Origin of the sequence: Bartonella sp. MR110HLJHH, from assembly GCF_042194225.1 — a bacterium.
GTDB lineage: Bacteria > Pseudomonadota > Alphaproteobacteria > Rhizobiales > Rhizobiaceae > Bartonella > Bartonella grahamii.
Map to the genome: position 1 here is coordinate 1 of NZ_JBHIMQ010000006.1, position 57671 is coordinate 57671.

Sequence of the window (57671 nt, forward strand, 5' to 3'; positions counted from 1 at the left end):
TAGAGAAATGTTAGAAAATCCTATTCCCTAACTTTTATTTACGCGTCCCTCACTGTAAAAAAGCTGTATAAATACAGCAAGTTATTTTTACATAAAACTTACATGTTATCCGTGAATGGTATAACGGTAAAGCTCCTATGAAGTGTACAATTTACAGAGCACTAGCATCTTTACGCTTCATAAGAGACATTTTAAATTCTTTCTTTAAAAGTTTTTAGCCATATGCCGGTCCCACTTATGACGTGCAAGAGAATGATTTTGATTGATTCAATATAAACAGATTTGAAATGAGTGAATCTCACGATATTAGGGGCTCTCATTCAACATGAAAAAATAATGAATTATTATTATAAATCAGTGTGATGAGTCTTTAATGATAGGGAATCAACAATGCGAAGAGTCTATAATCTTTGGGCATCCAAGGCATTGAAGCGAGTTAAAAATGCGTTTTCAATTTGTTGGGTAGAATAGGGGTATAAATTAAGATCATCGGGTAAAATATTATTGGGAGAGCCAAAATAGCGAAGGGCTTCTTCTGTACTAAATCCAGCAAGCGTAATCGCTTCATAATATGCAGCGATACGGTCGGCTTGTTTGATTTTTTTTAAAAGTTTTTGAGAAAGATCAACGGGAAGAGAAAAGCGCATGTGGATAGCATCTTGGATGCCCTTTTCAATGCGTTCATATTGTGTTCCTATGACAGCTTTAAAGGGGGAAATCATATCGCCGATGACATATTCTGGAGCATCATGAAGAAGAGCATAAAGACATTCGTTGCTTCCCGATTGTGGAAAAAGTTTTTGAAATATTTGTTCAACCAAAAGTGAATGTTGTGCAACAGAATAGGCATGCTCCCCTCGTGTTTGACCGTTCCAACGTGCCACGCGAGAAAGTCCATGGGCAATATCCTCAATTTCAACATCAAAAGGAGAAGGGTTGAGAAGATCAAGTCTGCGTCCAGAGAGCATTCTTTGCCAAGCGCGTGCTTCTCCATTTTTTAATAATTCAGCTTTAGCCATGCGTATTTTCTATAGTATTTTCAGGAAAGGTAAAATTCATATTTTCAGCAATGTTTATAGTGACAGGAATGTTTTTTACAGTAAAGGGGATGTTATGGTCCATAGAATCTTTGACGTGATCAATACGCATTAAAGCGAGAGCCTCATTTTCTACACACGTTCCCAAGTAGCCAAGCACTTTTGTTCCTGCTTCAATGCTAGATTGAGGGGTTAATTCACACTGGCCTTTTACAATAAAAATACGGCGACGTGCTGCACGGCGGTGGTGCATTCGTGAAACAATTTCTTGTCCAATATAACATCCTTTATTGAATGAGAGTCCATTGATTTGATCGTAATTAATATCATGAGGAAAGACTTTGCCAACTTCATAGTCTTGACCACTTTCCGCAATTGCATAACGGATACGCAATTGATTCCATGTATCATGATACTCTGAAGTCAAAAAAGGTTTTTTGCCATAGATTCGTATTATTTTTTCTTGTTGTGGGAAGCGTTTATCAATAAAACTTGAATCAAAATTTAAAGTATCTGATTCATTATTCAAAGAAACCGTAACAAGCTCTTGTAATGGTTGTGTAATTTCTACTTTTTTACGCAGCTTATAGAGCAACAGACGTTGGTGAAGCGTATCAGCTAAAGGCATTCTGATATCAATCAGGTAACCATTTTCTTTTTTTCCGATAAGAAAATCAGCAAGAATCTTTCCTTGTGGGGATAAAAGGGCTCCAGGGAAAAGTTCCTGTGGACTGATTTTTTTTACATCTGTCGTGATCAAGGATTGTAGAAAATCTGTTGCTTCTTCGCCTGTAATTTGAATAAGCCCGCGGTTTTTTAAGCAAATGGCATTTTGTTTTTCAATCATGGTTCTTGCCTTTCTGCTCAAAGTTACATAATCGATAAGTGAGCAATATGTAAGGAGCGTGGCTATGTTTAAAACATTTGATACAATTTTTAAAGGTGCAACACTTGTGAATCATGATGGAAGAAGCAAGCGTGATATTGGTATTACAAATGGTCGTATTGCTGAAATAGGCAACCTTACATGTGCATCGGCTAGTGAGGTCATTGATTGTACGGGGCTTCATATTTTACCAGGAATTATTGATAGCCAAGTGCATTTTCGTGAGCCAGGAAATGAATATAAGGAGGATTTGGAAAGTGGCTCGTATTCTGCTGTGTTAGGGGGTGTTACGGCAGTTTTTGAAATGCCTAATACCAATCCGTTGACAACATCAGAAGAAACATTAAACGATAAGGTTAAACGCGGATTTCATCGAATGCATTGTGATTTTGCATTTTGGGTTGGAGGAACGCGTGAAAATGCCCATGAACTCTCTGAGTTAGAAAGACTTCCCGGTGCGGCTGGAATTAAAGTCTTTATGGGGGCCTCTACCGGTGATCTTTTGGTTGATGATGATGAAAGTGTACGCCTTATTTTGAAGAATACACGCCGTCGTGCAGCTTTTCATTCTGAAGATGAGGCGAGGCTCAAAGAGCGTAAAATATTGCGTATTGAAGGGGATGCATCGTCACATCCGATTTGGCGTGATGAAGTTGCGGCATTAAAATGTACGCAGCGTTTGGTAAAAATTGCCCATGAGACGAAAGCACGGATTCATGTGTTACATCTTTCGACAGAAGAAGAAATTGATTTTCTAAAAAAACATAAGGATGTTGCAACAATTGAAGTGACACAACATCATTTGACTCTCACGGCTGATGATTATAAGAAGTTTGGTACATTAATTCAGATGAATCCGCCTATTCGTGAGTCGCGCCACCGTGAAGCTCTTTGGTACGGTGTTCAACAAGGAATTATTGATGTCTTAGGCTCAGATCATGCGCCTCATACTCTTGAAGAAAAACTTCAACCTTATCCCTCTTCACCTTCAGGAATGACAGGGGTGCAAACAACAGCAGCAATTATGTTGACACATGTGAATGAAGGAAAAATATCTCTTGAACGTTTTGTTGATCTCACTTCACATGGCCCTAGTCGTATTTTTGGTATAAGCTGTAAAGGGCGCATTGCTGTTGGGTACGATGCTGATTTAACCATTGTTGATCTTAAGAGAGAAGAAATTATTACGAATGGCTTAATTGGTTCGCGTGCCGGTTGGACACCTTATGATGGTCAAAAAGTTAAAGGTTGGCCTGTTGGGACTATTATCCGTGGTATGCGCGTTATGTGGGAAGGTGAAATTGTCACACCTTCACAAGGAGAGCCTGTTAAATTTATGGAAACTTTGGTGTAAACAGATTAAAAAGTATGCCGTAAAATATCATCTTTTAGAGTGATGATATAGGGTATGTCAGCCTCTTTGGCACATAAGTGTTTTTTATGCGTGGTGAATATTCTTAGGCTTATTTGTAGAAACTATGAAGCAAATTACATGAGTGGGAAGCCAAGAGGAATCTTGTTCAACAAGAACCTAGATTATTTACAGAGCAAATTTAGTTAACAATCTTCATCCTTTGAGGTGTGGGGAGGAAGCCAAAGAACGATTTTGTATGGGGAAAAAGGCGCTCATACGAATAAAAGCGTATCGAGACATTATTCTTTAAAAGTTTCTCTATTTTCAGAGCTGGTTTATTGCTCCCCGCATTTGTGAGAGGAATATCATTGATATCGCTAAAATGGAGAAAGATACTTTTTGCATAGATTAATTATTTATAATGCATGAGGAGGTTTTCAGATAAAATTCTTCCTTCCTCTATGTATCTTTGATTGGCTTCAATGGCTGCTTGGGTACAATGGTGATAATTTTCTGAGAAAGCACGATACGCTTCATTAAACGCTTCATAAAAATAAGCACGTCTTTGTGGAATGGGGTGTTCTGCTTCAATTAGTGCATTCATATAATCATACCATTGGTTTGTTGGAGGCTCGCAAAGATTTTGGAGAGAATGCAATGATCCCAAAATTTCTGCTAGTCGGAGTAATTTTTTTTCATAAGGTGGAGATTGTTGCGCAAAGGTTGGCATTGAAATGACAAGAAATATTAAAATAATGATGTTCATCAATCTATTACGCATTATTTTTATTGCTTTCTTTGAATAAAACTCTGTACAGATAAAATAATTTTGTCATGAGAACTGTGTAAAAAAATAGAGTTAATTGCTACATTATTCTCAATTATTGATTATAAAATATAGGGCGTAAGAGGCAGTAAGGAACCCATTGTGGAATATTGAAAATACTGACGAAGCTTTGTGTGGTTAAAAATTTAAGATTTGCTTCCTGAAAGCTATCTATTTTTCACATAGGTTTATATTGTGTTGCCTATAGAATTTTTTCTAAGCTCGTTTTCTTTAAGAAGGGAAAGCATCTCTAATGATAGAATGCTTTTGTTCAATCAAATAAAATAGATTGTTTTTATGATAAATGATGGATACAGCCGTGAATACAATGGGAAAATGGTAAGAAGAAATTACTATAAGAAAAAAGTTTTTAGCCTAAACCGCGTAATACGATAATTTGAGATAAGATGCATCTAAAAGGAGCGGTGCATAATATCGTCTATGGAGTCAATAATGAAAGAGTTGCGATTTTATAATACGCTGACACGTAAAAAAGAAAATTTTACACCAATAGATCCGACAAGAGTACGTCTTTATGTTTGTGGACCGACAGTTTATGATTATGCGCATGTAGGAAATGCACGCCCTGTCATTGTTTTTGATATTTTATTTCGTTTATTGCGTCATGTTTATGGCAATGAGCATGTTCTATATGCGCGTAATATTACAGATGTTGATGATAAAATTAATGCACGAGCAGCTTTTGAATATCCAAACTTGTCATTGAATGACGCCATTCGTCAATTAACAGAACGTACATATTGCCAGTTTCAACAAGATACAATAGCACTTGGTTGTCTATTACCAACCAGTCAGCCGCGCGCAACCGAGCATTTAGAGGAAATGCGCTCTTTAATTGAAAGATTGCTTGAAAAGGGGCACGCTTATAAAGCGGAAAATCATATATTATTTTCTGTAAGTAGCATAAAAAATCCTCCCCACTATGGGGCATTTGCAAATCGTTCTTTAGATGAAATGAGGGCGGGGGCGCGTATTGATGTTGCTGCTTATAAAAGGGAAGAGATGGATTTTGTTTTATGGAAACCTTCTGTGGAAGGGGAGCCAGGTTGGGAATCGCCGGCCGGAATTCCTGTTTTAGGTCGTCCAGGTTGGCATATTGAATGTTCTGCGATGTCAATGGCAAAGTTATTAGCGCCCTATGGCGGTGGTTTAACTTGTGATGATCCAACCGCGAATGTTTTTGATATCCATGGTGGTGGACTTGATTTAATTTTTCCTCATCATGAAAACGAGATTGCACAAAGTTGTTCAGCTTTTGGGACGGAGCGAATGGCAAATTTTTGGATGCATAATGGTTTTTTACAAGTTGAAGGCAAAAAGATGTCGAAAAGCTTTGGCAATTTCATAACTATTCGTTCTGTTTTAGAGAATAATTTTTTGGAGTTTAATGGTATTTTAATCGATGAAATGAAGAAAAATTGGGCTGGTTTGTCTGCGCGTTTTTCGATGTTGCAAACGCATTATCGTGAACCATTAAATTGGACAGCGCAGCGTTTAATACAATCGAGTGGCGAACTATATCGTTGGTATGAATTGCTTCGCAGCAAAAAAAGTGAGATGGAAAACAATGAAGCAATTAATGATACTTTGATAGATGCACTCAGTGATGATCTTAATACTCCAAAAGCACTGACTCTTTTGCGAAAGTTTTATAAAGAAGGGAATGCGCTGGCTCTTGCTAATGGGATGAATTTATTAGGACTGTTACGACAAGAATGGATTAAAGAAATAGACTGCCCATTATTTATAAAAAAAACTTTTCTTGATTCAAAATTTATTGATCAACGTATTGCTGAAAGACTACGACTTATCCATAATAAAGAGTGGGAAGCAGCGGATACAATTCGTGATGAGCTTGCAGCGGAGGGGGTTCTTTTAAAAGACAGTAAGGATCCGCAGAGTGGTGAGCGCATAACTGTGTGGGAAATAAAACGATTTTAATTTTCCTATTCCAGCAGCTTACATAAATAAAGGGAGGAAAATTTGATGGAATTTTTATATCATTATGGGTATATCGCGCTTAAGCTGGCTGTAGGTCTTGTTGCCTTCTTATTTATTTTAAGAACGACGGGGCGGGGGAGCCTTAGTCAGATGACACCAGTTGATTTGGTCAGTAATTTTGTTATGGGAGGTATTATTGGAGGCGTTATTTATAATCAGAGTATTAGTAGCATTCAATTATTGCTTGTTTTACTCATCTGGCAAACCTTGATTACATCTTTTAATTTTTTTGCACGCTATTCAGTTTTTTTTCGTCGTCTTATTGCAGGGCGGAATGTTACATTAGTTTTAGATGGGGTTTTCCAAATAGATAAGATTAAGAACTTAGGGATCAATGTTAATGATCTCATTACGATGTTACGTCTTAAAGGGTGTCACTTACATGAAGCCGCTTTTGTTCGTTTGGAAACCAATGGTGATTTCACTGTCATTAAAAAGGAAGAAGGGAAGAAATCGACGATTTTAATAGAAAATGGTGAAGTTATTGATGATGGACTTAAAGAGATTGGTAAAACAAAAAAGTGGCTTCAGGCAGAATTGAAAAAAAACCATGTAAAAGTTGAAAATTTATTTGCAGCAGAGTGGTATGAAAATACAGATAAAAATAATAAATTGTATAGTGGATTATTTCTTGTTCCTTTTTCAAAAACAGTCTAACTTTAAATAACGAGTGGGTATAGCTTATTGGAAGCGTAATGAAGAGATAAATCTATAAACAACCACAGGGGGGTATTTTGCCTTTTTCGTGTGGATGATAGAGAAGTAAGGACTTTATGAAACGCAATGAAATGACAAAGACTGTATCATCAGATACAGGCAGAACTCTGCACACACTTTACAATTTATGGCCCTATATGTGGCCAGTAGGGCGACGTGATCTAAAAATACGTGTGCTATGGGCAATATTTTATCTTGTTTTGGCTAAGCTCGTTCTCATATCTGTACCGTATTTCTTTAAATATTCTACGAATGTGCTTGATTCAAGCTTTCAGCTACCTGAATGGTTCCCATCCAGTTTGATTATTCCCATCATGCTCGTTTTGGCATATAATGTCGCACGTATTATGCAGGCTGGATTAAATCAATTACGCGATTCTCTTTTTGCCACTGTTGGTCAATATGCTGTTCGTCAATTGGCTTATAAAACCTTTGTACATATGCATGAGTTATCCTTGCGATTTCATTTGGAACGCCGAACTGGTGGGCTTTCTCGTGTGATTGAGCGTGGTACAAAAGGAATTGAAGCGATCGTAAGATTTTCAATTCTGAACACAGTACCGACAGTTCTAGAGTTTATATTAACGGCACTTGTATTTTACATAAGTTATGGGTGGCATTATCTTCTCATCGTTGTTGCAACGGTTGGATTATATATCTTGTTTACCATTAAGGCGAGTGATTGGCGCATTCGTATTCGGCAACAAATGAATACAGCAGATACTGAGGCCAATACGCGTGCAGTTGATTCTCTTTTGAATTTTGAAACGGTGAAATATTTTGGCAATGAAACTCTAGAAGCCGATCGATTTGATGCTTCTATGGTAGGTTATGAAAAAGCCGCAACAAAGATTTGGACATCGTTAAGCTGGCTTAATTTTGGTCAGGCTCTTATCTTTGGTATTGGAATGACGATCATGATGCTGATGTCAGCTTATGAAGTTTTTTATAAAACACAAACTTTGGGTGATTTTGTTTTTATTAATGCACTTTTAATGCAACTTTCCATTCCACTGAATTTTATTGGTTCAATTTATCGTGATATTCGACAAGGTTTAACGGATATTGAAGCAATGTTTGATCTTTTAGATGTTCAGAAGGAGATCGTTGATAAATCGGATGCTAAACCGTTAGAGATAAGGGATGGGACCATTCGTTTTCATCAGGTAAAGTTTTCCTATGATTCGACACGTCAGATTCTCAGAGATATTGATTTTGAAGTTCCTGGAGGAAAAACAGTCGCCATTGTCGGTCCATCTGGTGCAGGTAAATCAACTATTTCTCGGTTGCTTTTTCGGTTTTATGATGTTGACGCGGGTTCTATCACAATTGACGGGCAGGATATTCGTGACGTAACACAAAAGAGTTTGCGTGAAGCGATTGGCATGGTCCCACAAGATACAGTGTTATTTAATGATACAATTGCCTATAATATTTGCTATGGGCGTCCAAGTGCTACAGATGAAGAAATGCGCAAAGCTGCTGAAATGGCACAAATATCAAAATTTATTGAAATTTTACCGGAAGGTTTTCAGTCTATGGTAGGAGAGCGAGGTCTCAAATTATCAGGTGGTGAAAAACAACGTGTGGCTATTGCACGGACACTTTTAAAAGCCCCCCCACTTCTTATTCTAGATGAAGCAACATCGGCTCTTGATACGGCAACGGAACAGGAAATTCAACAAGCATTGGATATTGTAAGCCGTGGACGTACAACACTGATTATTGCTCACCGTCTTTCTACTGTCATCAATGCTGATGAAATTTTGGTTCTTAAAAGTGGTCGTATTATTGAAAATGGGGCGCATACAGAGCTTTTACGCAAGAAAGGTTTATATGCTTCAATGTGGAATAAGCAGCTTGAAGCATCGAAAGCTGAAGAAAAATTACGTAAAATACGTGAAGAAGATGAGACGAGTGTTGTTAATCGTAAAAAATAAATAGGGCAAAATGTAATCTATATCTTTATATGGAGTGATTGATTAAATACATAAAAAGACACAAGAGGAACAAAAAGATTTGTTGCTTGTTTGAGTTTACGATGAATAGGAAATTATATGAGTATTCTGCAATCTTTCCATAATAGCTTTGTACCGGTTCATAAAGAGGGTTATCCTTTTATTGTAGCGTTTTTTGTTATTTCGCTCATTCTTGGTTGGATATGGAGTCCGTTGTTTTGGTTTGGTCTCGTTCTCACGGTGTGGTGTATATACTTTTTTCGTAATCCAGATCGTGTGATCCCTTTAAATTCAAATTGGGTTATGTCGCCTGCAGATGGGCGTATTTCATTTGTGGAATCATGTGTTCCACCTGAAGAATTAGGATTAGGGAAAGATGAAATGATCCGTATTTCCATTTTTATGGATGTTTTTTCATGCCATATTAATCGTATTCCTATCAGTGGTACAGTAGAGTCTATCGTTTATCATCCAGGTCGATTTACCAATGCTGAGTTTGATAAAGCTAGCCAGTTTAATGAGCGTAATGGTGTGGTAATTGATAGCAAACATGGTAAAATCGGTATCGTACAAATAGCGGGAATGGTTGCACGCCGGATTGTTTGTTGGTCAAAAGAAAACGATGCCGTTATGACTGGTGAGCGATTTGGATTGATTCGTTTTGGTTCTCGCCTTGATATTTATATACCAACTGAAATGAAATTGCGTGTTGCAGTTGGACAGACCGCAATTGCTGGAGAAACAGTTTTGGGTTCTTTTGATGATAAGAGTGCCACAACGGACTTCAGATACGATTAGGACTCACAATGAAAAATTTTTCGCCATTTTCTTCATTCAATCCTGAGGGGCAGCATGATGATGTTGCAAGTCGGCGGCGTTCACCTACATCAATGCGGTATGTCATTCCCAATATCATTACTATTTTAGCAATTTGTGCAGGGATGAGCAGCATTCGTTTGGCTTTTGAACATCGCTATGAAGCTGCTATTTTAATGGTGCTTTTGGCCGCAGTTTTAGATGGTGCTGATGGTCGCATTGCCCGTTTAATAGATGGTAGTTCATCTTTTGGGGCACAGATGGATTCTCTTGCTGATGTTATAAATTTTGGTGTTACCCCTGCACTTATTGTTTATTCTTTTATCTTGAATCAAGCAAATCACATTGGTTGGGTTGCAGCCCTTGTTTATTGTGTTGCTTGTTGTTTGCGGTTAGCACGTTTTAATGTGATGTTGGATAACACCAATATACCTAAGTGGCAGAAAAGTTATTTTGTTGGTGTTCCAGCACCAGCAGGAGCATTACTCCTTTTATTGCCTACCTATTTAGGCGCTCTTGGTTTGGTCCCCAATTGGGGGTGGGCATTATTTTTTAGTCTTTATACTGTAATTATTGCTTTTCTTTTGATTAGTCGTTTACCAGTATGGAATGCAAAAACAATTGATCAAAATTTAAGGCGCGATATCGTTATACCGTGCATGTTGGTCATTGTTATTTATGTCGGTTTTCTTGCGACTTACACATGGAAAACTTTATTGATTACAGCTGTTAGCTATATGATTTTTCTCCCCTGTAGTTTTATCGCTTATAATAAACGTGCTACTTTAGAAGAGAAAAAGGCTGATGCTAAATCTATCCAAGAATCATAAAGTGTTTTATTCTTCTGTTGAGAAGCACAGGAAAAAGAGAGAGTTAAACGATTTACTTCTCCGATGATGATCAATCAGGTACATGATAATCTACAAACCGATTTTTATGAACATTAAAGAGTTTTCCAGTTTCCTTTAAATCAGGTGATAGCAAATGTACTATCTTTTTTGCAACCTCTTGTGGTGAAGGGAGAGTTTGTGGATCTTCACCGGGCATAGCTTCAGCGCGCATGGCAGTGCGTGTGGCACCAGGGTTGACACAATTAATCTTAATAGGGGTTTGTTTGAGTTCTTCTGCCCAACAGCGGGCAATCATCTCTAAAGCCGCTTTAGAGGCTGCATAAGCTCCCCAGAAAGGGCGCGCAGCATGCGCAACGCTTGAGGATAACAGAATGGCTCGTCCAGCATCAGATTCACGTAATAAAGGCTCAACAGCTTTCATTAAGCGCCATTGGCTGAAAAGATTTATTTGAAAAACATCTTCAAATACCGTGTTTTCTATATGCGCTATTGGTGAGAGTGTTCCAAGGATTCCTGCGTTTGCAACGATAATATCAAGTTTTTTCCAGCGTTTGGCAATTGAGATAGCAAGAGTATCGATGTTTTCCATATGATGCAAGTCAAGGGGAACAAGGGTTGCATGAGCCCCTTTTTCTCGGATTTGATTATCTAATTCAGTAAGTCCACTGACTGTTCGTGCAAGAGCAATAATATGAGCGCCGCGTGCAGCAAGCTCGAGTGCCAAATAATAGCCAATTCCTCTTGATGCGCCAGTAACAAGTGCAACACGCCCATGGAGACTAAAGTCACATTTTGTCATCATTAATCTCTTGTTTTAAGAACAGATGATTGATGAGTTTTGGAGAGATTTTCTTGATCAACCAGTTGCGTAGGATAATATCCAGTAAAATAATGGTCAGTAAATTGTGGATCGGCGTTATTCCGTTTTTCCCCTGCTACAGCAAGATATAATCCATCCGTTGAAAGAAATTCTAATGAATCTGCTCCAATAAAATCACACATAGATTTTAAATCTGGATATTGATTTGCTAAAAGGCTTTCAACTTTAGGTGTATCAATACCATAAAAGTCGGGATAGAAAATCATAGGGCTAGAAATGCGCATATGAACTTCTTTTGCTCCTGCATCACGGAGCATTCGCACAATTTTAAGAGATGTTGTTCCACGTACAATAGAGTCATCAACAAGAATAACACGTTTTCTTTCAATCACAGGACGGTTTGCAGAATGTTTTAACTTGACACCAAAAGCACGAATTTGTTGTGTTGGTTCGATAAAAGTACGGCCAACATAGTGATTACGGATAATACCAAGCTCGAAGGGAATTCCAATTTCTTGTGCATAGCCAATTGCGGCAGGAGTTCCTCCATCAGGAACAGGAACCACAACATCACCCTCACAAGGGGCTTCCTGTGCTAAACGGATTCCCATATTTTTGCGTGTTGCATAGACACTACGCCCTCCAACGATTGAGTCCGGACGGGCAAAATAAACATATTCAAACAAGCAAAGTTTTTCTGGTTTTTCATTTTTGGGTTTTATAATTTTTTTAGTAATTTCCCCATTTTTTTGTATTTCACATATGATGATCTCCCCATTTTTAACATCACGGACATACTTTGCTCCAATAATATCAAGAGCACAAGTTTCAGAACAAAAAATAGGCTTACCATCAAGTTCCCCCATCACAAGGGGTCTAATCCCTGTTGGATCGCGTGCAGCAATAAGCTTTGTACGTGTGAGCGCTAACATAGCATACCCACCTTCTACTTGCCGAATTGCATCAACAAAACGATCAGAGGACGATTCATAACGTGAGCGGGCAATAAGATGAAGAAAAACTTCTGAATCTGATGTTGATTGACAGATAGCTCCAGAAGCGATGAGTTCACGGCGTAATGTAAGACCATTGGTAAGATTACCATTATGAGCAATAGCAATGCCTCCAGCTTTTAATTCAGCAAAAAGGGGTTGAACATTGCGTAATGCTACTTCTCCAGTTGTTGAATAACGGGTATGTCCAATAGCGCGATTTCCTGGTAAGCGTGCAAGTGTTGTAGGATTTGTATAGTGATCACCAACAAGACCTAAATGCTTTTCTTGATGAAACATTTTATTATGGTAGGAAACAATACCAGCTGCTTCTTGCCCACGATGCTGAAGTGCGTGGAGTCCAAGAGCTGTTAATGTTGCTGCATCTTCATGCCCAAGAATACCAAAAACGCCACATTCTTCATGAAGGGTATCATCATCTAACGAAAATTCTTGACAGAAAACATCACTTTTTATCATCATATTCTTTCAGTTGTGATACGGAGGAATCATTAATATCACATTTTACATCATTTAGTTCTCTTTCCTCATGAAAAACTATTCTTTATTTTTTAAAATTATCTTTTTATGAGAGTGTTGCTCATACGTATGTTTATTGCTGTCTTTAAACAAATTTTCCGCCTTTTCGAGAACAGATCCAATATCTTTTGGGAGTATTTCCCAAACTTTTTGTCCTAGTGAATCTAAAATAGGCCTTGTTTTTGCATTTTTTAACCAATTCGCTTGAAGCTCGGGTTTAATCAGTGCATTAATCAGCAACATACCGATGACCATGATAAGTAAACCGCGAAGTGCTCCAAAAATAAAACCAATAGCACGGTCAAGGATACCAATTCGACTATCAATAATAAAATCAGAGATCTTCATTGTAATAATTGAAGTAATAATGAGAACAATAATAAAAATCGTGACCAATGTTGTGATCAATGCAATCATTTTATTAGAGAGATAGTGTTCAAAGAAAGGTAAGACAGGCTTGAATAAAAACAGTGTCGTAATAGCTGCAACTGCCCAAGAAATCAACGATAACACTTCACGTGAAAACCCTCGAAGCATAGCAAGAAAAGCGGACAACAGGATGATTACTACGACAATTCCATCAAGGATTGTTATGATCATTTGTTTGTTCCTTATACATAAAGTTGTGTTCTTATAAGTCTGTGTACAAATATATTTTTTGTTCTTATAGCAAGGATCTTTTGTATTTTATAGAGTTTTTTCTATATTATCATATCTGTGGTGCAGATCATTTTTTACTTACGGTAAGAGTAGCAACGAGTTCGGGAAGGTCGGAGAAAGTTTTTTGTTGAAAATTGAGCGACTTTATCATTTCGGTTGTTGTTGTGGGATGAAATGCTCCTTGAAAGCCGAGTTTTTTTGCTTCATTGATGCGCTGTGCTGAATGTGAAACAGCGCGGGTAGCTCCTGAAAGACTGACTTCACCAAAATATACATAATCCGTTGGCAATGCGATATTGGCAAGAGAGGATACCAAAGCAGCGGCTACAGCTAAATCAGCAGCGGGTTCTGATATGCGATATCCACCTGCTACGTTCAGATAGACATCATGCTGTCCAAAACGAATGCCGCAATGGGCTTCTAAAACGGCAAGAATCATAGAAAGGCGATTTCCATCCCATCCGACAACCGCACGTCTTGGTGTCCCAAGGGAAGAAGGAGCAACAAGCGCTTGAATTTCTACGAGTATCGGGCGTGTCCCTTCCATTCCCGCAAAAACAGCAGCACCTGGTGCTTTTTCATTACGTTCTCCTAAAAACAATTCGGATGGATTTATCACTTCGCGTAATCCTTTATCAGACATTTCAAAGACACCAATTTCATCTGTTGGTCCGAAGCGATTTTTTACAGTTCTAAGAATGCGATAATGATGTCCTCCTTCACCCTCAAAATAGAGAACGCCATCAACCATATGTTCAACAACTCGAGGACCAGCAATTTGCCCATCTTTTGTAACATGACCAACAAGAACAACGGCGGCTCCTGTTTTCTTGGCAAAGCGGATCATTGCTTGAGCACCGATACGTACTTGTGTGACAGTGCCGGGTGATGAATCTGCTGTATCTGACCATAGGGTTTGAATCGAATCGATAATCACCATATCAAGGTTTTTATGTTGGCTTAAGGTTGCCAGAATATCTTCAACATTGGTTTCAGCAGCAAGTTTCACTTCTGTATTGTTAGCTTCAAGCCTTTGTGCGCGCAGACAAATTTGCGCAATAGCCTCTTCACCTGAAACATAGATGACATTATATCCTTTACGTGATAAAGCAGCGGCTGTTTGTGTCAGCAATGTTGATTTACCAATACCCGGGTCACCACCAACAAGGAGTGCCGATCCACGGACAAAGCCTCCACCGGTAACACGATCAAGTTCAGCAATACCAGAATGAATACGTGGAGCATCTTCGATATTTCCAGAAAGAGATGTGAGTGTGACGATGCGTCCTTTACGAGCATTCTGCTTAGGAGCACTTCCTATGCCGCCATTTATAGTTTCTTCGATAAGGGAATTCCATTCTCCACAAGCACTACATTTTCCCGCCCAACGAGAATGGACAGTTCCACAATTTTGGCAGATAAATTGAATACGATTACGCGCCATGTTGATTTAACCAATTTGCTCTGGAAGATAATTGCTATCGGCCAGATCACTGAATCGTGTGAAATCAGATTGAAAGGCAAGTGGCACGATTCCTGTCGGCCCATGGCGCTGTTTTGCAATAATAACATCAGCTTTTCCAAAAGCTTTGTCCATTATTTCTTGCCATTTTGTATGTTCCAAGCTACCTAACTTTGGTTCTTCATTTTTGAGATAATATTCTTCGCGATAGACAAACAGAACAATGTCGGCATCTTGCTCAATTGAACCAGATTCACGTAAATCTGAAAGTTGTGGACGTTTATCTGTTCTATTTTCTACTTGACGTGAAAGTTGAGAGAGAGCGATAATAGGAATGTTCAATTCTTTCGCTAATGCTTTTAATCCTGTGGTAATTTCTGTGATCTCTTGAACACGGTTTTCTGATGAACGCTTTGAACTGCTTGTCATGAGTTGGATATAGTCAATAAACAAGATATCTAAGCCATGTTGTCGCTTGAGACGCCGCGCACGAGCAGCTAATTGCGTAATTGATATTCCCCCAGTTTGATCAATATAAAGTGGTGCCTTTTGTAGTTGGTTCACCGCACGAATAATTTTTGAAAATTGTTCATCTGAAATATTACCACGCCGAATATCAGAAGAAGAGACTTCTGTTTGTTCAGAAATAATACGTGTTGCAAGCTGTTCTGAGGACATTTCAAGTGAGAAGAAACCTACAATGCCGCCTTCATTTTCTTGAATATTGGCATTGCGATTATAAGCATTAGCAATATTAAAGGCAATATTGGTAGCCAGTGAGGTTTTACCCATACCAGGGCGTCCCGCAAGGATAATTAAGTCAGATGCTTGTAATCCTCCCATTTTTTCATCAAGTGTTTTAATATGGGTGGCTATCCCGGATAATTGTGAAGAGCGCTTTTTCGCAGCACTTGCCATATCGATAGCTTTTTTGATAGCCTCATTAAAATTTTCAAATCCACCTCCATATTTCCCTTTTTCTGCTAGCTCAAATAACTGATTTTCAACAGTTTCAATTTGTTGGGTAGGCGTGAGCTCTACAGGAGCATCAAAGGCTGTATTGACAACTTGAGTTCCAAGGTTAATCAAAGACCGGCGGATAAAAAGATCGTAAATAACGCGTCCATAATCTTCAGCGTTAATAATAGTGACTGCCTCTGTGGCTAAGCGAACAACATACTGGTAGACAGTAATATCTCCAATTTTTTCTTCCATTTGGATATAGGGCTTGATTGTAACTGGATCTACACGTTTTCCTGTTTTAATAAGGTGAGATAAAACATGATAAATTTTTTGATGCAATGGTTCAAAAAAATGTTCTGGTTTTAGAAAATCTGAAACGCGGTCAAGAGAATCATTGTTGATAAAGATGGCACCAAGCAATGCCTGTTCAGCTTCAATATTATACGGAAGTTGCCGAAAAGAAGGAGAATCTTCTTTTTTTGAAGAGCCTACATTAACAACGTTAGTTTCTTCCATAATATTTTTCCACTAAAATTCCAAGTCTAGCTACTTTAGGCGATAAATTGAAAATCGTATAATTAAAAGAATAGAGCTACAAACCTTCATTTTAAGTTAAAATTATGTAATTTTTCAAAACTCTCTTTTCGTTGCTCATTTATCATTTGTATATTATTTGTGTTACGTCTATCTATTTTATTTTATAATACGTAATTTTAAAGTGGAAGTTTTGGTACTCTAAATTTAAGTATTTTGAAGTTACATGACCTTAAAATTCCAATATCTGTGTAAGCAGAATTACTCTTTTATAACTGAAATTATTTCAGATCATATGAGGATACAATCAACTTACCGCTCATACAAGCCTTACCCTGAAAGGTAGAACTTTAAATTATTTTTGCTTTATATGCTGGAAACAAAAGATATTTCCTCTTAGTGATATCATCATTCTCGGCATGTAATGCCTTTAAATAATATATTGCTAATTCTTTCATAAAAATTAGGTTCTTTATGTATGATGGCCATAAAATACTCACTTTTAAAGTGTGAGTATTTTATGAGCAATATTTAAAATGGAATAAAAAATATAAAACAGAAAGCAAAAATAGCGATTAAGCTTCTTGATGAGAACTGTTTATATCGTTGTCATTAATTTCTTCTGCCAATAATTCTTCCTGACTTTCTTCTAATAATTCTTCTTGAATATTATATATTTCTTTAGCAGAAGTGAGAGTTTCACCTTCTGCTTGGCGTTGTGCTTCACTGGTAGAACGCGCAACATTAATAATCACAGAAATTTGAACCTCAGGATGTAAGCTAAGAGTGATAGTGTGAAGACCAATCATTTTTATTGGATGGTTAAGTTCGACTTGATTTCTCCCAATAGAAAAGCCTTCATCTGTTATAATTTCAGCAATATCACGTGTTGACACAGAACCATAAAGTTGTCCTGTTTCACCAGCAGAACGAACAACAATGAATGATTGTCCATCAAGTTTTTCAGCAACTTTTTGCGCTTCGCTTTTGCGTTCAAGATTACGTGCTTCAAGTTGTGCACGTTGTATCTCAAAATGCTTTTTATTGGCTTCATTTGCGCGTAAAGCTTTACCTTGAGGCAAGAGAAAATTACGCGCATAACCATCTTTAACTGAGACAATATCACCCATCTGACCAAGACGAGGAATGCGCTCAAGTAAAATAATATCCATAGTTTTTCCTTTCGAACAAATAAATTTAGTGGAGTTTTTTGCGTGATTGAAAATTATATTGAATAGCAGCCCAAATTCCCATCAAAAGCATCATGAAAACAATAGGTGGAGTAAAAACGACTGTTAAAATAGCAATATAAACAAGAGAAAGTATAATAATCCGACCGTTTACCCCTTTTGTAATATTGTGAAGATATGCTAGACCGCTAACTAATATGATGACAGTGTATGCAGTACTAAAGACACGGGTACTCAAGTTAAGAGAAGCGCTCAACTCAATCATCGATGCTATGCAAACAATGATGAAAATAACAATTCCAGAAATTGGAAGGCGGAGAGTTTGGCTCCAATCATCACGGGGTCTTTTCAGCCATTTCATGTGTTGTGCTGCTATCATGGAAAAGTAAAGGTTACCAATGAGAAAAACCAAACTATAAAGAGTCAAAGAAACAGCAGTAAAAGTTGCTGGATGCGTCATTAAAAGCTCACTAAAAGCGCGTATATCGGCTTCTTTTATTGACTGTGATTGTTGCAGAGTTTGTGCTATGTTTTCGGTGATTTTTTTTGCAATGACGGGTGTGGAAGGACGGGTTTGAACATAGAGCCCAATGAAAGTTGCTATAAGAGCGATAAAATTAGTTAAATGAAAAATAACCGATGATAATGGATACCATATCAGTTCGTTTTGTTTTTGCGCTGGTCGTGCAAGCCCAAGAAGCCAAGAAGCATAGACAGCAGGAAGGAAAAATAAGAACATAAAGCCAAGAGCAATATAGGCATTAGTGGTTATGATAAGAACAACAGTGGCACTTATGAGGGCGATGAGACTGGCTAATGTTCCTTGACCGAACGCAACAATAAAAATTGGCAATGAAAGAAAGCAGCCAAGAAGAAGAGAAAAAAAGGGCGCGATATTTGCAACACTGATGATTGCCATTCCTATTACAACAGCAAACAATCCTGCTAAAATACCGATTAATATCTCATAGGTACGATTTTTTTTCATTTATTGCTGTCCTGCTTTCTGCAGTTAGGGGCGTGTCAATACCCCAACTTTGACATGTAATAGCTTAGCATAGGATGCAACAAGCTATTTTTTTTAATCATATAAGAAAAGCAACTGGAGAAACTCTCCAGTTGCATAGCGTATTGAGCGTTTACTTTATAACGTACGGAAGTAAGCCTAAAAAGCGAGCACGTTTGATAGCATTAGCTAATTCACGCTGTTTTTTCTGACTAACAGCAGTAATCCGTGAAGGAACAATTTTCCCACGTTCGGAAATATAACGTTGTAACAACTTGATGTCTTTATAATCAATTTTGGGAGCATTGGTCCCTGAAAAAGGACATGTTTTACGACGACGATGAAAGGGGCGACGTGCAGAGTTTTGATTAGTATCAGTCATCATTCTACCCCTTCTATAGCATTTTCACGTTGACGACGTGGAAAACGAGGACGCTCTTCATCGTGTCCAATGTGACTATTGCGATCAAGGTGTGAGAGCATAGCAGATTTTTCTTTTTCGTGTTTTTCTACGCGAATGGTCATATAACGCAAAATATCCTCATTGATGCGCATCTGACGCTCCACTTCAGCAATTGCTGAAGCTGGTGCATCAATATTGACCAAGGTATAATAAGCCTTACGGTTTTTACGAATGCGATAAGCAAGAGGACGAAGTCCCCAATTTTCTATACGCCCAACTTTTCCACCATGTGCTTCAATGACACCTTTGTAGAGACTCAAAAGTTCATCAACTTGCTGCGGTGTAATGTCTTGTCGGGCAAGGAACATATGTTCATAAAGAGCCATTGTTTTGCCTTTCTTCAATTAAATCTCACCGGTCTTAGCGCAAAGCCTCTGCGACTTGTCTTTTTTGGAAATCCAAAGAAGAAAGGACGCGTTTACGATTCGAGACATCCGAGAGCGGAGACACGGGAGGCCGGAAACATTGTATTTCCTACTGATATTTTACAGCCCTCCGTTCAACCTCCAGCTAAAGTGCCGGCAACGAATATTTCATATCTACAGGTTATCTTTTAAAATAGCAAGTTTATGCACATAAAAAAATTGATTTGTTAAATCTTGATATATTTCCCTCTTTTACAAAAAGATAATACTGTAACATAGAGGTAAAGGAGAGAAAAATGGACTTTTTAAACCAGATTGATGTTACACTCTTTGAAATGTTTGTCGGCAATCATCAAGCTTGGTCGATTGTAGTTTTGTTTAGTATTTTTTGTGCAAAGTTTTTAATTTATATTATTCCTCTCCATCTTTGTGCATTGTGGTTTTGTGGTGGGGAGAGGGAACGATGTGTCGTGCTAAGCATTTGCATGAGTATTTGTGCTGCTCTTTTCATAGGTTATCTCATTTCTCTTTTTTATTTTCATCCTCGCCCATTCGTGGTAGGGTTGACAACACCGCTTATTCAACATCGTGCAACAGCTTCTTTTCCTAGTAATCATGCCTTGACCATTGCATCTTATGCAGCTAACTTTTATTTTTACCGATACAAGGTTGCTTTTAAATTTGCCACGGTGTTTTTGTGCTTGATCTGTTGGGCGCGCATCTTTGTGGGTGTACATTATCCCTTTGATATTTTAGCAGGTACAATTTTAGGAAGTCTCATAAGTTTTGGTGTTATTCAGTTTATAGCACCCTATTTTCCTAAGTTTTTATATCAAATTCCGCCCTTAAAATATAATTTTAAGAGTGGTATTCGTTTTAAATGAAGGGCTTCATCTTGATTTGTGCGGATGAATAAGGTCAAAAGAAAATAATTTAATGGTACAATTTTAGGAGTTGATAAATGGGTGCAGCTTTTATTTTTCCAGGGCAGGGAAGTCAACTTGTTGGTATGGGGAAGGCGCTTACAGAGCAATTTATTGCCGCACGGATGGTTTTCGAGGAAGTTGATGATGCTTTGGGTGAGAAATTATCCAAGGTCATTTTTGAAGGACCAGCAGATGTTTTAACGTTAACAGCAAATGCACAACCGGCATTAATGGCTGTATCCATGGCTGTCATTCGTGTGATGAAACAATTAGGGCTTCGTATAGAAGAAAAGGTAAGGTTTGTTGCTGGTCATTCTTTAGGTGAATATTCGGCTCTTTGTGCTGCTGGTACATTTACTCTCACAGATACGGCAAGACTTTTGCGTATTCGTGGCAATGCTATGCAGGCTGCTGTCGCGGTTGGTGAAGGTTCTATGGCAGCACTGATTGGTTTGGAAGAGCATATTGTGGAAGAAATTTGCGAAACTGTTTCTGGAGAAGGACTATGTCAGATTGCTAATGATAATGGTGGTGGGCAAATTGTTATTTCAGGTAAAGCAAAAGCAGTTGAGACAGCGGTAGAGATTGCATCAACAAAAGGTGCAAAACGTGCACTTCTTCTTCCAGTTTCTGCACCTTTTCATTCATCTTTAATGCAACCTGCTGCTGATGCCATGAAGAAAGCACTTTTGACTGTTAACAAAATGCCCCCGATTGTTCCTTTGATTGCCAATGTTTCTGTTGCACCTGAGAGCAATCCAGAGCGTATTACTACTCTTCTTGTTGAACAAGTGACTGGGAGAGTGCGATGGCGTGAAACAATAGAATGGATCGCTGCTAATGGGGTTGATACGCTTTTTGAAGTTGGTTCTGGAAAAGTATTAACAGGTTTAACGCGTCGTATTAACAAAGATATAAAGGGGGTAACAATTGGAACAGTTGATGAAATAGAATCAGCGCTGAGCATGCTTGGCGTTTAATCTATAAGGAGTTAAAAAAATGTTTAGACTAACAGGACGTAAAGCTCTTGTAACGGGAGCTTCGGGAGGAATTGGTGAGGCAATTGCACGCTGCTTTCATGCACAAGGAGCCATTGTTGGACTTCATGGAACACGTGAAGAAAAGCTTAGAGAAGTAGCAACAGAATTAGGGCAGAATGTTTTTGTATTTCCCGCTAATCTTTCTGAGCGCCAATCGATTAAACAATTGGCTGAAGTTGCAGAAAGAGAAATGGATGGCGTCGATATTTTGGTTAACAATGCGGGAATTACTAGGGATGGTCTTTTTGTGCGTATGCAAGATAAAGACTGGGATGATGTTTTAGAAGTTAACCTAACAGCAGCTTCTCTTTTGACGCGTGAATTAATACATTCTATGATGCGCCGCCGTTATGGAAGGATTATTAACATTACATCTGTTGTTGGTGTTGTGGGAAATCCTGGACAAACGAATTATTGTGCTGCAAAAGCAGGATTGATAGGTTTTTCTAAAGCATTGGCACAAGAAATTGCTTCGCGAAACATCACTGTCAATTGTATTGCTCCAGGATTTATTAAATCTGCAATGACAGACAAGCTTAATGAAAAGCAAAAAGAAGCCATTATGGCTGCGATTCCAATGAAGCGTATGGGAAGTGGGCAAGAAATAGCCGCTGCTGCTGTTTATTTAGCAAGCGATGAAGCAGCCTATACGACAGGTCAAACACTCCATATCAATGGTGGAATGGCAATGATTTGAGTATTTATTTTATTCCACATTGATTTATGAGTTGTATTATTTTAGATAGTAACGATTGGAATAGAAAGATGCATCTATTTCTTTAACATGGCCGTTGATCAATTGATGTCGGAAGGTCAAATTGGTTCATTTTGTAGGGGATATCCACAGGATGTTTTAAATCATTGCTAAAATCTTTTAAAGTAATGCATCTATTGCTTGATTAGATGAGCCGATATAGTTAACCAAATTATAGGAAAATATAAATTCGAGGATTTCAACATGAGTGATACAGTAGAGCGCGTTAAGAAAATTATTGTGGAACATCTTGGGGTTAATGCTGATAAAGTTGTAGAAAATGCAAGCTTTATCGATGATCTAGGGGCTGATAGCCTTGATACGGTTGAACTCGTTATGGCTTTTGAAGAAGAGTTTGGGGTAGAAATTCCAGATGAAGCTGCTGAAACGATTTTTACAGTTGGTGATGCAGTCAAGTTCATTGATAAAGCTTCTGCATGATTACTAAAGGGCAAAGGCATAAATTGCTTTTGCCTATATTCTTCGGAGCTCTTTTGAAAAGAGAGCTTTGAGATGTGAAGTTTAGTTCAAGGTTAGAAGTTATGAGACGTGTTGTTGTTACTGGTTTAGGATTGGTATCTCCATTAGCTGGTAATATTGAATATAGTTGGAAACGACTTCTTGAAGGAAGAAGTGGTGTCCGACGTATCACTGAGTTTGATGTGTCAGATTTGCCATGCCAGATTGCTGGGCGTATCCCCTTAGGGGATGGAACAGAGGGAACCTATAATGCTGATTTGTATATGGAACCTAAAGAGCAACGTAAAGTTGATGCATTTATTGTTTATGCAATGGCTGCTGCTAACCAAGCGCTTGCAGATGCCGAATGGTTTCCTAAGAGTGATGAAGATCAGATTTGTACAGGTGTGTTAATTGGTTCGGGAATTGGGGGAGTTGAGGGCATTGTTGAAGCTGGTTATACGCTTCGTGATAAGGGACCTCGTCGTGTTTCTCCTTTTTTTATTCCAGGTCGTTTGATTAATCTTGCTTCTGGTTATGTATCTATTCAATATGGTTTACGGGGGCCTAATCATTCTGTTGTAACAGCTTGTTCGACAGGGGCGCATGCGATTGGTGATGCGGCACGTTTGATTATGTTTGGTGATGCAGATGTCATGGTGGCAGGGGGGACCGAGTCTCCGATAAATCGGATATCTCTTGCAGGTTTTGCAGCTTGTAGAGCTCTTTCTACTTGTCGCAATGATGATCCTGAACGGGCGTCACGTCCTTATGATGCTGATCGTGATGGTTTTGTGATGGGGGAAGGAGCAGCAGTTGTTGTTTTAGAAGAGCTGGAACACGCCAAAAAACGAGGAGCGCGTATTTATGCTGAGGTTATTGGCTATGGTTTATCTGGTGACGCTTACCACATTACAGCGCCTTCAGAAAGCGGTGAAGGAGCTCAGCGTAGTATGATGGCTGCTCTTAAGCGTGCACAAGTGAATGTGAGTGAACTTGATTATATTAATGCTCATGGTACATCAACGATGGCTGATTCCATAGAGCTAGCAGCTGTTGAGCGTGTTTTAGGGAATTATGCACCACAAGTATCCATGTCATCAACGAAATCATCTATCGGGCATTTACTTGGTGCCGCCGGTGCCGCTGAGGCTATTTTTTCTGTTCTAGCTATACGGGATAATATAGCCCCAGCGACACTTAATCTTGACAATCCATCGATTGAAACGAAAATCGATCTTGTACCACACAAACCGCGTGAACGAAAGATTGATACGATTCTTTCTAATTCTTTTGGATTTGGTGGGACAAATGCATCGTTGGTGATGCGACGTTTTAGGGGATAATAAGTATTTTTATTTAATTTCTGCTTTTGAGTTTTCTACTTTGTTATAAGGTGAATGAGAAATTATAATATTGTCCTTAATCGCTATTGAGGGGTTATGTCCGATGTGAAAAATGGAAAATCATTAAAGGACGTAAGTGATTCCTCTTCGAATCATTTAGCAGATAGTTATGACATGTTAGTACATAAAAAACGAAAGAAATCATCTATCGTCCGTAATCCGTTGGTTATTCTCGGTCATTTTTTTCTTATGCTGATTGTGGTTATTCTTTTCGCCATAAGTATTCCTCTTTATATTGGAAAAAGTATTTTTGAAGAAAAGGGAAAAATTGAGGAAGAACAAATTGTTCTTATCCATCCTGGCACAGGAATTCGTGAAATTGCTTCATTGCTAGAAAAACGTGGTTTCATTCGATCATCAGATATTTTTGTTTATGGGGTTGGTTATCACCAAAAAACAACGCATCTGAAGGCTGGTGAATATTTAATTCCGGCACATTCTTCGATGCAGGATATTATGGATATTCTTGTGAAAGGAAAATCTATTGAATATACATTTACAGTACCTGAAGGTTTAACGGTTCAGCAAGTTTTCGATCGATTAGCTGCGAATGAAATTTTGATTGGAGATCTTCCAAAAATTTTGCCTCCAGAGGGCTGTTTAATGACGGATACTGTTCGTTTTATTCGGGGGACAACGCGTAAAGAGATTGTAAACAGATTGCGTGAAGGGCAGACAAAATTAATTCATGCTATATGGGCTACGCGTTCACCTGATTTACCCATTAAATCAATTGATGAATTTGTTATATTAGCCTCAATTGTTGAGAAAGAAACGGGAATTGCAGCAGAAAGACCAATGGTTGCCGCGGTATTTTATAACCGCCTTACAAAGCATATGCGTCTTCAATCGGATCCAACAGTTATTTATGGTCTCTTTGGAGGAAAAGGAAAACCATCAGGTCGTGCAATTTATCGTTCAGATCTTGAGAAGCAAACACCATATAATACTTATAAAATTAATGGTTTGCCTCCAACAGCTATTGCAAATCCAGGTCGAGATTCTTTGAAAGCGGTGGCACATCCACCAAGCAGTGATGCACTTTATTTTGTTGCTGATGGTTCAGGAGGGCATGTTTTTTCTCGAACTTTAGAGGAACATAATGTGAATGTTCGCAAGTGGCGAGAATTAAAGGCAAGACATTGAATTTATAATGATAATACATCTTTTTGCATCGTAAATGAGAATGCAAAATATAGTAAAATTTTTCTCTTTAAACTTTTTATGAGAATGATAAAAAATCATTTTCTTGTCTGTCACAAGTGGGATTAGCGTATGGATAAAAATATTTAAGAAAGCAGTGAATACACTGCTAATAACTTATCTCAAAAAAGAGCAGAATAACATTGATAACTGCTAAGAAAACACATTGATTAGGGGAAAGGTTGAGATAATGTATAATTCAAATTTTGGAGAAACATTTATGAACAAAGTAGAGTGATGTAATGACAGTCTTCGAAAGTAAATTGAGTGCTATAAAAATAAATCAACGCCGCGGTTTTTTATTTATTCTCTCTTCTCCTTCAGGTGCTGGTAAATCAACAATTTCTCGATTACTTCTAAAAGATGGAAAATTAGAGCTTTCCGTAAGTATGACCACAAGGAAAAGGCGTCCTAGTGAAGTAGATGGACTGCATTATCACTTTATTTCAAAGGAAGAGTTTGAATATAAGCGTGATAGAGATGAATTTATTGAATGGGCAGAAGTTCACGGGAATTATTATGGCACTTTACGTGAAACTGTTGAGAACGCATTGAGTACTGGCCGTGATATGTTATTTGATATTGATTATCAAGGTACCGAGCAGCTGCAAAAAAAGATGCTAGGAGACACTGTATCTGTTTTTATCCTTCCACCATCAATGAAAGAGCTTGTTTCGCGTTTACATCGTCGAGCAGAAGATAGTCAAGATATCATCAATTTACGATTGGAAAATGCACGAACGGAGTTAAAGCATTGGCGTTCTTATGATTATGTTGTGATTAACGAAGATTTAGATCAGTCTTTATCTTTTATTAAATCAATTTATTTAGCTGAAACCGTAAAACGCGAGCGCTGTTCTTATCTTGACTCTTTTGTTGATGGGCTTATTGCTGAAAAGATCGATAAATGTCTTGATTAAAAAAGGTTGCATAACAAAAAGTGCAATTTTTTAGAGCACTAGATGCGCTAAAGTTACAAATTCTGAAACCGAGAGCGTTTCAGCACGGCGTGTTCCATCAATTCCAGCTTTTTCTAATAGCACTTCACCTCCAAGTGTTTTGAGATTTTGACGAAGCATTTTTCGTCTTTGTCCAAAGGCGGTTTTTGTGACGAGGCTTAGTTTTTGTGCAGAGCAGGCAAGAGGTTGTATTCGCGGAATAATATGAACAACGGAAGAAGTTACTTTAGGTATTGGTATGAAGGCTTGAGGGGGCACATCAAAAGCAATTTTAGCAGTGGTACGCCAGCCAGTTAAGACACTAAGACGTCCATAATGAGTAGATTGGGGTTTAGCTGTAATCCGTTTGGCAACTTCACGTTGAAACATCAATGTCATTGATTCATAAAAAGGAGGCCATGGTTCAGTCAAAAGCCAATTTAATAAGAGTTGTGTCCCAATATTATAGGGAAGATTTGCAATAATGCGAGGTTTTTCGGGGCTTGTTTCAAAGAGTTTTGAGAAGTCTTGCTTCAGTGCATCATTACAAATAATTTTTAATTTTTTAGGATAGTGTTTTTCTATTTCTAAGAGAGCTGGTATGCAGCGTTCATCGCGTTCTATTGCTGTTACAATGGCACCCTTTGCTAGCAAGGCACGTGTGAGACCTCCAGGACCAGGACCAATTTCAAGAACAGGTTTTCCTTCTATATTACCTGCGTGATGAGCAATTTTAGATGTTAAATTAAGATCAAAAAGAAAATTTTGCCCCAAAGATTTATGCGCTTGTAATCCATATATATCAATGACCTCACGTAGAGGAGGGAGATTATCTATTGGCATGGTATTAAACTATTTTCGGCAAGTTGATTTGCAAGTTTAAGAGCAGCAATAAAGCTTTCGGGAGAGGCTATCCCTTTATCAGCAATGTCAAAAGCAGTTCCGTGATCTGGAGACGTGCGAATAAAAGGGAGACCTAACGTGACATTAACAGTGCTATCAAAGTCTAATGTTTTAACAGGGATAAGGGCTTGATCATGATACATACAAATGGCAACGTCATATGCCTTTCTTGCGCATTCATGGAACATTGTGTCGGCAGGCAGCGGTCCTGCAATATTGAGTCCTTTCTTTTTAAGATATTCAATAGCAGGAGTGATAACTTCAATATCTTCTTTTCCCATTGCACCTCCTTCTCCAGCATGAGGATTAAGACCAGCAACAGCTAGTCGGGGTGACGTTATTTTAAACCGTGTTTTTAAGTCACATTCAGTAATAAGTACCGTTTGAACAATTAAATCACGGGTAAGCTGTGAAGGAACATTTTTAAATGGAATATGAACAGTTATTGGTACTGTTTTTAATCGAGGTCCTGCTAACATCATAACTGGATGATAACATTTATGAAAAGCTTTATGGGCTAAATCGGCTAAAAATTCTGTATGACCTGGAAATTGAAAACCGGCATCATAAAGATTCTTTTTTGCAATAGGACAAGTGATAAGTGCACATGCATGGCCATTTTGAATCAATTGAACACAGCGTTGAATTGCTTCAATGATTCCAGCGGCATTATTCGATGAAGGTATACCTAATTGATCACTTTGTTTGTTTTTTAACGGTATGATAGGAAGAGCGTTTTGAAAATTTTTTGCGGAATTATTGATTAAAACAGATTGCACCTCAACATCAATCTGTAAAAAACGAGCGCGCGAACGAATAACATCTGGATCAGCAAGAAGCACAAAAGGTGGAATTTGGCGCGTAACACGCAAACTCCACGCTTTTAGTACTATTTCAGGACCAATTCCGGCAGGATCACCACCGCTAACAATAAGAGCAGCCATTATGAATTTTTAATGCGCGCCACTCGCCGCAGTTCTCCTAAATATTTGTCGCTTAATTCTTCAAGTTTTTGCGGGCTTCTTTTTTTACTATCTTGAAGAGAAAATATTAGTCGAGCGACATAATCATCAGAAACTCTTTTTATTTTGCAGACAGCAATTGCTTCGATTCCATCAGATGTTTCTTGTAATTTTGTCATTTTTCCAGCAGGCGTTGCAAGAATAGCTTGTTCCCATGCATTGGGAAGTTGGGGCTCCAGAAACTTTCCTAAGTGGCGGATAGTAACGTCTAAAATACCTCTTGCTTGATTGTGAGCATTGGCACATCCACGGAAATGTGCACGAAAATTGCTTGCTTCTCTTTGACGTCTTTCAAAAATTTCTGAACGACGATGTGCAGGAATGACAAAAACAATTCGCTGTAATGTATATTCATTGGTTGAAGGTTTTACACCACCATTTTTTAATATCCTGCGTACAGCTTCTTGTTCGCTAATCATACCTGTTTCAGCTTGATAGCGTGCGCTAACAAGACGCCCCCATCCTATTTGTCCACGGATGTAATCTTTAAAGTGTTGCACAGTGATCTCAGTTTGGATCAGAATCTGGTTGAGCTGATCAATCGTCATATTATTTTGTGTCGCAAAATTCTCAAAAGCTCTATCAACTTCATCATTGCTTACTTCAATATTACGACGTTTTATTTCAATATTTTTTAGCTTTTCATCGATAAGCTCTTTTTTAGCCTGTGCCACCAAATTGCCTTGCTTTTGTTGTAATCTGAGAAAAGCAAGGCGCCTTTGTATATCATAATTTGTGATGGGGTTGCCATTAACTGTAACAACAATAGAAGTCTGCGCAAAGACTGTCGGAATCAAAAATCCATTTATTAGCAGGCTGCTTACGCTCAAAGACGTAATATAAAATAAAGCAAGAACACGCTTTTTCAATTTATTCATGTGAATAGGCTTTCGCATTGTTTATTAATTCTCATCAACAACTTAAAATATACTCTTTCTTTCATAAAAACAATGATAAGTTAAATGACTGATACATTCTCTTTATAAATTAATCTATCTTTTTTCCGATATCTGCAATCGTACGCAATGAAAGAGAGAAATTAAAGTTTTGCAAGGGTGTTTTCCTGCCTGGATTCGTTACCTGTTGATAACCGAATGTTAACCCGAAACATTCATCTGTATAATTCAAGCTAATTCCTCGCTTTACAAATGTACCAGATACTAAATCATAACCGGCGTTGCTATTAATAGACCAATAATCTACTAGTTTAAGTCCTGTTTGAAAAGAAATTTCTTGGCGCTCTTGAGGATATTCATAATCTGGTTGCTTTGCGATATAGGCATATTGTAGAGCCGCCCAAAAATTTTGCCATTTTTGTGATGCTTCGATTTCACTACGGCGGATTTTTCCTGTCTTTTTGTCAAAGCGTCCACGCGTTTCTAAGGAAAAACCACTTTTATGGGTTGCACCAAACATTGCAACATAGTCTGAACGTTTTGCCTCTAAGCTAGAATGAATACCGACATTGACAAAGTCCTTTTCTGCAAAAGAATTCTTTCCTGCTAGATGAAAGGATTGTCCAACAAGACTATAAAGAGACCAATTGTCATTAAAGCTTCCAGAATATCTTAGACCTATATTGGCTCTTGTGCCACCTTCTACACGATCATAACCAGAAAATTTGTCTCGTTGAAAGAGAGTGGTTGCATCAAAGACAAAGCTTTGAGCATCTTCATTAGGAATTTGTCCAATATATTGTTCATTATTGCGTATAAAAATTTGTGCGGTTGGTTCTATAATATGTGTAGAATGATCCGCTGTAATAAGGAAGGGATAGCGTAGTTCCAACCCTGCTGTTGCCATGCCACGAATTGTTGAACCATGAATTGCGGATGAGGAATTTTTTTCTGTAGAAGCTGTATAATTTTCGCTTGCATTGGTTGTAATGATATCAGCTCGTAGAGAGAGAAGGGGGGTTAAGATGAGTCCGTTGTGCGTGTTGAAGCGCTTTTTCCACTGAAGCTCGTTTGTTAAACGCAAACTATTTCCAGCCATACCAGAAAGTCTTACTATGTTGAGAGGGGTTCCGTTCTGGTCGGTAGAACTGAAGTCAGTATGACGACGATAAATTGATTGCATATTACTATGGAAGGTAAGCTCTCCATTATAAATGGGTTCATCTGGTGTGAAAAAATAATCGATGCGCGGTAGGACCCAAGCTTGCCGAGAGTGACGTTCATAATGAGGATCATTCAATATTGAATCTTGAACTTTAAAATGATAAAAACGCATATCAAAATAATTTTTTCCTGCAAGACCATTCAGATAGATCTGAGAAAGTTGTGTAGGATTGCTATAGTTTTCAAGTTTATAGGCACGACTAAAATGCCGATCTGATTGTGCAAGGATATCCCATCCATAAGTCCAGTGTGAATTAATACGAAAGTCCCCTTTTGTTGACAGCATATAACGGTTTTTATGCTGTGCATCAATCGTATCATTATCAAATCTATGCCGTTTCATTTGGTATATATGAGCAAAGCGAATATTATAACTGCCCATTTTAAAACGTTGACGCCATTCCCCTTCGGTTAAAAGCCCTTGTTGGGTATAAACAGTAGAAGAAAGGGTAAAATCATAGTGAGGGGCGAGATTCCAAAAATAAGAATTCTTTATCCCCATACCGAGATAATCAGTATAAAAAAAATGAGGAGTAAGCAGACCGCTAGCACGCCTGACAGTTGGATCATAGATCTCAAAATTTGGAAATTTTATAATCGGTACACCAAAAACTTCAAAACTGCTATTTTCAAACCGAATTTTTTTGATGCTATTATTCCATATGATCTTTCTTGCTTTAATTTTCCATAGGACGTCTCTATCTGGTTTATAAGAGCAAGGTTCACAGGCTGTATAGGTTGCATTTTCAAAGACTGTTATGTGATTGTTTTTGCGTGTAGCATTTTGGGCTGAAAAGTGAACATTGTTGGCTGTATCAATACGTAAGGCGTTTACAAAACCCTCGCCAAGATCTTTGGTCATATCAATTTGGTTGGAATAGATTTTATTACCATCCTTTTCAGTAATTTCAACGTTCCCTTGTGCTATAAGCCGTCCTGTTTTTTGATTGTAAATAATTTTTTGAGCGACAACTTTATTGCCATCATATTCGATTTGGACATTACCTTGTGCAGAAACAGTGTTTTCATCACGATTGTAGATGAGTTCATCCGCAGAGAGCAAAAGAGGACGTTCCGGATTTCGAATGCGACTTTGGGAAGGAGACATAAGGCTTTGAGCGTGCGCACAATAAGACAAAGCGCCTCCTAAAATAACCCCCATAACACTTGTAAAAGCGAGAGCACTTAATTTTGTTAAAATAATTTTTTTAAGTGTTAATGCTTTCACTTAGCCATCCTCTTTATGAAGTAAAAAAGAGATTCCTAAGAATAACGCAATAACAACGGGTGTCCAAGCTGCAATAATTGGTGGAATATATCCAGCATTACCAAAAGCTTGAACGAGTACGGAAATAACATAAAGCGTAAACCCAGCTATTACTCCACCAAGAATCAACGTTCTAGATTGCCCAAAACGCGTAAAATTTAAAGATACAGTTGCTGCAATGAGGGTCATTGCCACAAGTAATGCCGGTAATGCAATTAAAGATTGGAAATACATATCAAAATTATTAGCAGAATAGCCAAATGAACGTGCAATCATAATTTTTTTTGGCAATTGGTAAAATGGAATAGTCGCGGGATTCGCTAAACGTTCCGTTAAAAATTCAGGTTTTAGATTGGTTTTTATTTGCAACACGGTAATTTTTTCAGGAGGATGCCCTATTTTATAGATTGTTCCATTTGTTAATAGCCAAGATCCATTACTCAAGGTTGCTTTTGGGGTGTTAATCCAATTTTTGACGGTTGCGTTGTCATTGTATTGTACAAAGGTTGCATCGATAAGAGAAAGTCCTTGGTCGGTGATAAATTTAGCACCAATGGTTGTTCTGCCTAAATTTGTACGTTGTGTTAACCAGTGGATACCTGTATTATGAAGAGGTGTTAGTATATTGTTATTGCGCCATTCAGTCATCTTTTTTTCTGCTTGAGAAAATCCCCATGCAGCAAGTGGATTAATGAGAAGAACTGAAAATAATCCCAAAAGAAAAGCTCCCAAACAAGCTGGCATAAGAAATTGCCATGCAGAAACACCGATTGAACGAGTCACCACAAGTTCAAGTTTTTTGTTGAGCGAGATAAGCGTTGCCATTGCAGAAAAGAGTGCAATGAAAGGGATAAGTTGTTGCATGATAAAAGGGATGCGTAAAACAGAGAGGAAAAATGCATCTTTTGCTGTATGATGCGGAATGGAGGACAGCCTACCGGAGTTCTCTGTGAAATCGATTAAAAGAGCAAGGACAAAAATGCTTCCCCAGAAATAACAAGTTATTTTAAGATAACGTATAAAAAAGTATCGTCCAAGTGTCCACCCAATCATGATATTTCATCCGAGGAATCTTGAGATTTTCGATGTTCAAATTTGTTCATTACTTTTTGAAAAGCGATTTGAATAATCTCATTAACTTTTGTGGGGAGCCCAATTTTATGATTCGTTAAAAGCATAAAAAAAACAAATGCACTTGTCCCTATGGGCATAATATAAAGGAGAGGAACGTATGCAAGATCGTTCTTTGCTTTTTCTGCAAAAAAATATCCTATCCAATACACCAGAAAAGAAAGGGTAATTGCCGAGAAATTTGCGGAATGACGAGCTTGTCGATGGGAGCATACATCCCCTGCCGCTGCTAATGCAATAAGTGAAAAAACAATAGGGTAGAGCCATTGGGTTAATCTGCGGTGAAACTCAGCTTTATATTGGAGTGGTTTTCGTTGATAGTAGGGATCTTTTGGATCAGGATTTTGTAAATAAGAAAGAGACCGATCTTTTGGATAAAGAGTAGGTGCTTTATCACTGGGGATAAACTCCCCTAGGCTAAAAGTATATGAGCTAAATTGAACGATTGAAACACTGTTATTTTGATGGTTAACTCTTTCTATTTCACCGTTATTGAGAACCAGAAAACTGCCGTTTTTATTGCTCACAATGGATGCGTCTGTTGCATAATAAAAAAGATCAGTCTTAGGATCACGCTGGTCGGCAATGAAAAGGCGTTTAAGTGCTCCATTTGGATTTCGTTCGCCAATTTCTATGTAAAGGTTATTAGCGAGTTTTTGGAAGCTTCCTTCACTAATGAATAGATTAATAAGATCAAAATGAGCGCTTGCTAGCATTTGTCGCATATGAAGACGCGCTTGAGGAACAACAAAATTAGCTATAGAAAAGGAGATACAGGATGCAACAATAGCAAGAAGAAGAATAGGTTTCCAAACAGTACTTTTAGCAAAACCAGAGGCATTGATGACAGCAAGTTCTGAGTCTTGATGCATTGCTGAAAGGATGGTTGTAATTGCGATTACTAATGCAAATGGAATGACAAGAAAAACAACAGAAGGAACCAATGAGAGTGAAAATTGTAAGACTGTGAGGAGTGTTTGTTTACTTGTTGTGAGAAAGTTTATCCGTGCGAGAATTTGTACTGTCCAACTAACGCCCACTGCTGCAATCATAACAGAACTAAACAAAACAAGGACACGTTTCAGGATGTAGAACTCAATAATACGCATAAATTGGGGAAAATCCTCAGTCTTTAATTCGATAGCAAATATTTTACTGCTTTCGGTTAAAATGTAATAAAGTTCGAAAAAATATCCTTCTATGAATTGGATATTTTAACCAAATAAATAATATAAAATTGCCTATGAGGTCCTCTTTAAATTTTCCGTACATTATATTTTATTTTCAACTATAGTCTACAAAGAATCTAGAAAATAACTTAAAAAAATTTTTTATTAACGTTGAAATTAAAATTTTTTGTCTTTTAAAGACACGTGCAAAAAGATAATGCATCTCAATCAAAAAAGAGGGTTTATATCTTGAACCGTTTCCTTTTATACTGTGGGTATGGAAGTTTCTCTAAAAAAGATGTTAGCTTTTTATAAAAGGGTGATAAGGGCTTAAGAGGTTGGATATTCTATTCTATCATTTGACGCAGTCAACGCTGAAAGATATTTTGCCAACGCTTGTAGAGCGTGCATTGGCTCGTTTTGGGAAGGTAACAATACAATGTGTAAGTGAAGAACAACGCGATTCTATAGATATGCATTTATGGGTTTATGCGGATGAATCATTTATTGGACATGGAACTGAGTGTGATCAATATTCAAACTTTCAGCCTGTATTTTTGACGACAGGACAAGAAAATCCGAATGATTCAAAGATTCGTTTTCTCATAGAGGGAGCCGTATGTTCGAATATTGATACTTATCAACGGCTTGTTGTGATATTTGATGGTAGAGATGATGAGCAGTTGAGTCTTGTTCGTGCACAGTGGAAAAAATATAAAATGGAAAATCATAATTTAACGTATTGGCAACAGACTGAAGATCGTTGTTGGGAAAAACAGGTTTAATGCGTCTCATCTCTGTTGTTCTGATTTTTATAGGATTGATAGGAATAGTAAATCCAGCGCTTTTTATTGCGAAAGGATCAGGGGGAGGGCGTTGGGTTTTTATTGTGATTTTTCTTTTAGGCATATTAAAGATATGGACTACAATTAAAAAAATGAAACGGCATCATGATAATTGATCGAATTTTGCTTGTTTTATGGGCTGTGATATTGGCTTTTTTTTGCGTTTCGTGGTTGGGAACAACACATATCCTATCAGGAATGTTTACTGTTGCTTATATAAGCAATATTGCAGATTTTTTATTTTTCTTTTTGAGTGCCTTGTTCGCAGGAATATTGTGGTGGAAAATACCGCAACCCATGTCTTTAAAAACGAAACTGGCAGCATTTTTGCTGCCAGTACTTATTTTATTCTTCTTTATTATATTTTAGTTGGATATTTCATCATCTGTAAATCCGACGAAGCAAATCAGTGAAATAAAAGAAGCAAGAAGCAAATAATAGCCGATATAAGATGTATCAAAATGTTGTACCAGATATTCTGCAATATAAGGCGCAAGAGAGGCTCCTACGATACCCGATAAGTTGAAAGTAATAGAAGAACCAGTATATCGAATTGCTGTTGGGTACGGTGAAGCCAAAACAGCACCAAGAGGACTGTATATCATCCCCATGATAGACAAACCGATAACAGACATTGCAAGGACTCCTATAACTCCAGAATTTAAGAAATAAGGAATTGCAAAAGAATAAATACCGGTGATAATTGTAACCCAAATCATCAAAGTTCTACGTCTAATACGATCAGCGAGTTTTCCAGTGATGACAGTAAAAATTCCACAGAAAATAGCACCAACAATTTCGACTTGAAGAGCTTGATAAAATGGCAATTGCAGATGGTTTGTTGAGTAGCTTAACAAATATGCGGTGACCAAGTAAAACAAAACAAATGTTGCCATACCAGAAAATATTCCAAGAAATAGGATTCGTGGACATTTTAAAAAGACATCGATGATAGGAACTTTGACACGTTCTTTACTTTCAAGAGTTTTTTTGAATTGAACAGTTTCATTGATTGAAAGACGGACCCATAATCCTATAATCATAAAAACAACTGAAGCAATAAAAGGAATGCGCCATCCCCAAGCTAAAAGTTCTTCATGATCAAGGAAATGCAACAGACCTAAATAAACGGCAATAGATAAAAATAAACCGATTGGAACACCCAATTGGGGGAACATCGCGTACCAGCCGCGCTTTTCTGGAGGGGCATTTTCTGTTGCGAGCAAAACAGCTCCTCCCCATTCTCCTCCTAATCCCATTCCCTGTCCAATACGGCACAAGGTCAAGAGGAAAGGGGCAAACCATCCAGCGGTTTCATAAGTAGGAAGAAAACCAATAATGACTGTTGAAAGACCCATTGTGAGAAGAGAAGCAATAAGTGTTGCTTTCCTTCCAATTTTATCTCCAAAATGTCCAAAAACAATTGATCCAAAGGGCCTGGCAAAAAAGGCCGCTCCAAAGATCAGGAAAGATTGTAAAATGGCAATCTGATCATTTTGTGTTGGAAAAAACACATGAGGAAATATGAGAGCTGCGGCAGTGGCAAAGACATAGAAATCAAAGAATTCAATTGTTGGGCCAATAAGGCTTGCAAACAAAATGCGACGAGGGGAATTTCTGTTTCTTGTACCTTGCATTTCTAAGTTTATAGACATGAATAGAATGTCCCTTTCAGTATATGACAAATCAAATGATGAGTTAACTGACTATAATTATAAAAATTTCAAATCACTGTCGAGTCGATATTATGACGTTTCTTATATATTAGAACAATGATTATGGCTTGATGAGCATGAATAAGTGTTCTTTAGATTACCCAAGTTAAGTAGAATAAAGACACTGTTTTAAATGCTGTAGAGGAAGAAATATGTGGATATAAAGGCCGCTCTCATTAACATTACTGTTTCCTTTAATGTTTAATGCCATTTTTATCTATTGAGGGATCAATCTTATTTATAGACCAGCCTTTGGTATCTCAAAAATATTTTTCCATAGATGTAATTATAACACTTTTTAAGCGTATCAAAAAGAAATTAAACCTTTTAGTTGTGCATGCATTTTAAAACACAGGGTGTATATTTGATCTGTCAGAGTGTAGTCCATCGAATGCTTTATTATCTTAAAAAACATGAGGTTGAGCAATTGCATTGAGTTGTTTTGGTCTATGCACTTTTTTCTAAATGGGGGAATTTAAATTTGAAATTATGGAGTGTGAATAATGCAACGCAAATTGAAATTAAGTTTTTGTGCATTAATGACCAGTGGTTTTTTTGTCAAGATTGCGAGTGCAGATGGAGTAGCGACACCAAAAGAAAAGTTATTAACACCAGTAAGTATCAGTGAACATCTAGAAGAGACAAAAAAATTGTTATTGGAAGTGAGGGGATTAAAAGAAAAAAAAAGGGGATCAAAAAGGATAGAGAATAAACAGATAGTAGAAGGAAGCAAGTCTTCAGAAGAGGAAAGGGAGAGATTAGAAAACCTATTCTTTGAAGTACTCACAAATTCAATAATAAGTGATGGTGCTACTATCTATATTACTAATCAAGATTCTGAAGATTCTGAAATAAATAGCTTTAAATATGAAGATGCAGGCTATTCCATCAATAATACGGTTCAAGAAGGTGGAAAACTCTACATTGATGCAGCAAGTGTTAGCAGGGATACGACAATTGAGAGTGGTGGTATTGAATTCGTCCAAAATCTGAGCAGTTCAGAATATGCTACTGTTAAAAAAGGTGGTAAACAAATTGTTGAGAGTGGTGCAAATGCTGAGGGGGCTAAAATCTATGGTGGTGAGCAGATTATTTTTGGTAAGGGGGTTCTTGGAACTGGTTTGTTGCGTAAAGATAAGGAAAGCAGTGCTTATAACACCGAAATTTATGCTGAAGATGGAATCCTAGGACTACAAAGTGTCTATAGTGGGGGGATGGTTGTTGACACAAAGGTTATGAAAGGAGGTGTCCAGAATCTTGATGGTAAAGAGAATTTTAATAATGGATTCTCAGAAGATACTGATACAGCTGATACAGAAAATGAGGATTTTACAATCAATGAGGGGGCTTTTGCACTTAGTACCGAACTTTTTAAAAATGGTGCGCAGAATATCTTAGCAGGAGGGAATGCGAGCGAAGTTACTTTATATGATAGAGCTACTCAGAAGATATATGATTCTGGATACGCGGATAATCTAACAATTAATCACCAAGCACAATCATGGGTTTTTGCTGGTGCAATATTAGATAAGGATACAAATGTTAATGATTTTGGCAACCTCTATCTTTATGCTGGGAATGGTGAAGCTGTTACGGAAGTAGAAAATCTTATTTTAAATGGAGAAGATGCCAAGTTATACTCTATTGCAACTAAAAATAACGCTACTCTCTCTCAGGTTAATATCCAGAATTTAACTGGAAGTGGCAGAGTTATTTTTACATCTTTTGGGGCTGATAAGCATTACTCTAAGCTTAATATTGATGATCTATCAGGTTCTTTACATTTTGAGTTTAATGTCAACTTTGCCAAGCATCTTAGTGATTATCTTGTTATTAAAAAAAGTGGTTCAGGTTATCATACAATAAGTGTTACTGATTCTGGAGGTGAGGTTACAACCCCTTCCCACAAAAAGCTTAAATTAATTTCTGATCATAGTGGAAACGCTCATTTTACTCTGACAAATACTTTTGGTGAAAAAATCAGAGCTATTGATGCCGGAACCTACATGTACAGTTTGAAACATAGAAAAAATAAGAGCAATGGTAAAATTTGGTATTTAGATGCGAATTATGCTCTTGATGAGGAAAATACCTCTTTATTTTCTGATTTTAACTTGCAACCATCTGCGATGGCTTCATTATCGAATGATCTCACAGAACGCACAATTGAAAAGGGAATGATTGTTACGATTGCTGATCCTAGCTTTGATAGTAACAGTGAGAAAGTTGATAGCAATGGAGAGACTTCAATTAGTAATATAGTTAAAGATGCTGGAAAGCTTTCGGTTTATAACGGTGGTTTTAGCCTGTATACGACAATTCAAAGAGGCGGTACTGAACTTATTAGAACACAGGGTCTTTCACAGGATAGTACAGTTAAGAGAGGGGGAAAACAAAAGGTTGAAGATGGGGGGAAAGCTGAAGGGGCTCAAATTTACGGTGGTGAGCAGTTTGTTTCAGGAAAGTTTGATATCAAAGGTGAGATGGTAAGGAGTAGCGCCTATAACACTGTCGTTTCTGGTAAAAATGGAGTGCTAGGATACCAGAATGTGTATGATGATGGAGAGGTTTTTAGCACAAAGATCATGGAAGGAGGGGTACAAAATCTTTTTGTGGAAAAAGATCTAGACCATTATAGCAGTTTTGCATTTGATACGAAGATCTTTTCTGGTGGAGAACAACACGTTTTAGCAGGAGGAATCGCGATTGGTGTTCTCTTACAAGGGAATGCTTTTCAAGCAATAGATTTAGGAGGCTATGTAAAAGATTTAACGATTAAGGATCAAGCACAATCGTGGTTGCATTCTGGTGCAACATTAGAAGGAAACACCATGATTCATGATTCTGGACGGATTTATCTTTATGCTGGTGCTGAGCAATCTCATACTGAAGTAGAAAAAATTGTTTTAAATGGTAAAGATACCACATTATACTCTATTGCTTCCAAGATGGATGGTGAAAGCTCTCTGATTGAGGATCTAAGCGGGGATGGACGCGTTGTTTTTACTTCTACCGTGTTTAATCCACATTACTCTAAACTTGAGGTCGGTAATCTTTCAGGTAATTTACATTTTAGGTTTAATACTAATTTTGCAGAACAGCGCGGTGATTATCTTCTTATAAAAAAAGGAGCAGGTCATCACACCATCAGCGTTATCGATTCTGGTGCTGAAATGACCAATTCTCTTCTACAAAATCAGAACTTAGTTTTGGAGCTTGATTTAATTCATGATCAAAGCGGAAATGCGCATTTTACTCTGATAGATTTTGGGGGTGAAGAGATAGCTACTGTTGATAATGGAGTCTACATGTACGCTCTAAAGAAAAAAGATCATAACGGTGGAAAGATTTGGTCTTTATCGACATCATCTACATCGGAAAAAATTTCTACTCCTATCTTTTCTCCATCTCATACGGAGTTGCCTATAGATAACTCTTTTGAGCAAGAAAATACTGTTTCTCCTTCGGAAGATTCTATAGCCGATTCTTATACAGGTGATTTCAATTTTTATGCAGAGGATTTCATTACTGGTCTAGGTGAAAAAATTTTACAAAACTCCATACTTGGTGACAATAGCATAGTTTATATTGCTGGTGATGGAGAAACGGATGATTTTAAATTATCCATTAATAATACAGTTCCAGAAACTGCAACACTCTATGTTGAGACTGGTGGTTTTAGTAAGAATACAACAATTGAAAATGGTGGTTCAGAGATTGTAGGGGAACAGGGGATCTCAGAATTTACGATTATTTACGAGGGTGGAAAACAAAGAGTGGAGGGAGGAGGATCCGCATTGAGAGCTGAAATTTATGGTGGGGAGCAGCTTGTTTTCGGAGAGGGTTATGTAAATGGTGAAATTGTGGGGAGCAGCACTTATAACACGACACTTTATGGTCAAGGTGACACGCTGGGACAGCAGAATGTATATGATGATGGGATGGCTGTGGGAACAAAAGTGATGAGTGGAGGAATACAAACTCTTGCTAAATGGTTCGCAGATGATGATGATTTTGTACAAAAAAGTGGTGGCTTAGCCGTGAATACTGAGGTTTTCGCGGGTGGGGTACAGCGGGTATTAGCAGGGGGAGAGGCGGATATTGTGACTTTACACCGCCATGCTGCTCAAGAAGTTCATGCTGGTAGCATTGTAAAAAATCTAACAATTAAAGAAGGAGCCAATTCATGGGTTTTTGCTGGTGCGATGTTGGAAGGAAAAATAAAGATTCATGATTTTGGACAAGTCCATCTTTATGCTGGAAATAATAGCTTTTATACTGAATATAAAAATTATCAGACAACAGTAGACGATATTAATTTAGAGGGAGAAAACGCTAAATTATACTCTATTTCTACTGGATATGGAAACACAGAAACCTATATTAAGAAGCTAAGCGGTGTGGGAAATATTATTTTTACTTCTACAGAATCCAATTTACATTACTCTAAGCTTTATATTGATAATCTTTTTGGGAGTCTACATTTCGATTTTAATGTCAGCCTTGCAGAAGGAGAGGGTGATTATCTCTTTATCAAGAATGGCCGTGGTTCTCACACAATAAGTATTGTAGATTCCGGTATTGAAATTGTTGATCCTTCTTCAACAGAACTTGATTTAATTGTTGATCAAAGTGGAGGAGCACATTTTACTCTGAGAAGCTTTTCTGGTGCAAATGTTAAAACTATTGATGGCGGAACCTATATGTATGGTTTAAAACAGAGAATTGATGAGGATGGGGGTGAAAAAGTTTGGTATTTATCTGCGGTATTTATTGATAATGTTTCATTTCTCAACAGTTTGCCACGTAGTAGGAGTAGATCTACGTGGCATTTAAATCAAAATCAATCAGCTTCTTCTCTTTCAACTATTACAGTTACAAAAGAGCATGCTATTAAGTTGCTACATCGAAGAGAAAACCGCCAAAACTTAAGGCAAAAATCTCCAGCTTCTGTATCTCTAACTGTTTCAACTCTTGGAAGTCAAATTATTGAAGGGGCATATCCAGCAAGTTCTCTTCATTTTTCTGACGGAAAGCAACAGGCTATTGTTTCAGAATCTTCACAATCTTTAGCCGATCAGATGATTTTGCGTCCAGTTCATAAAGAACAACCTTCTCCACAATTGAGTGAGACGCTTTCAGTTTCTCACTTTTTAACCACTCCCTCTACAGATGCGGTATTGTCTATGTCTGTGGCTCCAGCGATGGTTTTTCACAATGAAATGCAAACCGTGCGTGCGGGAAGAGGAATTCTAGATAAAAGTAACAAGAATGCAGCTTTATGGAGCTATGCGATCAAGTCTAAAGAGAGTATTGCTACAGAGCATATAGATTTTAAGTTGGATCAGACAGGTATTGTTTTAGGGATCAATAGTTTAAGCGAGTGGGAAAATGGAGAATTTTATATAGGTGGTTTTGGCAGTTATGACCGCGTACGCATTGCGCATGCACGGGGTGGTATGAGCGGTATCAATACTTATGGCATTGGCGCTTATGTCACTTATTTGGATCATAGTGGATGGTATTTAGATGGTATTTTAAAATATAATCATTATCAGAATACTCTAAAGGCAGTTTCAACGAATGGTTTAGGGATTGAAGGAAGCTATAGGCAATGGGCGGTGGGCACTTCCTTTGAAGCAGGTTATCGACTTAAGACGTCAAAGAGCAGTTGGTTGCAGCCTTATGGACAATTTACATGGTTGCAAGTTGAGGGTAAAGAAATCAAGTTATCGAATGACATGACAGGTAACATGCGTCCATTCACTTCATTACGCAGTGAGGTTGGCTTAACTTTAGGATATGAATTTGGTTCTCGCGTGGATTCCTCATCACTTGCGTATATTACAGCAGCATGGTTGCGTGAGAATAAAAATGACAACCATACATTGATTAATCAACGGCATTCATTTACCACTGACTTATCGGGTAATGCAGGTAAGTTAGGAATTGGTTTGAGCAGTTTAGTGAGTGAGAAGTTAAAGTTATATGGTGAGGCACATTATGTTAAAGGACGTAAAACAAAACAGTCCCTTCAGGGTATTTTAGGTGTACGCTATAGTTTCTAATCATATGGTTATTTTTTAGTTATCTTTAAATATATGATTGTCTTTAAAGGTCTTTAATGAAGGTTCAGAGAACAATTTTTAGAGCATGCCGCTTCGCTTTTCATGGTAGCTGTATACCCTTATATACTTTATTATGCATTACTTTTTCTTTGATAAGAAAACTCCGAGGAAATGCTAAAGAAGCACTATAAAAACGCCCTTATATTCTTAATCAAAAAAGTATTAAAAAAACTGTAAAGAACAGTTTTTTATGAGATAAGAAGGATTTTTAAGAAGGATTGTTTGTAATCTAAGGTTGAAAATATGTTTTGTAGAGCTAATTACGTTTAGTGTCTATGCAGGCGTGAAGGGGGGGAGGATATGGCTCTACAATATAAATGGAAACGACATTGTTGGATACTCATGTTGAGCAGCTGTTTTGTGCAAGCTGCTGCTGCAAATGAGGGGGGAGTACCACTTTTTTGTCAATCTTCAAGTTATGAAAATGGCAAAAAATTTCAGGGTCAATACAATGAGGATATGAAAACAGGAAGATGCATACTTGGAGCATCTAATGATGTTGTTATAAGGACGCGCAATGAATTATACTTGTTAAAAAAGCCTAGCGATTTTACTGAGGATAAGGGCGCTAGAGTGTTTGCGAGTCAACAGGAGCTTGACAGCAGTCGTCGTGACAATGTCGGATATAATGTACAAGAACAAAATATTGCGTTTCTTAAAAAACCTGAACTTATCTTCATTAAAGATGGGGCACTGTTAGAAAATTATGTCCTTGATAATGAAGGTAAAGCATACATTTCAAATGATGGCGAGAGTGATAGCCCAGGGCGGTCCATTAATAACACTGTAAGGAATGGTGCAGAGCTTTATGTGTATGCAGGAGGTCTCAGTGAGAATAGTAAAATTGAACATGGTGGAACTGAAAATGTTGAGGCTTTAAATGGAAAACAAGGCTTTTCGAAAAATGCTGTCGTTAAAGAAGGTGGACAACAAAGTGTTGGAAATGGAGGAAAAGTAGAGGGGACTAAAATTTATGGTGGGGAGCAACTTGTTTTCGGGGAGGGGGATGTTGGAGGAGAGGTTAAAGGGAGTAGTGCTTCTCATATTGTCATTTATGGTCAAGATGAAACACTAGGACAACAAAAAGTATATGATGGCGGAAAAGTTTGGGATACGAAAGTTATGCGAGGGGGCGTACAAGAGGTTGGAAAAAAATCTCAAAGTGCTAAAAATGGTGGTTTTGCATTTGACACAGAAATTTTTAGCGGTGGTAAACAGCGTATCTTAAAAGGCGGTAAGGCTATTGGAGTTACTTTAAATGAGAGCGCTATTCAGGAAATATATGCTGATGGATCTGTAAAAAATCTAACAATGAATGATGAAACAAAATCATGGGTGCATGCCGGGGCAACATTAGAAGGCAAGACACAGGTAAATCATTCTGGGCAGATTCATCTTTATGCTGGGAATGATCAACATCGTACCATAGTAGAAGATATTATTTTAAATGGAAAAAATACAAAACTGTACTCTATTACTGATGAGTTTGATGGAAAAAGTTCTTTGATACAAAAATTAAGTGGTGAAGGGAGTGTTATTTTTTCGTTTACAGGTTCTGATCCATATTATTCTCAGCTTCATGTGAATAATCTTTCAGGAAATTTACATTTCGCGTTCAATACTACGATTGCCCATAACCGTGGTGATTATCTCTTTGTTGAGAAAGGTGCTGGGAATCATACGATAAGTGTTGCTGATTCTGGAGTTGAAATCACGGATCCTTTTTCAAATAAGCGTGATTTAATTATGGATCAAAGTGGTGGCGCACATTTTACGCTGACAGATCTTAAGGGTGACAAAATTAACGCCATTGATGGTGGAACTTATATGTATGACTTGAAAGAAAGAAAGGATGAAAATGGAAAAGTGTGGTTTTTATCTGCAGACCGCCTCAGTGGACCAGAAACCTCTATTCCAGATCCGGCAAATCCTTTTGTTCCTGGTGAGACATCAACAACACCCTCTACAGATGCAGTGTTAACGTTGTCCGTAGTTCCTGGACTTGTTTTTAACAATGAGTTGCAAATTGTAAGGAATGGTAGAAAAATTTGGAACAGAAATAGGAAAGATATCGAACTATGGACTTATGCGATTAAGAGCAGAGAACGTATTGCGACAGGACATACACACTTTAAGCTTGGGCAGACAGGTTTAGTCTTTGGTGCTGATCAGTTGAGTGAATTAAGGCATGGAGAGTTGTATGTTGGTGGTTTCGGTAGTTATGATCAAGCACGTATTTCTCATGCACGAGGTGGTAATAGTGATCTGAGTTCTTATAGCATTGGAACTTATGCAACTTATTTTGATCATCGCGGATGGTATATGGATGGTGTTTTGAAATATAATTATTACCGAGATAATTTGAAAGCTATCTCCACGCATGGTTTAGCTATTCAAAGTCATTACAATCAGTGGGCGATAGGTGGGTCATTTGAAATTGGTTGTTATTTTACACCGGCACAGAATACTTGGATGCAGCCTTATATCAAGCTAACAGGTTTGCAGGTTGAAGGTAAAAAAATAAAACTTTCAAATGGAATGATAGGTGATCTAAGCCCATTGGTTTCATTCCGCAGTGAAGTTGGATTAACTGCAGGACATGAATTCTTTGTGAATTCAGAAACTTCATTAACAGCTTACATTATGGCAGCTTGGTTGCGTGAGAATGTAAATAATAATTATACGACAATTAATAACCAGCATAAATTTATTACAGACTTATCGGGTAATGCAGGTAAATTGGGAATTGGTGTAAACGGTTCGGTCAATGATAAACTGACACTTTATGCGGAAGCACATTATCTAAAAGGACATAAGATTAAGAATGCTCTTCAAGCTATTTTAGGATTACGCTATAGTTTCTAAATATGTGTGTACGCGGCTGATTAACTTTATGAATGTAATTATTTTGCAAGCTTAAACAGATAACGCTCGATTTTATCTTCTCGAGAGTGTAGAGATCTTCTCAAACAGTAAGGATATCTTTATACTCTCCTTTGAAGGCACGAGCGTTTTTTTCATCTATAACTTCAAATATTGAAAATTGTTCCTTGAACTCAAGTGAACAGTTTGAATTTTATTCAGACTTTCTGCCTTAAGTTAGAACTTTCTAGCTGCTTATAGATGCACAACTTAAAGTTGTTTATATTAAAAAATACACTTTAAAAGTGTTTTTAAACATAAATAAAACACATTACGATACAATCTAAGACGGGTTACCTACGTAGCCGTGGGATATTTTTCTAAATAATTGAGAGTGGAGTGTCGATAATGCAGTATAAACATAAGTTAAGTTTTTCAGTATTGATGATCAGTAGTTGTCTTGTACAAGTTGCAAATGCAGTTGAAAACAGGAATGGAGAGCTAACAATAGTAGAACATGTAGGAAATCGAGCAGAGATACCAAAAGGTTCAGCACTGATTACAAATAATTTTCCCAGTAGTAAGAGTAAAATTGGAGATGGCGGTGTTGAAATTGTTGAAAATGGAGCAACTTCTATAGGTTCCACTATTAAAAAAGGGGGAATGCAAATAGTTACACGCGGAGGAACTGCGATAGGTACCGAAATCCTTGGTGGTAAGCAGTTTATTCATGAAGAAAAAGATCTTGATCTTACAAGCGTGGAGAGAAAAAGTAGTGCATATAATTCTACAGTTTCAGGGGATGGTGGAGTAGTGGGACAGCAGAATGTGTATGATGGAGCGTGGGTTTGGTATACGAAAGTAGGAGATAACGGAGAACAAAATCTTTATTCGGGAGAAAGAAAAGAGGGGGGAAAATCAATGTATGCTGAGATCTCTGGGAATGGGAGACAGCACGTCTTAGCGTTAGGAGAATCTTATGCTACTAATTTGAAAGATCATGCTATTCAAGTTGTATATCCTGAAGGGTTGGTGGATGGTCTGACAGTTAACAGTTTTGCTAAATCGTGGTTCCATGTTGGTGTACAAGAAGTCGTTGGAGAAGTAAGGATTAATGGTGGCGGAGAACTTTATTTATTCGCTGGTGATAGGACAAACCATATCACTAAGAAAAAGATTCCTATAGAGGCAAGAGTTGATGAAATAATATTTGAGGTTGGTGAACGAAATATAGGAGAAAAACCTCAGATTGAAATTGAAGATTTAGGAGGGCATAATGGAACTGTTATTTTTACTTCTATTCCGTATGATCCACGACATATTTCACTTCATGTTGAGAAACTTTCAGGGAATTTACATTTTCGATTCAATATTAGTGCTACGGGGGATGCGAGTGATTACTTGTCGGTTGATGAGGGCACAGGTAATCACAAAATAAGCGTTGCAGATTCTGGTGCTGAAATCACAGGCTCTCTCTCAAAAAGGAATAGTTTAGTTACTGAACTTCCATTAATTACTGATAGAAGCCAAGATGGAGGGGCTAATTTTACTCTGGCAGATTTTTTGGGCAAGAACATTACAGTTGTCGATGGTGGAACCTATCAGTATCAATTGCTGAAGAGAGAAAGGTGTGCTAGTTCTAGTGGTAGTGCTACAATTTGGTCTTTAAGCAGAGTCTCTGAAAATGCAGAACATTCGAGTACTGAAGCACAGTGTGTAAACAAGAAAACGAAGGTTCCTCTTGCATTGTCTCATCAAGGCGCTTCTTCTGGAGGAAAAAATACCGGTCCTCGTAAACCTACTAAAAAAGAGCAACCCAAGCCACGTCCTCCACGTCATTTAAGAGAAAGACAGAATATCTCTAGTGTTTCGGTATCTCCATCTAAAGAAAATCGCACTCATGTGAAGTCTCCCCCAGCAAGTTCTCTTCATTTTTCTGATGGAAAGCAACAGGCTGTTGTTTCAGAATCTTCACAATCTTTAGCCGATCAAATGATTTTGCGTCCAGTTCATAAAGAACAGCCTTCTCCACAATTGAGTGAGACGCTTTCAGTTTCTCACTTTTTAACCACTCCCTCTACAGATGCGGTATTATCTATGTCTGTGGCTCCAGCGATGGTTTTTTACAATGAAATGCAAACCGTGCGTGCGGGAAGAGGAATTCTAGATAAAAGTAACAAGAATGCAGCTTTATGGACCTATGCGATCAAGTCTAAAGAGAGTATTGCTACAGAGCATATAGATTTTAAGTTGGATCAGACAGGTATTGTTTTAGGGATCAATAGTTTAAGCGAGTGGGAAAATGGAGAATTTTATATAGGTGGTTTTGGCAGTTATGACCGCGTACGCATTGCGCATGCACGGGGTGGTATGAGCGGTATCAATACTTATGGCATTGGCGCTTATGTCACTTATTTGGATCATAGTGGATGGTATTTAGATGGTATTTTAAAATATAATCATTATCAGAATACTCTAAAGGCAGTTTCAACGAATGGTTTAGGGATTGAAGGAAGCTATAGGCAATGGGCGGTGGGCACTTCCTTTGAAGCAGGTTATCGACTTAAGACGTCAAAGAGCAGTTGGTTGCAGCCTTATGGACAATTTACATGGTTGCAAGTTGAGGGTAAAGAAATCAAGTTATCGAATGACATGACAGGTAACATGCGTCCATTCACTTCATTACGCAGTGAGGTTGGCTTAACTTTAGGATATGAATTTGGTTCTCGCGTGGATTCCTCATCACTTGCGTATATTACAGCAGCATGGTTGCGTGAGAATAAAAATGACAACCATACATTGATTAATCAACGGCATTCATTTACCACTGACTTATCGGGTAATGCAGGTAAGTTAGGAATTGGTTTGAGCAGTTTAGTGAGTGAGAAGTTAAAGTTATATGGTGAGGCACATTATGTTAAAGGACGTAAAACAAAACAGTCCCTTCAGGGTATTTTAGGTGTACGCTATAGTTTCTAATCATATGGTTATTTTTTGATAGATCTCAATGTGTGTAGAAGGATTTTCAAACCTAGATCGGAGTATCTAGGTTCATCCTCTTTAAAGAAGAAGGCTTTCAAAAAGATATATTTTGCATGTTAGGCTTTTCTTATGATTCTTTATTGCTTCAATGATAAATTTGATGAGAGGCATTTAAGATTATGTAAGAAGGTTCAATATTTATTGAGAGTCGGTAGCGCATCTTTATGATGGGATGAGAAATTAAAGGTATTTCTATTAAAGTTTTTTTTATAATTCATTCTATATTTTTGAGAATTTGTGTAGATTTTTGCAGAGTCACTTGGCAAAGGGCTTCTTGCTCGCTATAGAAATGGCGAGAGAATGTTATAAATGAAATAAAGGTGGTTAAATGGCTTTAGAGCGTACTTTTTCGATGATTAAACCAGATGCAACCCGTCGTAATTTGACTGGCGCAATTACTAAAATGCTTGAGGATGCGGAGCTACGTGTTATTGCGTCTAAACGTGTCTGGATGAGCAAACGTGAGGCTGAAAATTTTTATGCTGTTCATAAAGAACGCCCTTTTTTTAGTGAATTGGTGGAATTCATGTCTTCTGGTCCAACCGTTGTACAAGTTTTGGAAGGCGAAAATGCAATAGCTAAAAACCGTGAAGTAATGGGGGCTACGAATCCTAGTGATGCAGAAGAAGGGACAATTCGTAAGGTTCATGCTTTATCGATTGGCGAAAATTCTGTCCATGGATCCGATAGCGCTGAAACGGCAAAAACAGAAATCGCCTTTTGGTTTTCTGAGGTAGAAATTGTTGGTTAATAAAGCGTTTATAATAATAAAGCGTATATAAGAAGCAAAAATCCGAAACACTATATTTCGGTTTTTTGCTTATAAGATTATAGACTTTTTTAAAAGCATAGGGAGCATTCATCGTTTTTTTAGCTTTTTACTATTTTTTTGAAGAGCTTTTATCTACATGCTACCCTTACTTGTAATGTGCAAAAAAGTGTTTTATTGATTTATCATTAATAGATTTAAAATAAATTAGTCTTATGCTATCCTCATCTCTTATTTAAGTACAAAAAGATAAATTATCATTATAAATCTCCATACTCTTCATGGGATAACGTGTTTTAAACCTGCACGAAAATAGTCCCATCCTGTCCACAATGTAAGGAGGGCAGCAATCCACAGCATAGTAATGCCAAACTCTACTGTGTAAGGGAAAATTTTATTACCGGCTGGTCCAGCTAAAAGAAATACAATAGCGATCATCTGTACAAAAGTTTTCCATTTTGCAAGACGAGAGACAGGAACACTAACTTTTAACTCAGCCAAATATTCACGTAATCCTGATACAAGAATTTCTCTGCAAAGAATGATAATAGCTGCCCATAGTGTCCACCCAGCGATGGTACTGTCTGCGGCAAGCAAGAGCAAACAGGCAGAGACGAGAAGTTTATCAGCAATTGGATCTAACATGCGACCAATATTGGATGTTTGTTCCCAAATACGAGCAAGGTAACCGTCAAGAAAGTCAGTAATAGATGCAATGATAAAAATGGACACAGCAATCCAGCGAGTGATATCACTTGATTGTAATCGCCCTTCTAAAAAAAAGCATGCAACAACCATTGGGACTGCGACAATTCGTGCATAAGTTAAAATATTTGGAAAAGAAAAAGTATGATTTTTCATGGAGCCATTTTTAATTCTTGTGAAAGAGAATATATTTCCTAAACGTAACAAGGCAAAGGTTATGAAACAAGCCTATTTTTCATGAAAATGGTTATGAATTTTTTGTGCAATTGTCATAGAAATTCCCGTAACTTTTTTTAAATCTTCAAGTGAGGCACTAGCAATAGCCTTGGCACTTCCAAAATGATGAAGCAACGCACGCTTTCTTGTCGGACCGATATTTTCGATTTCATCAAGTGGGTTTTTGAATGTTTCTTTTTTTCGTTTTATCCTATGAGCTCCAATCGCAAAACGGTGTGCTTCATCACGCAGACGTTGCAAAAAATAGAGGATAGGATCACGTGGAGGAAGTGTAAAGGGGGGGATACCTTTTATAAAAAATCGTTCACGTCCCGCATGGCGGTCAACACCTTTGGCGATTCCAACAACTGTGAAGAGGTCATTTAATTGTAATTCAGCAAGTATTGCATGTACGCTGTTGATTTGTCCTTCACCACCATCGATTAAGATAAGATCAGGCCAAATGGGAAAAAGATCATTATCTTTTATGTCATGACTTCTATTTGACTGATCATGCTCTTTTATAAGGCGTGAAAATCTTCGTTTAATCACTTCTTTCATCATGCCAAAATCATCGCCAGGCGTGATATCTATTGAGCGAATGTTGAATTTGCGATATTGATTTTTAACAAATCCCATCTGACCAGCAACAATCATAGCCCCTACAGCATTTGTTCCCATGATATGAGAATTATCATAGACTTCTATCCGGCGTGGAGGAAAAGGTAGTTGGAATGTTTTGGCAAGACCTTGAAGCAATTTTGTATGAGTGGCTGTTTCAGAAAGCTTATGTTCAAGTGCTTCATGAGCATTGAGATAGGCATGATTAACAAGAGTTTTCCGTTCACCTTGTTTGGGTAAAGAGAGAGACACTTTGTGATTTGCTTTGAGACTCAATGCTTCTGTAAGAAGTGTCTTTTCTTCAATTTCTTCAGATAAAAGGATGCTTTTGGGAAGTGGTTTATCATCGTAAAATTGGGCAAGAAAACTCGCTAAAATTTCAGTACAGGAAAAAGAGGGATCTGCTTTAGGAAAATAGGCACGATTTCCCCAATTTTGCCCCATGCGAAAAAAGAACACTTGAATACAGGTCATTCCTTCTTTTTGCGCAATTGCAAATACATCCGCTTCTTTTATCGTTTGAGGATTAATACCTTGATGGCTTTGTATATGAGAAAGGGCTGATAAGCGGTCACGATAGGAAGCTGCTTGTTCAAAATCAAGATTTTCTGCGGCTTTATGCATAGCTTGAACCATATTGTTTTTAACAGATTGATCTTTTCCCGAAAGGAACGCTTTTGCTCCCCTCAGCAGTTCTTTATAATCATTGTCACTAATTTCATGGGTACAAGGTGCAGAACATCGCTTAATTTGATAAAGCAAACAGGGGCGTGTACGGTTTTCAAAAACTGAATCAGTACAGGTTCGTAATAAGAAGGCGCGTTGTAAAACATGAACTGTTTGTGTCACTGCACCAGCAGAAGCAAAAGGACCAAAATAGTGAGCTTTTCGTGTTCGGGCACCACGATGTTTGTAAAGTCCAGGCGCTCGATGATCATCTGTAATCATAATATAAGGGAAACTTTTATCATCACGTAGTAATACATTAAAATGTGGATGCAATCTTTTGATGAGATTGGCTTCTAAAAGGAGTGCTTCTGTTTCTGTATGGGTGACGATAAATTCCATATGATATGTTGCGCGAATCATGCGGGTAATACGATTATTGTGTCCCTGTTCACGTGTATAGTTTGAAACGCGTTTTTTGAGATTACGAGCTTTGCCAATATAGAGAATATCACCATTTTTACCAATCATCCGGTAAACCCCTGGCTTATGCGGAAGGTGTCTAACAAACTCTTGTATGAATTTTACACCTTGGAATTGATTTTTCTCATTACTTTGATTGGCATTATTCCATGTAATGTTAGAGAGAAAAGAAAGCTTTTCCCGCTCATTTTTCGGACAATTTGTATTATTTTTCAGGACCATTCCGTTTATTAAGAATATGTTTTTTGTTTAATATATGAAATATTCTTTTTTATTAAATAATGATTATTTATATCCTTATAATTTTTTCTATAAATAACATCTTATAGCATAAGAGTATGATTTTAGAGAGCCGATTTTTCATAAAAAATATGAGAGTTGTTATTCTAAAACAGCTTTATGAATTTGCCCAATTTATTCATTAAAATGATTGGAATAGGAAATTCATGATGATTAAGAAGATAGACGTTCTAAAAGGGAAAAAATTAATTCACGCTGATCGTTATTAGCTTATCATTATAACGTGTTGATATTATTCAAAAAATCAAAGAACTTTATCATTTAATGCGTTTGTATCTTACAACATGATATTTGATTTAGAAAAAATACAGAGAAAGATCTAACATAATAGATGTTCTTTTTGAAGCCACTTATGCATTATTTGGGCATTTTCATCTTGTCCCAGGCGATTGATAAGAAAGGGGCTGAGTTTTTTCATTTCTTCTTCCAAAAGGTAGGGAGGGTTAATAATAATCATACCACTTCCATTCATTGTCGGTGGACTTGAACTTTTTCGGATACGCATTTCAAGCTGTAGAATCTTAGGAATTCCTGTTTGATAAAGCGCGTGAAGAAAACTTTCAATTTCTTTGTCATATTTAACAGGATACCATAAAGCGTAGATCCCTCCAGAAAAGCGACGATAGGCTTTCGTTAATCCCTCAATAAGGCGGAAAAATTCTCCAGTTTTTTCAAAGGGAGGGTCAACAAGGATAAACCCACGTTTTTCTTTTGGTGGTACATGAGCATTTAAGGAAAGCCAACCATCTAAATGCAGAACTTTTGTCTGATAATCTCCGGCAAAGTTTTTTGCTAAAATATGATAATCTTCATTGTGCAATTCTATTGCGGTGAGGCGATCTTGTTTCCGTAATAATTGACGAATAAGAACAGGAGATCCAGGATAAAATACAATTTCTTTTTCCCCTTTATTGAGGGCATCAATGATATTACACCATGGACAAAGGAGTGCTCTTAAATCTTCTGGGATAGGAGTTGAAAAAAGTCGTTGGACACCTTCGCGATACTCTCCTGTTTTATGTGCTTCTAAAGAAGAAAGGTCATAAATACCGATTCCAGCATGCGTATCTATAACGCGAAAAGCTTTTTCTTTGCGTTTGAGATATTCTACAATGCGAGTGACAATAATGTGTTTAAAAACATCAGCAAAATTGCCAGCATGATAAATATGCCGATAATTCATGGAATAAACTCTATCATATGTATAACTGTACCGGATTATTAGCATAGAATATTAGAATTGATATCCATAAAAATACTCTTATAGAAATCAAATAATACCCTCACTCCCAAATAATACCCTACAGAAAAAATATTAATGTCATGGGAGCATTTATTCACTGGGCTATTTTTATATTATGAGATTCATCGTTAAGATTTTAATTTTTTATATGAAAAATAGATAGGAAGAGGGCAAACATTTCAATAGAGATAGTTATGTTGTAAGAGAAGTTTCTTATGATCGCGGACTCTTTCAGGAAAACTATAAAAGACAAGCAATTAACGAGAATATTAGTGAAGTTTGTTAAAAAAATTAAGGTTATCTTTCAAATTCATTCATAAATTTACTTGTTTAAAGATTAAAGAATTTAAAATGCTTGATAAAAACATTATTACATTTATCAGTTTTTTTAGCGAGCGTAAAATTATGGATAGAGCAATAAAGTGCTGGTATTATAGTGATAGATTTTTGTAAAAGTGTGGATGAATCTCATTGGTTTAAGCGGAGCCCAAGCTTTACATTATACACGCTAAATGGCTAGATTATTGTGTATGGTGCTAAAACAAAACTTTTGAAAAGTGATATGCTCTCTGCAAGCGATCTCAATAAAATGAGCGATTTTTAACTAAAGTAAATAGGTTTATCTATTTCTAACACTGTATTATCTAGCGGCTTTATGAGATAATCTTATAAAAAGACTAGGATAAGAAATTCTTTTACATGGATTATGCTTCGATTCCATGCTTTTGATTGAATGTAATTTTCTATTAATGCCTATTCTGTTTTCAATACTGAGATAAGTTAAGCACATGATATTATGAGAACGCATGCCCAGAATCCGGAGACTTGTAATAGTTAGGGCATGCAGCGGTTCAAAGAGCTGGTTATATGGAGGTATTTTACTGAATAAAGGCGCAAGCTGGTACCATTTTTATTTTTTAGCAGTATTGCCATACCTCTTGGCCACTTGACCTGATTCATAAAGTGCATTTTTACTCTTTCCGCTAATAGTTTTTATCCACACGACAGATATTTAATTGAATGCGATGATGGCTTATATTTCGTATTGTATATGGAATAATGGATGATAAAATTCCCACCAACGCAAAGAATAAATATTATGCGTAAGATGATAGTTTTTAAAGAGACTGATGATGTGTCAAGAAAGTTTTTTAGAGATTTTTCTTTCTGATTTTTTTTAATTAAATACGTAAAATTTTTTACAGCATGTTATGATCTTTATCAGTAACGGATAATTTGGAGGAAATGTTTGTAATGATACGTACAACTTTGTTTAAAAGGAAAGACATGAGCTATAGTATTTACAGGAAGATGAGTAACCTAAGAGATCAGATGGAGTTATTTTAGAAAAGTTTTTAAGCCTTTTGAATTTTGTATGAAGCGGTTTATCATTTTTGAATGGTTTGTGTTATAATACGCTAAAAAGGGATGAGAGGATAAAAAGTTCTTTTGCAATAAAAGCGTGTGATTGCTTTTAAGTTAAGAAGAAAATATATAAGTAAGATATTATATTTGATACATTCTTCAGAGGAAGCATGAATAAATGAAATCGAATTTACAAGCATAAAGTTAGAGAGAGTAATGGGTAATATTTTTTCACCAACGCATTTAATTATAATTTTACTGATTATCTTTGTGCTTTTCGGTCGCGGTAAGATTTCTGAATTAATGGGCGATGTTGCTAAGGGAATTAAAGCCTTCAAAAAAAATATGAAGGAAGAAGATGACGGCATTGAGGATAAAGTTGAAATGGCTACTACTTCCCAAATAGTTGATGTAGAATCTCAACAATCTCAGCCGTTATCGGTAAAACATGTAACAGCGCGCAGAAAGGCTTCTTCTGCTTCTAAAAGAAGCAAAACATCCGTTGCTAAAAAACAGCGTGTCAAATAACAAAAACGTAATCATCATTGTGCGTTATTTTTTGATGAGGAAGTCGAATTAAGAGATGTTTGGGATTGATGGACCAGAGTTTGTCGTAATCTTACTTATTCTCATCATTGTTGTTGGACCGAAAGATTTACCTAAAATATTAAAGACAATAGCAAAGGTAAGAGCTCATATGTGTTTAATGGCAAATGAACTTCGTCATCAGTTTGAAGATGCAATAAAACAAATCGAGCTCGACGATTTGCAAAAAACATATTCGGATATTAGCGATTCAAGCAAGAAGTTGACAGAGACTTTTGATCCCATTCAAAATACATTAGAAGATATCCACGATAATTTGGATGTTAAGGCAACACACCATAAATCAGAAAAAGGTAAAGAATTTTTGGAATGCGATCACAACGTAACCAATAAAGATATGACAGGATCTATAGCTTCTAAAGATAAAGAAGATGTGTCATGAATGCTAACAAAGACGAAGTTGATGCCCATATGGCACCACTTTTGGAACATTTAATTGAACTTCGTCAGCGAATTATTGCTGCCTTGGTTGCATTTATGATCGCTTTTATGATGTGTTTTCTTGTTAAAGATTATATCTTAAATTTTTTACTATGGCCATATCAGTGGGCAATGAAAATAGCAGGGGGTAATCCTGAGGGTATTCGTTTGCAATCAACGCAAGTATGGGAAACTTTTTTAACGAAGATGAAGCTTTCTGCTTTTGGGGGAATTATTTTATCTTTTCCCTATACGGCTTTTCAGTTTTATAGTTTTATTGCACCAGGGCTTTATAAAAATGAGCGTATGGCTTTTTTACCATTTCTCATTGGGGGGCCTATTTTATTTTGTATTGGGGGAGCGTTTGTTTATGGTCTATTGGCGCCAATAATACTATGGTTTAGCCTTTCTCAACAATTTCTTCCAGATGTTCATTTAAAAATAGAGTTTATAGTGCGTATTTCTGATTATTTGGGCTTTATGACATCGTTTATCCTAATTTTTGGTTTGATTTTTCAATTACCTCTTGTCATCAGTCTTTTAACAAAAGTTGGATTTTTAACGTCTCATGATTTGGTGTCTAAACGAAAATGGGCTATTTTACTCTCTTTTATCATTGCGGCAATCATAACGCCGTCGGATTTTTTTACGATGTTTGCAGTGGCTTTACCAACGATAGCACTTTACGAGATTTCAATTTTAATTGCTTACAGTATAGAAAAGAGAAGAAAATCCGCTTAAGAAAAGTGTATAATCTTATGCGACAAGAAATGAATAAAAACAATATAAATGAGGAATTTTTATGCTTGATATTAAGTGGATTCGTGACAATCCTGAGAAATTAGATAAAGCACTCGTAAGTAGAGGTCTTGAGCCACAAGCTGAAAGGTTAATACAACTTGATCTTGCACGTCGGTCGCATATTGCTAAGGTGCAATTGGCGCAGGAACGTCGCAATGCGGTTTCAAAGGAAATAGGACAGGCTTTAGCGGTATCTGATCAGCAAATGGCTGAAAGCTTTAGAGCTGAAGGTGAAGAGATTAAAGTCTTTCTTTCCTCTGCAACAGCGGAAGAAAAACAGCTGACGGAGAGTCTTGAGAAAATTCTTTCAGCACTTCCAAATATTCCATTAGATGATGTTCCAGAAGGTAAAGATGAAAGTGATAATGTCGTCATTCGACATTTTGGTACACTTCCAACATTTAATTTTACACCAAAGGAACATTTTGATCTTGGTCAAGATCTCAAGCAGATGAATTTTGAACGAGCTAGTCGTTTGTCTGGAACACGTTTTACAATACTTTCAGGGGCGTTAGCACGGCTAGAACGAGCATTAGGCCAATTTATGCTTGATGTGCATGTCAATGAGCATGGTTATACAGAAGTCTCAATACCTTTTCTTGTTCGTGATGAGATTGTTTACGGAGCAGCACAATTGCCGAAATTTGCTGAAGACCTTTTTCGTACAACAGATGGTCGATGGCTTATTTCTACAGCAGAAGTGCCATTAACCAATTTGGTCAACGATGAAATTCTTGAAATATCAGATTTACCACTGCGATTTTCTTCTTTATCTCCCTGTTTTCGTTCAGAGGCGGGAGCAGCCGGTCGTGATACGCGCGGTATGTTGCGTCAGCATCAATTTTGGAAAGTTGAAATGGTCTCAATTACCAGTGAAGAACAGTCTTTAATTGAATTAGAACGTATGACGGAATGTGCAGAAGATATATTAAAACGACTTGGTTTGCCTTTTCGCACAGTGGTTCTTTCTACGGGTGATATGGGGTTTGCAGCACGTAAAACCTATGACATCGAGGTTTGGCTTCCTGGTCAAGAATGTTATCGTGAAATTTCTAGCTGTTCAGTTTGTGGAGATTTTCAAGGT

The 57671-nt window shown here is 37.4% G+C and carries 46 protein-coding genes (1 of these 46 running past the window's edge); 24 read left to right on the forward strand and 22 right to left on the reverse strand.

All coding sequences use genetic code 11. The features are described from left to right. Positions 1-401 precede the first annotated feature (401 nt). Entirely contained in the window at positions 402-1019 is a 618-nt protein-coding gene (locus ACFIKB_RS04830; protein ID WP_375636574.1) for a YfbR-like 5'-deoxynucleotidase, read from the reverse strand. Next, complete coding sequence (locus ACFIKB_RS04835) at positions 1012-1884, reverse strand: YgfZ/GcvT domain-containing protein (protein WP_375652956.1); 873 nt, start codon at positions 1882-1884, stop codon at positions 1012-1014. Before ACFIKB_RS04835 ends, ACFIKB_RS04830 begins: the two co-directional genes overlap by 8 nt. A 64-nt stretch (positions 1885-1948) precedes the next feature. Between ACFIKB_RS04835 and ACFIKB_RS04840 the strand changes: the two genes are divergently transcribed. Further along, on the forward strand, positions 1949-3277 hold the full coding sequence (locus tag ACFIKB_RS04840; RefSeq protein ID WP_375636570.1) for a dihydroorotase: 1329 nt from the start codon (positions 1949-1951) through the stop codon (positions 3275-3277). A gap of 412 nt (positions 3278-3689) precedes the next feature. Here the strand turns inward: ACFIKB_RS04840 and ACFIKB_RS04845 are convergent, their stop codons facing one another. Beyond that, a complete protein-coding gene (locus ACFIKB_RS04845; protein ID WP_208439587.1) occupies positions 3690-4058 on the reverse strand; it encodes a TIGR02301 family protein in 369 nt (122 codons plus the stop codon). 498 nt (positions 4059-4556) lie between these two features. Between ACFIKB_RS04845 and cysS the strand changes: the two genes are divergently transcribed. The 5 genes from cysS to pssA all read left to right on the forward strand — a co-directional run bounded on the left by cysS (position 4557) and on the right by pssA (position 10446). Continuing rightward, the gene (gene cysS, locus ACFIKB_RS04850; RefSeq protein WP_375644918.1) at positions 4557-6065 is read left to right on the forward strand and encodes a cysteine--tRNA ligase; all 1509 of its coding nucleotides are present in this window, start codon (positions 4557-4559) and stop codon (positions 6063-6065) included. A gap of 45 nt (positions 6066-6110) precedes the next feature. Next, entirely contained in the window at positions 6111-6782 is a 672-nt protein-coding gene (locus ACFIKB_RS04855) for a DUF421 domain-containing protein (RefSeq protein WP_375636566.1), read from the forward strand. Between the two features lie 116 nt (positions 6783-6898). Then, positions 6899-8782 (forward strand): ABC transporter ATP-binding protein/permease, encoded by a 1884-nt coding sequence (locus tag ACFIKB_RS04860; RefSeq protein WP_012754947.1) that lies wholly within the window; start codon positions 6899-6901, stop codon positions 8780-8782. A gap of 117 nt (positions 8783-8899) precedes the next feature. Further along, a complete protein-coding gene (locus tag ACFIKB_RS04865; RefSeq protein ID WP_375636564.1) occupies positions 8900-9598 on the forward strand; it encodes a phosphatidylserine decarboxylase in 699 nt (232 codons plus the stop codon). Between the two features lie 8 nt (positions 9599-9606). After that, on the forward strand, positions 9607-10446 hold the full coding sequence (gene pssA, locus ACFIKB_RS04870; RefSeq protein WP_375636563.1) for a CDP-diacylglycerol--serine O-phosphatidyltransferase: 840 nt from the start codon (positions 9607-9609) through the stop codon (positions 10444-10446). Positions 10447-10516: 70 nt separating this feature from the next. On the opposite strand, the gene ACFIKB_RS04875 is transcribed toward pssA, so the two are convergent. From ACFIKB_RS04875 to rpsF, 9 genes are all read right to left on the reverse strand, one after another. Beyond that, a complete protein-coding gene (locus tag ACFIKB_RS04875) occupies positions 10517-11266 on the reverse strand; it encodes an SDR family NAD(P)-dependent oxidoreductase (protein WP_375636583.1) in 750 nt (249 codons plus the stop codon). 2 nt (positions 11267-11268) lie between these two features. Beyond that, the gene (gene purF / locus ACFIKB_RS04880; RefSeq protein ID WP_375628701.1) at positions 11269-12762 is read right to left on the reverse strand and encodes an amidophosphoribosyltransferase; all 1494 of its coding nucleotides are present in this window, start codon (positions 12760-12762) and stop codon (positions 11269-11271) included. A gap of 75 nt (positions 12763-12837) precedes the next feature. Further along, entirely contained in the window at positions 12838-13419 is a 582-nt protein-coding gene (locus ACFIKB_RS04885; RefSeq protein WP_375636561.1) for a CvpA family protein, read from the reverse strand. 127 nt (positions 13420-13546) lie between these two features. Beyond that, positions 13547-14923, reverse strand: coding sequence for a DNA repair protein RadA (gene radA, locus ACFIKB_RS04890; protein ID WP_375652958.1), 1377 nt, complete (start codon positions 14921-14923; stop codon positions 13547-13549). A 6-nt stretch (positions 14924-14929) separates the two neighbouring features. Further along, positions 14930-16420: a replicative DNA helicase gene (locus tag ACFIKB_RS04895; protein WP_375636558.1), complete on the reverse strand. Its 1491-nt coding sequence runs from the start codon at positions 16418-16420 to the stop codon at positions 14930-14932. Between the two features lie 593 nt (positions 16421-17013). After that, positions 17014-17610 (reverse strand): 50S ribosomal protein L9, encoded by a 597-nt coding sequence (gene rplI, locus ACFIKB_RS04900; protein WP_375636556.1) that lies wholly within the window; start codon positions 17608-17610, stop codon positions 17014-17016. A gap of 25 nt (positions 17611-17635) precedes the next feature. Continuing rightward, positions 17636-18616 carry a hypothetical protein gene (locus ACFIKB_RS04905; protein ID WP_375652959.1) on the reverse strand — a complete coding sequence of 327 codons (981 nt, stop codon included), beginning with the start codon at positions 18614-18616 and terminating at the stop codon, positions 17636-17638. A gap of 151 nt (positions 18617-18767) precedes the next feature. Continuing rightward, complete coding sequence (gene rpsR, locus ACFIKB_RS04910) at positions 18768-19016, reverse strand: 30S ribosomal protein S18 (protein ID WP_012754957.1); 249 nt, start codon at positions 19014-19016, stop codon at positions 18768-18770. Beyond that, the gene (rpsF, locus tag ACFIKB_RS04915) at positions 19016-19423 is read right to left on the reverse strand and encodes a 30S ribosomal protein S6 (RefSeq protein WP_273788489.1); all 408 of its coding nucleotides are present in this window, start codon (positions 19421-19423) and stop codon (positions 19016-19018) included. The genes rpsR and rpsF overlap by 1 nt, the downstream gene beginning before the upstream one ends. A 335-nt stretch (positions 19424-19758) precedes the next feature. Between rpsF and ACFIKB_RS04920 the strand changes: the two genes are divergently transcribed. The 7 genes from ACFIKB_RS04920 (at position 19759) to gmk (ending at position 26170) form a co-directional block, all read left to right on the forward strand. Beyond that, positions 19759-20346, forward strand: coding sequence for an undecaprenyl-diphosphatase (locus ACFIKB_RS04920; RefSeq protein ID WP_375636552.1), 588 nt, complete (start codon positions 19759-19761; stop codon positions 20344-20346). A gap of 77 nt (positions 20347-20423) precedes the next feature. Continuing rightward, positions 20424-21368 (forward strand): ACP S-malonyltransferase, encoded by a 945-nt coding sequence (fabD, locus tag ACFIKB_RS04925; RefSeq protein WP_375647018.1) that lies wholly within the window; start codon positions 20424-20426, stop codon positions 21366-21368. A 19-nt stretch (positions 21369-21387) separates the two neighbouring features. After that, entirely contained in the window at positions 21388-22125 is a 738-nt protein-coding gene (gene fabG / locus ACFIKB_RS04930) for a 3-oxoacyl-[acyl-carrier-protein] reductase (protein ID WP_375636549.1), read from the forward strand. Positions 22126-22386: 261 nt separating this feature from the next. Continuing rightward, the gene (locus tag ACFIKB_RS04935) at positions 22387-22623 is read left to right on the forward strand and encodes an acyl carrier protein (RefSeq protein ID WP_004860281.1); all 237 of its coding nucleotides are present in this window, start codon (positions 22387-22389) and stop codon (positions 22621-22623) included. A gap of 101 nt (positions 22624-22724) precedes the next feature. After that, positions 22725-23987, forward strand: a complete 1263-nt coding sequence (fabF, locus tag ACFIKB_RS04940) for a beta-ketoacyl-ACP synthase II (protein ID WP_375636547.1) — start codon at positions 22725-22727, stop codon at positions 23985-23987. A gap of 96 nt (positions 23988-24083) precedes the next feature. Further along, positions 24084-25193, forward strand: coding sequence for an endolytic transglycosylase MltG (mltG, locus tag ACFIKB_RS04945; RefSeq protein WP_375644912.1), 1110 nt, complete (start codon positions 24084-24086; stop codon positions 25191-25193). 299 nt (positions 25194-25492) lie between these two features. Further along, on the forward strand, positions 25493-26170 hold the full coding sequence (gene gmk / locus ACFIKB_RS04950) for a guanylate kinase (RefSeq protein ID WP_375644911.1): 678 nt from the start codon (positions 25493-25495) through the stop codon (positions 26168-26170). 30 nt (positions 26171-26200) lie between these two features. Here the strand turns inward: gmk and rsmA are convergent, their stop codons facing one another. The 6 genes from rsmA to lptF all read right to left on the reverse strand — a co-directional run bounded on the left by rsmA (position 26201) and on the right by lptF (position 33740). After that, positions 26201-27031, reverse strand: coding sequence for a 16S rRNA (adenine(1518)-N(6)/adenine(1519)-N(6))-dimethyltransferase RsmA (gene rsmA, locus ACFIKB_RS04955; protein WP_273788483.1), 831 nt, complete (start codon positions 27029-27031; stop codon positions 26201-26203). Then, a complete protein-coding gene (gene pdxA, locus ACFIKB_RS04960) occupies positions 27022-28035 on the reverse strand; it encodes a 4-hydroxythreonine-4-phosphate dehydrogenase PdxA (protein ID WP_375644910.1) in 1014 nt (337 codons plus the stop codon). The genes rsmA and pdxA overlap by 10 nt, the downstream gene beginning before the upstream one ends. Next, entirely contained in the window at positions 28035-28991 is a 957-nt protein-coding gene (locus tag ACFIKB_RS04965; protein ID WP_375644909.1) for a SurA N-terminal domain-containing protein, read from the reverse strand. The genes pdxA and ACFIKB_RS04965 overlap by 1 nt, the downstream gene beginning before the upstream one ends. 109 nt (positions 28992-29100) lie before the next feature. Then, entirely contained in the window at positions 29101-31461 is a 2361-nt protein-coding gene (locus tag ACFIKB_RS04970) for an LPS-assembly protein LptD (protein WP_375652960.1), read from the reverse strand. Next, positions 31462-32553, reverse strand: a complete 1092-nt coding sequence (lptG, locus tag ACFIKB_RS04975; protein ID WP_375636537.1) for an LPS export ABC transporter permease LptG — start codon at positions 32551-32553, stop codon at positions 31462-31464. It lies immediately after the preceding gene. Further along, a complete protein-coding gene (gene lptF, locus ACFIKB_RS04980; RefSeq protein WP_375647011.1) occupies positions 32550-33740 on the reverse strand; it encodes an LPS export ABC transporter permease LptF in 1191 nt (396 codons plus the stop codon). The genes lptG and lptF overlap by 4 nt, the downstream gene beginning before the upstream one ends. 398 nt (positions 33741-34138) lie before the next feature. On the opposite strand from lptF, the gene ACFIKB_RS04985 reads away from it, so the two are divergent. From ACFIKB_RS04985 to ACFIKB_RS04995, 3 genes are read left to right on the forward strand one after another with little or no spacing between them, the layout of a single operon-like run. Beyond that, positions 34139-34585: a DNA polymerase III subunit chi gene (locus ACFIKB_RS04985; protein ID WP_375636534.1), complete on the forward strand. Its 447-nt coding sequence runs from the start codon at positions 34139-34141 to the stop codon at positions 34583-34585. Further along, the gene (locus tag ACFIKB_RS04990; protein ID WP_375652962.1) at positions 34585-34761 is read left to right on the forward strand and encodes a hypothetical protein; all 177 of its coding nucleotides are present in this window, start codon (positions 34585-34587) and stop codon (positions 34759-34761) included. Before ACFIKB_RS04985 ends, ACFIKB_RS04990 begins: the two co-directional genes overlap by 1 nt. Then, entirely contained in the window at positions 34751-35014 is a 264-nt protein-coding gene (locus tag ACFIKB_RS04995; RefSeq protein WP_375636533.1) for a hypothetical protein, read from the forward strand. Before ACFIKB_RS04990 ends, ACFIKB_RS04995 begins: the two co-directional genes overlap by 11 nt. Here the strand turns inward: ACFIKB_RS04995 and ACFIKB_RS05000 are convergent. After that, the gene (locus ACFIKB_RS05000; protein WP_375636532.1) at positions 35011-36300 is read right to left on the reverse strand and encodes an MFS transporter; all 1290 of its coding nucleotides are present in this window, start codon (positions 36298-36300) and stop codon (positions 35011-35013) included. The two genes, ACFIKB_RS04995 and ACFIKB_RS05000, sit on opposite strands and share 4 nt — an antisense overlap. A gap of 563 nt (positions 36301-36863) precedes the next feature. On the opposite strand from ACFIKB_RS05000, the gene bafA (ACFIKB_RS05005) reads away from it, so the two are divergent. From bafA (ACFIKB_RS05005) to ndk, 4 genes are all read left to right on the forward strand, one after another. Then, positions 36864-42428: a BafA family autotransporter gene (gene bafA / locus ACFIKB_RS05005; RefSeq protein WP_375652963.1), complete on the forward strand. Its 5565-nt coding sequence runs from the start codon at positions 36864-36866 to the stop codon at positions 42426-42428. A 360-nt stretch (positions 42429-42788) separates the two neighbouring features. Further along, positions 42789-45353, forward strand: a complete 2565-nt coding sequence (bafA, locus tag ACFIKB_RS05010) for a BafA family autotransporter (protein ID WP_375652964.1) — start codon at positions 42789-42791, stop codon at positions 45351-45353. Positions 45354-45758: 405 nt separating this feature from the next. Continuing rightward, positions 45759-48329, forward strand: coding sequence for a BafA family autotransporter (gene bafA, locus ACFIKB_RS05015; RefSeq protein ID WP_375652966.1), 2571 nt, complete (start codon positions 45759-45761; stop codon positions 48327-48329). A gap of 391 nt (positions 48330-48720) precedes the next feature. Continuing rightward, a complete protein-coding gene (gene ndk / locus ACFIKB_RS05020) occupies positions 48721-49143 on the forward strand; it encodes a nucleoside-diphosphate kinase (RefSeq protein WP_375628682.1) in 423 nt (140 codons plus the stop codon). A gap of 297 nt (positions 49144-49440) precedes the next feature. Here ndk and pgsA read toward each other — a convergent pair whose 3' ends face one another. From pgsA to ACFIKB_RS05035, 3 genes are all read right to left on the reverse strand, one after another. After that, entirely contained in the window at positions 49441-50022 is a 582-nt protein-coding gene (gene pgsA / locus ACFIKB_RS05025) for a CDP-diacylglycerol--glycerol-3-phosphate 3-phosphatidyltransferase (protein ID WP_375647554.1), read from the reverse strand. 72 nt (positions 50023-50094) lie between these two features. After that, on the reverse strand, positions 50095-52074 hold the full coding sequence (gene uvrC, locus ACFIKB_RS05030; RefSeq protein WP_375636520.1) for an excinuclease ABC subunit UvrC: 1980 nt from the start codon (positions 52072-52074) through the stop codon (positions 50095-50097). Between the two features lie 397 nt (positions 52075-52471). Next, entirely contained in the window at positions 52472-53335 is an 864-nt protein-coding gene (locus tag ACFIKB_RS05035; RefSeq protein ID WP_375652967.1) for a 23S rRNA (adenine(2030)-N(6))-methyltransferase RlmJ, read from the reverse strand. A 1641-nt stretch (positions 53336-54976) separates the two neighbouring features. Between ACFIKB_RS05035 and tatA the strand changes: the two genes are divergently transcribed. From tatA to serS, 4 genes are all read left to right on the forward strand, one after another. Next, complete coding sequence (gene tatA / locus ACFIKB_RS05040) at positions 54977-55288, forward strand: twin-arginine translocase TatA/TatE family subunit (RefSeq protein ID WP_375636516.1); 312 nt, start codon at positions 54977-54979, stop codon at positions 55286-55288. Positions 55289-55343: 55 nt separating this feature from the next. Beyond that, positions 55344-55748 (forward strand): twin-arginine translocase subunit TatB, encoded by a 405-nt coding sequence (locus tag ACFIKB_RS05045; protein WP_375647555.1) that lies wholly within the window; start codon positions 55344-55346, stop codon positions 55746-55748. Continuing rightward, the gene (gene tatC / locus ACFIKB_RS05050) at positions 55745-56527 is read left to right on the forward strand and encodes a twin-arginine translocase subunit TatC (RefSeq protein ID WP_375652968.1); all 783 of its coding nucleotides are present in this window, start codon (positions 55745-55747) and stop codon (positions 56525-56527) included. The genes ACFIKB_RS05045 and tatC overlap by 4 nt, the downstream gene beginning before the upstream one ends. Positions 56528-56588: 61 nt before the next feature. Next, positions 56589-57671: the 5' portion of a serine--tRNA ligase gene (gene serS, locus ACFIKB_RS05055; RefSeq protein WP_375636511.1), read on the forward strand. Its footprint extends 195 nt past the window's final position; 1083 of the gene's 1278 nt are visible here — the first part of the coding sequence; the start codon lies at positions 56589-56591; its stop codon lies beyond the right edge, outside the window.

Coding starts and splice junctions, on each gene's coding strand:
- ACFIKB_RS04830 (WP_375636574.1), bottom strand. CDS start 1,019: ATGGCTAAAGCTGAATTATTAAAAAATGGAGAAGCACGCGCTTGGCAA.
- ACFIKB_RS04835 (WP_375652956.1), bottom strand. CDS start 1,884: ATGATTGAAAAACAAAATGCCATTTGCTTAAAAAACCGCGGGCTTATT.
- ACFIKB_RS04840 (WP_375636570.1), top strand. CDS start 1,949: ATGTTTAAAACATTTGATACAATTTTTAAAGGTGCAACACTTGTGAAT.
- ACFIKB_RS04845 (WP_208439587.1), bottom strand. CDS start 4,058: ATGCGTAATAGATTGATGAACATCATTATTTTAATATTTCTTGTCATT.
- cysS (WP_375644918.1), top strand. CDS start 4,557: ATGAAAGAGTTGCGATTTTATAATACGCTGACACGTAAAAAAGAAAAT.
- ACFIKB_RS04855 (WP_375636566.1), top strand. CDS start 6,111: ATGGAATTTTTATATCATTATGGGTATATCGCGCTTAAGCTGGCTGTA.
- ACFIKB_RS04860 (WP_012754947.1), top strand. CDS start 6,899: ATGAAACGCAATGAAATGACAAAGACTGTATCATCAGATACAGGCAGA.
- ACFIKB_RS04865 (WP_375636564.1), top strand. CDS start 8,900: ATGAGTATTCTGCAATCTTTCCATAATAGCTTTGTACCGGTTCATAAA.
- pssA (WP_375636563.1), top strand. CDS start 9,607: ATGAAAAATTTTTCGCCATTTTCTTCATTCAATCCTGAGGGGCAGCAT.
- ACFIKB_RS04875 (WP_375636583.1), bottom strand. CDS start 11,266: ATGACAAAATGTGACTTTAGTCTCCATGGGCGTGTTGCACTTGTTACT.
- purF (WP_375628701.1), bottom strand. CDS start 12,762: ATGATGATAAAAAGTGATGTTTTCTGTCAAGAATTTTCGTTAGATGAT.
- ACFIKB_RS04885 (WP_375636561.1), bottom strand. CDS start 13,419: ATGATCATAACAATCCTTGATGGAATTGTCGTAGTAATCATCCTGTTG.
- radA (WP_375652958.1), bottom strand. CDS start 14,923: ATGGCGCGTAATCGTATTCAATTTATCTGCCAAAATTGTGGAACTGTC.
- ACFIKB_RS04895 (WP_375636558.1), bottom strand. CDS start 16,420: ATGGAAGAAACTAACGTTGTTAATGTAGGCTCTTCAAAAAAAGAAGAT.
- rplI (WP_375636556.1), bottom strand. CDS start 17,610: ATGGATATTATTTTACTTGAGCGCATTCCTCGTCTTGGTCAGATGGGT.
- ACFIKB_RS04905 (WP_375652959.1), bottom strand. CDS start 18,616: ATGAAAAAAAATCGTACCTATGAGATATTAATCGGTATTTTAGCAGGA.
- rpsR (WP_012754957.1), bottom strand. CDS start 19,016: ATGACTGATACTAATCAAAACTCTGCACGTCGCCCCTTTCATCGTCGT.
- rpsF (WP_273788489.1), bottom strand. CDS start 19,423: ATGGCTCTTTATGAACATATGTTCCTTGCCCGACAAGACATTACACCG.
- ACFIKB_RS04920 (WP_375636552.1), top strand. CDS start 19,759: ATGGACTTTTTAAACCAGATTGATGTTACACTCTTTGAAATGTTTGTC.
- fabD (WP_375647018.1), top strand. CDS start 20,424: ATGGGTGCAGCTTTTATTTTTCCAGGGCAGGGAAGTCAACTTGTTGGT.
- fabG (WP_375636549.1), top strand. CDS start 21,388: ATGTTTAGACTAACAGGACGTAAAGCTCTTGTAACGGGAGCTTCGGGA.
- ACFIKB_RS04935 (WP_004860281.1), top strand. CDS start 22,387: ATGAGTGATACAGTAGAGCGCGTTAAGAAAATTATTGTGGAACATCTT.
- fabF (WP_375636547.1), top strand. CDS start 22,725: ATGAGACGTGTTGTTGTTACTGGTTTAGGATTGGTATCTCCATTAGCT.
- mltG (WP_375644912.1), top strand. CDS start 24,084: ATGTCCGATGTGAAAAATGGAAAATCATTAAAGGACGTAAGTGATTCC.
- gmk (WP_375644911.1), top strand. CDS start 25,493: ATGACAGTCTTCGAAAGTAAATTGAGTGCTATAAAAATAAATCAACGC.
- rsmA (WP_273788483.1), bottom strand. CDS start 27,031: ATGCCAATAGATAATCTCCCTCCTCTACGTGAGGTCATTGATATATAT.
- pdxA (WP_375644910.1), bottom strand. CDS start 28,035: ATGGCTGCTCTTATTGTTAGCGGTGGTGATCCTGCCGGAATTGGTCCT.
- ACFIKB_RS04965 (WP_375644909.1), bottom strand. CDS start 28,991: ATGAATAAATTGAAAAAGCGTGTTCTTGCTTTATTTTATATTACGTCT.
- lptG (WP_375636537.1), bottom strand. CDS start 32,553: ATGATTGGGTGGACACTTGGACGATACTTTTTTATACGTTATCTTAAA.
- lptF (WP_375647011.1), bottom strand. CDS start 33,740: ATGCGTATTATTGAGTTCTACATCCTGAAACGTGTCCTTGTTTTGTTT.
- ACFIKB_RS04990 (WP_375652962.1), top strand. CDS start 34,585: ATGCGTCTCATCTCTGTTGTTCTGATTTTTATAGGATTGATAGGAATA.
- ACFIKB_RS04995 (WP_375636533.1), top strand. CDS start 34,751: ATGATAATTGATCGAATTTTGCTTGTTTTATGGGCTGTGATATTGGCT.
- ACFIKB_RS05000 (WP_375636532.1), bottom strand. CDS start 36,300: ATGTCTATAAACTTAGAAATGCAAGGTACAAGAAACAGAAATTCCCCT.
- bafA (WP_375652963.1), top strand. CDS start 36,864: ATGCAACGCAAATTGAAATTAAGTTTTTGTGCATTAATGACCAGTGGT.
- bafA (WP_375652964.1), top strand. CDS start 42,789: ATGGCTCTACAATATAAATGGAAACGACATTGTTGGATACTCATGTTG.
- bafA (WP_375652966.1), top strand. CDS start 45,759: ATGCAGTATAAACATAAGTTAAGTTTTTCAGTATTGATGATCAGTAGT.
- ndk (WP_375628682.1), top strand. CDS start 48,721: ATGGCTTTAGAGCGTACTTTTTCGATGATTAAACCAGATGCAACCCGT.
- pgsA (WP_375647554.1), bottom strand. CDS start 50,022: ATGAAAAATCATACTTTTTCTTTTCCAAATATTTTAACTTATGCACGA.
- uvrC (WP_375636520.1), bottom strand. CDS start 52,074: ATGGTCCTGAAAAATAATACAAATTGTCCGAAAAATGAGCGGGAAAAG.
- ACFIKB_RS05035 (WP_375652967.1), bottom strand. CDS start 53,335: ATGAATTATCGGCATATTTATCATGCTGGCAATTTTGCTGATGTTTTT.
- tatA (WP_375636516.1), top strand. CDS start 54,977: ATGGGTAATATTTTTTCACCAACGCATTTAATTATAATTTTACTGATT.
- ACFIKB_RS05045 (WP_375647555.1), top strand. CDS start 55,344: ATGTTTGGGATTGATGGACCAGAGTTTGTCGTAATCTTACTTATTCTC.
- tatC (WP_375652968.1), top strand. CDS start 55,745: ATGAATGCTAACAAAGACGAAGTTGATGCCCATATGGCACCACTTTTG.